The sequence below is a fragment of the Variovorax sp. 3319 genome, from assembly GCF_031456585.1.
Classification (GTDB): Bacteria; Pseudomonadota; Gammaproteobacteria; order Burkholderiales; family Burkholderiaceae_C; genus Variovorax; species Variovorax paradoxus_P.
Window position 1 is genome coordinate 54689 of the sequence record NZ_JAVDUZ010000007.1, and the last position, 57671, is coordinate 112359.

The window sequence follows — 57671 nt, forward strand, 5'->3', positions numbered from 1 at the left end:
CGAGGCAACGGTCCAACGCGAATTTCTCGGCGCCGTGATGGGGCAGTTGCCGCCCGACCAGTGCCTGCCCGAGATATGGATCGATGACGAAACCCAGTTCGAGCGCGCGCAGCAGGTGCTGCACGCGGCGCAGCATCGACCACAGCGCAACTGGCAGTGCGTGTGCGGCGAACGGATCGAGGGCGCCTTCGAGCAGTGCTGGCACTGCGGCGCGATGATGCCGGCGGCTTGAGCCTTTGAACCGCTACTTCCAGCGCAGCAGCTCGACGTCGATGCTGTTCGTACCGTCGCCCAGCGTCAGCGTGTTTTCCTGGATGGTCGCCTGCAGCAGCATGCTTCGTTGCGCGAGCGCTGCAAGCGCCTGCGAGGCCTCCGTCGGCACACGGTAGACAGAAAGGTTCTGCGGCCGCGTGAGCTTGTTCTCGATGCCGCGCCACCAGATCTCGGCCGCGTGATTGAAGCAATAGACGATCACCTCGTCCGACTTGCCGCAGGCCTTGATGATCGGCTTGTCCTCGGGCTGTCCGACTTCGATCCACAGCTTGGTTTCGCCCGTGAAATCGCGCAGCCACACATCGGGCTCGTCCACGTTCGACAAACCCGCGCCGAAGGCCAGTGTGCCGTCGCCCTGGCACACGTCCTGCAGCTTGTACGCGTTGAGCGCGAGCGCAACGAGCCGGATCATCATCCGCTCGTCGGTTTCGCTCGGGTGGCGCGCCAGGGTCAGCGCATGGTCGGCGTAGTAGCCGTGGTCGATGTCGGCCACCGCGAGGGCGGCCTTGAAGATGGTGGATTTGAGGGCCATGGGTGCGCGAGTGTATGCGCCCCCACGGGGTTCGTCAGAACGCCACCGAGGCCTGCATGTACAGCGTGCGCGGCTGTCCCACGTACTTGCCGCCGTTGTTGTCGACCGAACGGTTGTAGTAGCGGCGGTCGAACAGGTTCTTGATGCCGACGGCCAGCTTCAGGTTGCTCATCGAGGGGCCGAAGTCGTAGCCCGCGCGCAGGTTCATCGTGGCGTAGCCCGGAATGTTGCCGAGCCGGCCGGTCGAATCTTCGAGCGTGACGTAGTTTGCGCCGTCGTCGGGCGAGCCCGGCGAACGCTGCTTCGATTGCGCGTACACGTCGGCGTTGAAGGTCCACGGACCGCGCTCGTAGCGCGCGCCGAGCGTGGCCACCTGGCGCGAGTAGAACGGCAGGTCGCGGCCGGCAAAAGCACCCGCCTTCGAGGTGGCCTGCGTATAGGTGTAGGTGGCCGACAGCGACAGGCCCTTGAGCGAATCGTTCAGGCTGCCCATGTCGTAGCGCAGGGCCGATTCCAGGCCGCGGTGCCGCGTGGCGCCCAGGTCGGTCCATTGGCCTACGTCTCCGGTGATGGAGCGGGCCAGCTGCAGTTCCTTGTCGAAGTTGATGTTGAACAGCGTCAGCTCGCCGCTCCAGGCCTCGCCCTTGTAGTGCGTGCCAATTTCGTAGGTCTTCGCTTTTTCGGGGTGCAGGCCGGTGGTCGACTGCGCAAGCTGTGCGTACTGCTGGGGCCCGAAAGAGACGCCGGCGTTCGCAAACACCGACCAGCGCTCGCTCATGCGGTAGAGCACCGACAGCGTCGGCAGCACTTCGTTGGAATCGATCTTCGGGTAGATCGCGCCCGTCACTCGGTTGTTTGCCACGCTGAAGACATCGTTGTGCGAGCGGATCGACTCGTAGCGCACGCCGGGCGTGATCGTCCAGTTGCCAAAGTCGATGCGGTCGTCGATGTAGAACGCATGCGCGGTCGTGCCGCCCTTGCTGGTCTGGTAGGCCGCTTGCGCGCGCGTGTAGGCGTTGTAGCCGGGAGTGGGCGTGTAATAGGTGCTGCGCGTTGCGATCTCGGAGGCTTCTTCCTTGAGGTAGCGCACGCCGACGCTCACTTCCTGCACCACGCTGCCGGAGTCGATCAGGCGCGAGTAGCGGGGCTCGATGGCAAAGGTCTTGTAGTCGCGCGGTGCGGTAGTGAGCCGGCGTTTGCCGGTGTTGGCGCCGGTGCCTTCCTGCTCGAGGTAGCTGCTGCGGTACGAGTCCGTGTAGTAGGTCAGCATCTCGAACTTGTTCACGCCGTCGTTGTGCGTGTACTTGATCGAGCCATCGGTGCGGCGTCCCGAAAATTCGTCGAAAGGCCGGTCCGACTGGAAGGGATTTGCCGCAAATTGCGCCGTTGTCAGGCCGCCGGGCATGCGGCCCTTGCCTTCGAAATGATGCAGCGAAACGGCAATGTCGTCGGTCTTCGAAATGCGATACGCGCCCTTCAGCATCAGGTCGTCGATGCTGGTGTGGTCGTTGCTTTGGCGAAAGCCGTCGCCGTGCGTGCCCGAATACAGCAGAGCGAGTCCGAGGCCGTTCTCGTTGGTGCCACCCATAAACAGCGTGGGCGTGGTCTTCACACCGCCGCCGTGGCTGGCGCTTTCAACACCTACGCCCACTTCGCCTGCAAACTGCTTCGGAATCGCGCGCGTCACAAAGTTGATGATGCCGCCCACGTTCTGGGGGCCGTAGCGCACCGAACCCGCGCCGCGCACCACGTCGACCGCCTCCAGGCTGCCAAGGGACAAAGGCGCCAGCGAAAGCTGCGGTTGCCCATAGGGTGCGTAGGCCAGCGGCACGCCGTCCAGCAGGATGGTCGAGCGCGGCGACAGCCGCGAGGTGAGCCCGCGCACGCCCACGTTCAGCGAAATGTCGCTGCCGCCCGTACCGTTGCTCTCCTGCACCTGCACGCCGGGCACCTGGCGCAGCACGTCGCGCACGCTGCTCGAGCCGCTCTCCTGGATCTGCTTGCGCTCGATGATGCTGCGCGCGCCCGGATGCTCGAGCACCTTCGTCTCGCTGGGCGAGCCGAGCCAGTCGCCGGTGACGGTTACCGCCTCCAGCGTTTTCGCGCCGGATGCGGCATCGGCCGGCTCCGCATCGGCCGCAAAGCTCTGGAAGCTGATGGGAAACAGCGCCATGACCAGTGCGGCGCACTTCTTTTGTTTGAACAAGGTTTCTCCTCGAATATCAAGAAATCGAAAGGCCTTCGCGCGCCGCTCAGGACGTCGTGCGGCTGCTGCCGGAAAGTGCGTCCTGGCGAGCCGCCGCGGCCACGGCGCGGCGTCGCCACCACAGCCAGACACCGCTCAAGCCCAAGCCGCCCAGTGCAAGGCCGACCAGCACAACGAGAGCCTGGTGCACAGGCCCGCCGAGCACGCCGGTGTGCAGCGGATAAATCACCACCACCGCGCCGTTGCCGGCGTCCAGGTCTTGCCAGCGGCGCACCGCCAGTACCTCGCCCGTGAGCGGATGCAGCCACACCGAGCCGATGCCGTTCGGATGGGGATCGTCGGGCAGCCGAAAACGCACACGCATCGGCCGGTCGGGTTTGCCCGGCACCTGGATGTAGCCGATCGGCTGGCCCGGAAACACCTGCTGCGCACGGGCGACAAGTTCGTCGAGCGAAAGCCGGGGGCCTTTTGCGACGCCCTTTGGAACCCCAGGTGGCTTGACCTGCTGTTGCCCGATTGCGGCCGAAATGAAGTTGCCGAGCGGTCGCCACGCCATATAGGCGCCGGTGAAAACGGAAACCGCAATCAGCAGCCCGAGCACCGCGCCTCCGGTGCGGTGCAGATCGAACAGGCCGCGCAGCAGGCCGCGGTTCAGCACGATGCGCAGCGAAGGCGGCCAGCGCGTGGGCCACCAGAGCACCACGCCCGTGACCAGCAGAAAAAGGTAGGACAGCGCCACGAAAGCCAGGATGCCCTTGCCCGTGTCTTCGAGCAGCAGGCTGCTGTGCAGTTCGAACAGCACGTTGTAGGCGCCTTCGTGCGACCCGCGCCGGCCTTGCTCCGCGCCGGTTGCGGGGTCTAGATAGAGCGTGCCCTCCCACGGCCCGCGCACCAATACCCAAAGCGTCTCGCCGGCGCTGCGCGGCGGGCGCAGCGTCAGGTTGGTGCTGGGCCCGAACTCCGCCAGGATGCGTTGGCGCAGCGGTTCGAGTGGCAAGGCAGGCGCGGCGGCGCCCGTTGCTGCATCAGCCGCGCTTCGCGCGACGAAGAGCCCGGGATGCGCGTAGCGGTCGATCGGCAAGGCCACCACCAGCACGGCGCCGAGCAGAGCCGTGAGAGCCAGGATCGGACCAAGCGAGAGACCGATCCAGCGGTGAATCTTGAGCCAGAGGCGTCTCAATGGGGCACGCATGAACAACAGGGACTTCGAAGAGCCCCGTCACGGTTGCTGGCTGGCGCGCCGCTCACGGTGCGTTGGCTGGAAATTTCGGCAAAGAAGCGAAAGAGAAAACGCGAAGCGAACAGCCGCCCTCAGGCGGCTGGTGCATCGGTGCGGGAAGCCTCAGATTCTACTGGCGAGCTCCGCGGCCTTGCCCACGTAGCTCGCGGGCGTCATGGCCAGGAGCCGCTCTTTTTCAGCCTCGGGAATCTCGAGCGATCGGATCAGGCCGTGCAGCGCCTCGGCGGTGACCGTCTTGCCGCGCGTCACTTCCTTCAGCTGCTCGTAGGCGCCCTGAACGCCATAGCGGCGCATCACCGTCTGGATGGGCTCTGCCAGCACTTCCCACGAGGCGTCGAGGTCTTCGGCCAGCGCTTCTTCGTTGAGCTCCAGCTTGCCCAGGCCCGTGGCCAGGCTCGCATAAGCCAGCGTGGCGTAGCCGAACGCCACGCCGATGTTGCGCAGCACCGTGCTGTCGGTCAGGTCGCGCTGCCAGCGGCTGATGGGCAGCTTCTCGCTCAGGTGGCGCAGCACTGCATTGGCGAGGCCCAGGTTGCCTTCGGCATTCTCAAAGTCGATCGGGTTGACCTTGTGCGGCATCGTCGAAGAGCCGATTTCGCCTTTCTTGAGGCGCTGCTTGAAGTAGCCCAGGCTCACGTAGCCCCAGATGTCGCGCGAGAAGTCGATGAGGATGGTGTTGGCGCGTGCCACGGCGTCGAACAGCTCGGCCATGTAGTCGTGCGGCTCGATCTGGATGCTGTACGGCTGGAAGCTCAGGCCCAGGCCCAGCGGTGCCGGCGTTTCGATGACCTTGCGGCTGAACGCCTCCCAGTCGAAGTCAGGCCAGGCCGCGAGGTGGGCGTTGTAGTTGCCCACGGCGCCGTTCATCTTGCCGAGCAGCTGCACTGCGGCAATCTGGGCACGAGCCTTCGACAGGCGCACCGCAACGTTCGCGATTTCCTTGCCCACGGTGGTGGGGCTTGCGGTCTGGCCGTGCGTGCGCGACAGCATCGACACGCCGGCAAACTGGTGCGCCATTTCGCGCAGCTTGGCAATCAGCCCGTCGATGGCCGGCAGCACCACTTTTTCGCGGGCGGCCTGGATCTGCAACGCATGGCTGGTGTTGTTGATGTCTTCGCTGGTGCAGGCAAAGTGAACGAACTCGGCGGCGGCCAGAAGCTCCGGCCGGGCTTCGAACTTGGACTTGATCCAGTACTCGACCGCCTTCACGTCGTGGTTGGTGGTCTTTTCGATTTCCTTGATGGCCAGCGCGTCAGCCTCCGAGAAATGGGCGACAAGGCCCAGCAGGTACTTGCGGGCGCCGCCCGTGAGTGGCTTGAATTCAGCGAAGCCGCAGTCGGACAGCGCAATGAACCACGCCACCTCGACCTGCACGCGCCGGTGCATGTAGCCCTGTTCGCTCATCAGCGGTCGCAATGCCGCGAGTTTGGCCGCATAGCGGCCGTCCAGTGGGGAGAGGGCGGAAACGGTGGAGAAGCTCATGCCTGAATTTTAGGCGGCCTCGGCGGATGCCCGTTCGTGACACATCGAAGCTGCCTTTTTTGGCGTTCCCCTAAAATAGCCACGAACAATCGTTATCAAAGCAAAGGGAGAGAGCCTTCATGAAACTGATCGGATCGGCCGCCAGCCCTTATGTGCGCAAGGTGCGCGTGGTGCTGGCCGAGAAACGGCTCGACTACCAGTTCGTGATCGAAGATGTCTGGTCCGCCGACACCACCATCGCCCACTCCAACCCGCTCGGGAAGGTGCCTTGCCTCATCATGGAAGGCGGCGAGGCAATGTTCGATTCGCGCGTGATCGTCGAATACCTCGACACCCTGTCCCCCGTGGGCAAGCTCATTCCGCAGCAGGGCCGCGAGCGTGCCGAGGTCAAGACTTGGGAAGCGCTGGCCGACGGCGTCATGGACGCCGGCGTGCTCTGGCGCCTGGAAGCCACCTGGAGCGGCCGCGGCGACGGCGAGCGCAGCGCCGCGTGGATCGAGCGCCAGCGTGCCAAGGTCGAAGGCGGCATCGCCGCCATGGCCAAGGGCCTGGGCGACAAGCCATTCTGCAGCGGCATTCACCTGAGCCTGTCGGACATCGCGGTGGGCTGTGCGCTGGGCTGGGTGGGGTTTCGCTTTCCCGAAATCGACTGGCGCGGCGAGCACCCGAACCTCGGGAAGTTGTACGACAAGCTGATGCTGCGACCGAGCTTCGTCGACACGCAACCATGAAAAAAGGCGCCTGAGGCGCCTTTTTCAATTTCGGGGCGCCTGCGTGCCGCGCCCCGCCCGTTTACCGGGAAATACAAAAATGCTGCGAGGCGCCCCGACGCGAAGGAGGGAGGGAGGGAGGAGGAGAAGAATCACCTCGGGATTTCGACCAGACGAGAAACGCCTGGAAGACCTCGCAACATGAAAACCGGAGGGCATTTGCTGCCCACGTCTTTATGAGGACAGTGTGCCAGCGCGGTTCCCGGTTCAGTGGTAAACGTTTGTGACGATCAGTTCATGCGTACTACAGGCGCAGGCGTGGAAAACCGCCGCGTCGCGGCCCGCGGTCAGGGCGCTGCGAGCTGGCTTTCCACCACCTTCACGAATGCGGCTTCGTCCGGTGCAGTCATGCTCGACCACGCCTGGACCACCTTGCCGTCCCGGCCGATCAGGTACTTGTAGAAATTCCACTTCGGCGTGGTGCCGGAAGCCAGCGCCAGCTGCTTGAACAGCGGGTTGGCGTTGGGGCCGCGCACCGAGGATTTAGCAAACATCGGAAACTTCACGCCAAATGTGCTTTCACAAAAGTCGGCAATCTCCTTGTTGGAACCCGACTCCTGCGAAAAATCGTTCGAAGGAAAGCCCAGCACGACCAATCCGCGCGAGCGATATTTGCTGTCGAGTGCCTCAAGCCCCTTGTATTGCGGGGTAAAGCCGCAGAAGCTCGCGGTGTTGACCACCAGCACGACTTTGCCGGAGTACTGGCACAAAGATTGGGGTTTTTCGTCCTGCAGCCGCGGGAAGGTGTGTTGCAGCGTGGCCGGGCAGGCGCCGGCAGCGGCACCGTCGGCCGGGGCGGCTACGGGGGCAGAAGGCGTACCGGCAGAGGGTGCCTGGGCACCCGCCGTACCTATGGCAAAGAGGCATGCCGCCAGCGCCGCGGCCTGTGCGCAACGCCTCGGCGCGGGCGATCGGGTGGGGGTTTGCATAGGGGCTCCTGGTACAAAAAAAGGGAGTGTGGATCCGTGGCGCCAAGGGGCGCATGGCCGCATCATGGCGCGTCTGTCACGAGCGCGCCAAGCGGGCCGACTAAAATCAGCGGCCTTAGAAAGATTTTGATGCTTTATCCGGAACTCTTCAGACAACTCGAATCTGTCCGCTGGGACATGGACAAGGACATTCCCTGGCAGTCGTTCGATGCTTCACTGCTGTCCGAAGAGCAGGCGCAAACCATCAAGATGAACGCCATTACCGAGTGGGCGGCGCTGCCGGCCACCGAAATGTTCTTGCGCGACAACCGCCACGATAGCGACTTTTCGGCTTTCATGTCGATCTGGTTCTTCGAGGAGCAGAAGCACTCGCTGGTGCTCATGGAGTACCTCAAGCGCTTCAGCCCCCAGCACGCGCCCACCGAGCAGGAACTGCACGAGGTGCGCTTCGACTTCGACCCGGCGCCGCCGCTCGAAACCCTCATGCTGCACTTCTGCGGCGAGATCCGCCTCAACCACTGGTACCGCTGCGCGGCCCAGTGGCACACCGAGCCGGTCATCAAGCACATCTACACCACGCTGAGCCAGGACGAGGCCCGCCACGGCGGCGCCTACCTGCGCTACATGAAGCGCGCGCTCGAAAAGTTCGGCGACGAGGCCCGCGCTGCTTTCACCAAGGTTGGCGTGCTCATGGCCAGCGCGCGCCGCACCGCGCAGGCGCTGCACCCCACCAACCTGCACGTCAACAAGGCGCTGTTTCCGAACGACACCATCCAGAGCCGCATGCCCGACCCGGACTGGCTCGAGCATTGGCTCGACAAGCAGATCAAGTTCGACGCCGTCTGGGAGGGCAAGGTGGGCGAGCGCATCCTGCACAACCTGAGCCTGCTCATGAACCGCAGCTTCAAGACCGTGCAGGAGCTCAACCGCTACCGCAAGGAAGTCTCCGCCAACCTCGGGCCCAAGGCCGAGTACCAGGGCGCGTAAGGGCGCGGCGCTCGCCTGAAGCGGGGGAGCAGGGCGCCACGCAAAATGGCCTGTCACAAACCAGGCCGGTCGCCCGTCTTGTGACCATGGACGACGCCACCCTTACTTTCGACAGCCACCGCCGACGCCTTCAGGGCATTGCCTACCGCATGCTCGGCACCGTAGCCGAGGCCGAAGAGGTGGTGCAAGACGCCTGGCTGCGCTGGCACGAAGCCGACAAGGCCGGATTCGACAGCGCCGAAGCCTGGCTGGTTACCGTGGTCACGCGGCTTTCAATCGACCGGCTGCGGGCCGCCAAGGTCCAGCGAGAGCACTACATCGGCGCGTGGATGCCCGAGCCCACGCTCACTGATGCACCCGCCACGCCGGAACAGGTGCTCGAGCGGGCCGACAACGTGTCGGTGGCTTTTCTTGCCGTGCTGGAGCGCCTTGCGCCCGAGGCGCGCGCCGCCTTCTTGCTGCGCGAAGTGTTCGACGCCGACTACGAAGAAGTGGCCCGCACCCTCGGCAAGAGCGAAGCCGCCTGCCGGCAGCTGGTGCACCGCGCCAAGGCGCAGGTGCAGGAGGCGCGCCCGCGCTTTCAGGTGTCTCGCGAAACCCATGAACGCCTGCTTCGCGCCTTTGCCGATGCGGCAGCCCGCGGCAGCCTGCAAGACCTGAAGGCGCTGATGGCCGAAGACGCCGAACTCATCGGCGACGGCGGCGGCAAGGTGCAGTCCTTCAGCAAGGTCCTGTGCGGCAGCCAGCGGCTGGCGCAGCTTTACTTTGCGCTCTGGCGGCGCATGGGCGCCTCAGTGCGCATGGAACTGGTGGACATCAACGGCGAGCCGGGGTTGCTGCGCTTTTTCGATGGGCAACTCGAATCTGCGCAGACCTTCGAGATCGAGGGGGAGCGCATCGTGCGCATCCGCGCCCAGCGCAACCCCGACAAGCTGGCCCGAATCGCGCAGCTTTTTTCTTCGAAATAGCTGGCGCGGCTGTCACAGGGCCGGGCGGTGGCCCGTCTTCAGTGGGTAGGAAGCAGATTTTCAAACCCGACCACTGAAACATCTCCATGAACACGACCCCCCGCCTGAACTGGTTCAAGACCATCCCCAAGACCTTCGAAGCCATCCTGGCCGTGAGCGCCAGCATCGATTCGAGCACCGTCGGCAAGACCGTGTTCGATCTGGTGTTTGCGCGCGTCTCGCAAATCAACGGCTGCGCCTATTGTCTCGACATGCACGTGCGCGATCTGCGCAAGCAAGGCGAAGGTTGGCAGCGCATCAACAGCCTGGCCACCTGGCGCGAAGTGAGCTTTTTCAATGAGCGCGAACGTGCCGCGCTGGCGTGGGCCGAATCGCTCACGCGGCTGGCCGACAGCCACGACGAGCGCGAAACCGAGTTCGCAGCCCTGAAGGCGCAGTTCAGCGACGTCGAGATTGCCGAACTCACCGTGGCTGTCGCGCAGATCAACACCTGGAACCGCATCAACGTCGGCATGCGCATGCCCGTCGCCGTGAAGGCGCTGGACTGACTTTTACTAGCGGCGCTCGACCACCATCGGTGCAATGCGCAGGCTCTCGCGCAATTGCGTCACGGCCTCGCCGGCTTCGTTGCGCGAGGCAAACGGCCCCGCCTGCAACCGGTGCGTCCCGGCCTCGCTGAAAACGCGCAATTGCGGCGCCAGTGAAGGCAGGCCGCGCGCCGCCTGGGTGCGGAGGCTTTCTGCACCATCGCGCTCGCGGAAGGCGCCGAGTTGCACCCAGAAGCCGGCCACGGCGGCAGGAGAAGGCGCGGTGCCCAATGCGGCCGCTGCCTGTGCCGTCGGTGCAGGCAGAGGCGCCATCGGCGCTAGATCGGTGACCACCATGGACTGGCGCGGCGGCGGCGCGGCATCCGCTTCGAGCGTGGGCGGTGCTGCTTGTGCCATCGGCGTTTGCGGCACGACCGGCATTGTCGAGACCTCGACCCCATTCATCCCAACGGGTGCCACCCACGCCGAAGGCACTGGGACCGACGCAGCTGCCGCACGTTGCGACGGCGGCGCTGCCGGCGGCGCCGCGGCATACGCGGTTCCTGAATCCCGCCTCCAGGCGCCGGTACGGATGTCCTCGTTCGTGATGCGCTCGATTTCGACCGGCGCCACGCCGCGCAGCAGGTCAAGCTTGAGCGCCGCCGTGTAGCTCAGGTCGATGATCCGGCCGTCGACGAACGGGCCGCGGTCATTCACCCGCACGATCACTTCGCGCCCGTTGGCCGGGTTGCGCACCCGCACGTAGCTTGGCAGCGGCAGCGTCTTGTGCGCAGCCGTCATGGCGTACATGTCGTAGGGCTCGCCGCTCGCGGTCGATGCGCTATGAAATTTACGGCCGTACCAGGAGGCAATGCCCGATTCCCGGAACGGCCGGTCATCGGTGATCGGCTGGTAGGCCCGGCCCAGCACCGTATAGGGCTTGCTGGTGCCGCCGCTGCCGCGAATGGGTTCGATGCGGGGCTCGGCATCGGGCACCCGGTCGAGATCTGGCGGAACGTTGGTGCCCGGGCCGTCGCGGCCGCTCAGCGCGCCGCCGCCGCTGCGGGTGCCGCTTGCGCAACCTGCAATAAGAACGGCGACTGCCACCGCGCAGGCGGCCAGCGCGGTGGTGGCTGGGGTGCCGGCGCGCTCAGCCAAATACAGCCTTCCACAACGCCAGCATGGCATCGCGCTCGGCAGCCAATGCGGGCGGGGTGACCTGGGTCGGTTCTTCATTGAGGCGGGCGCGATGCTGCACACGGCGCAGTTCGCGATACGCTGCGGCGGCCTTGCGACCGACTCCCGCGGGCAGCAGCCCCGCCTCTTCCGCGCGCACCAGCAACGCAATGTTGCCCAGGTTGGGAATCAGCTCCGGATGCTCGCCCGAGGCCGACAGCACCAGAAACTGCACTGCAAACTCGGCGTCCACCATGCCCCCCGGGCTGTGCTTCACGTCGAAGCGGTCGGCCTTCACGGGCCTTGCGCCGCGTACCTTGTTGCGCATGGCAATGATCTCGGCCTTCAGCGCCTCGCGGTCACGGGGCGACACGATCACTGCCTGGCGCACGTCGTCGAAGCGCGCGCCCAGCTCGGTGCTGCCCAGCACGAATCGCGCGCGGGTCATGGCTTGATGTTCCCAGGTCCAGGCCGTGTTGCTGCCCCGGCCAAGCTGGTACTTTTCGTAGGCTGCGAAGCTCGTGGTCAGCAGGCCTGAATTGCCGTTCGGCCGCAAGGCGGTGTCGATCTCGAAAAGATCGCCCTCGCGCGTCTTCACCGTGAGCCAGTTGATGAGCTTGCGCACATAGGCCGCATACACCTCGCCCGCGCGCTCGTCGTCATCGTCGTAGACGAACACGATGTCCAGGTCGCTGCCGTAGCCCAGCTCTTTGCCGCCCAGCTTGCCGTAGCCGATGATGGCGAACTGCGGCACTTCGCGGTGGCGGTTGCGCACATGGGGCCAGCACCAGCGGGCCGTCACGCGCAGCGTGGTGTCGGCCAGCGCGCTCAGGTCGTCGGCCACCTGCTCCACGGTAATGCGGCCGTCCACGTCGCGCGCCAGCGTGCGGAACACCTCGGCGTGGTGGGCATGGCGCAGCAGGTTGAGCAGGCGCTCTTCGTCGGCTTCGCCAGTGCGGCTGAGCGAGGCGTGGCGTGCTTCGAGCTCGCGTTCGAATTCGGCCGCCACGAAGCGGCCCGACAGCATTTCGTCGCTTGCGAGTTCGTCGATCACGCCCGGGTGCTGCATCAGATAGCGCGCCGGCCACTTTGCAGCGCCCAGCAGCCGCAGGAGCCGTTGCTGTACCGCGGGCCGCTCGACCAGCAGCGCCAGGTAGCTCTCGCGCCGCATCAACGGCTCGATCCAGTCGGCCCAGCGCAATGCGGCGTCCGCATGGCGCGGCGTCTGCCCCGGCCCGTCCCCGTCGGGTTCTTTCAGCCATTGCCCGGTACGCTGGACCAGCTGGCGCAGCCGGGCCCGCGTTTCTTCGCGAAGGGCAAGCACGCGGGGCTGCTCGCACCAGTCGCGAATGCGCTCGGCAAATGCGGGCGGCAAGTCGTCGAGCAGATCGGCCAGGTCGGCGGGCGCGGAGGCCTTCTTGCCGCTGCACTTGCCGTTGCAGGGCTTCTCGCCGCCGAGCAGCTTGTCGAACTCTTGCGCCACCAGTTCACGGTGGGTGTCGAGTTGCTCGAGAAACGGGCAGCAGTTGGCATAGCCCATGGTCTGGGCAATCCAGCGCAGGTCATCGTCGCCCACCGGCAGCATGTGGGTCTGCTGGTCGTCCAGGTACTGGATGCGGTGCTCCACGCGGCGCAGAAACTCATAGGCCGAGGCCAGCGCATCGGCGGTTTCCTGCGGCATCAGGCCGGCGCGCGCCAGGCGCTGCAACGCATCGAGCGTGGGCCGGGTGCGCAGTTCGGGGAACTGCCCGCCGCGCACCACCTGCAGCAGCTGCACGGTGAATTCGATCTCGCGGATGCCCCCGCGAGAAAGCTTGACGTCGTTCGCGCGTTCGGGCCGCCCCGCACTGCGCCGGGCCGACTGCTCGCGAATCTGCCGGTGCAGCGTGCGCAGCGAGTCGAACACGCTGTAATCCAGATAGCGGCGGAACACAAAGGGCAGCACCGTGGCGCGCAAGCCCCGTGCGAGGCCTTGCGAAACGACATCGCGCGGCGCCACCACCCGGCTCTTCATCCAGGCAAAGCGCTCCCATTCGCGTCCTTGCACCTGAAAATATTCTTCGAGCGCGTCGAGCGACACCACGCTCGGGCCGGAGTTGCCGTTCGGCCGCAGCGCCAGATCGACGCGAAACACGAAGCCGTGCTCGGTGGTGTCACCCACCAGCGCGTAGATGCGCTTCACGGCGCGCGAAAAATACTCCTGGTTCGACAGGCGGCCGCGACCCTCTGCATCGCCGAGCGTTTCGCCGTCCAGGTCGTACAGGTAGATGAGGTCGATGTCGCTCGACACGTTGAGTTCGCGCGCACCGAGCTTGCCCATGCCAACCACCCAGAGCTGCGCGCGCTGGCCTTCGGGGCCGAGCGGGGCGCCGTGCAATGCGTCGAGCTCCTGGCAGGCATCGCGGCAGGCAATGTCGAGGGCGAATTCCGCCAGTTCGGTGACGGCCGTGGTTACCACGGCCAGCGGCGCCTGGGCATCGCAATCGAGCGTTACAAGCCGTTCCATCACGAGCTGCCGCACAATGCGCAGCGCGTCGCCGACGCTGTCGCCGCGCGCGCGCAACGCCTCGTAGGCCTTTGTCATCGACTCGCGCAGCGGCGCGCCGGGAGGAAGCAATGCAAGTTCGGCCGCATACCTGCGGCGCAGGCGCTGCACAAAGCGCGAATACGAAGAAAACGCGACCTCGATCGCGACGGATGGCGTGGGCGTGGCTGGCAACTGGTTCACACTGATATTGGTTTCCGTGGAACCCCTCTGATTGCTGGCGGTCATAATTCCCGACACAGCGCGATCCTCAATGAACGACACGGCGTCTCCCCCTTCACGTCTGCTCAAGATCACCGCTGCGACGGCGCGCTGGCTGTTGGGTTTACTGATCGCTGCATGGCTTTTGCTTGCACTGTCAGTGGTTGTCCTACACGCGTGGATTGTGCCGCGAATCGGCGACTACCGTGGCGCCCTGGAGGCACAAGCCAGCAAAGCCATCGGGGTACCTGTTCGCATCGGGTCGATCACCGCCCGTTCCGATAGTCTGTTTCCCGTTTTCGAGTTGCGCGACGTGGTGCTGCATGATGCCAGCCAGCGCGAGGCCCTGCGGCTTGTACGGGTGGTGGCCAGCGTGTCGCCGCGCTCGCTATGGCGCCTCAACTTCGAGCAGCTGTATATCGAGGGGCCCCAAGTCGACGTGCGCCGCGATGTGCTCGGCAAGCTGCACGTGGCGGGCCTGCACATGTCCAACGACACCACCGGAGAGACCCGCGCCGCCGACTGGTTTTTCGCCCAGCGCGAACTGGTGGTCGAAGGCGGCACCGTCCGCTGGACCGACGAGCAGCGCCAGGCCGAACCCCTGCTGCTGACCGATGTGCGCTTTGTGGCGCGCAACGGCGGTCGCCGGCACGGCCTGCGGCTCGATGCCACCCCGCCGGCCGGTTGGGGCGACCGCTTCACCCTGCGTGGCCAGTTCCGCCAGCCGCTGCTGTCGGTGCGCTCGGGGCGGTGGCAGACGTGGGACGGCCAGATCTACGCCGACCTGCCCTACATGGACGTGACCCGCCTTGGCCGATACGTTTCGCTCGACGCGCGCATTCGCGAAGGCAGCGGTGCGCTGCGCGTCTGGGCCGATGTGAAGGACGGGCAGATCGTGGGCGGCGCGGCCGACCTCGGGCTCAACCGCATCGATGCCTCGCTCGGCCGTGGACTGCAGCCGTTGGTGCTGCGCTCGGTCACCGGCCGCCTTGCCGGCCAGTTGAACGAAGAGAACTTCGAGTTCTCGACCACCGCCCTGCAGTTCGACACGGCCGACGGTATGCGCTGGCCCGGCGGCAACCTGTGGATGCAGCATTCGCCCGCACGTGGCCGCACGCCGGAGCACGGCGCATTGCGTGCCGACCGGCTCGACCTGGCGGCGCTCGCCCTGATTGCCGACCGCCTGCCGCTGGGCGACGCCACGCACCGCGTGCTCGATGCCTATGCCCCGCGCGGGCTGGTCGAGCGCATCGACCTGAACTGGCAAGGTTCGCTGGGCGCGCCCGAGCGCTACCAGGCCAAGGGGCGAGTCAGCGGCCTGCGGGTCGCATCGCAACCCGCCCCGCCCGAGATTGCCGCCGCTCCAAAAGCCGGCACCCCCGCCGCTCACCGCCCGCACGCCGGCTCCCCCGGCCTGAGCGGCGCCACCATCGAGTTCGACGCCACCCACACGGGCGGAAATGCCGCGCTGTCGATTGCGCAGGGCACGCTCGAATTTCCGGGCGTGTTCGAGGAGCCGACCATTCCCATCGACCGGCTGGCGGCCCAGCTCCAATGGAAGCTCGACAAGGGCCATGCCCAATTGCAGGTTTCCAAGGCACGTTTCGCCAATGCCGACGCCGAGGGCGAGGCCGAGGCCAGCTGGCGCACCAGCGATCCCGCCGTGTCCAGCGGCCAGGCGCTCTACCCCGGCGTGCTCGACCTGCAAGGCAAGCTGACCCGCGCCGATGGCACGCGCGTGTTCCGCTACCTGCCGCTCGAAATTCCCCAGCACACGCGCGACTACGTGCGCCAATCGGTCACCAAGGGCACGGCCAGCAGCGTCGACTTTCGCGTGCGCGGCGACCTGCACGACATGCCGTTCATGGACCCGAAAAAGGGCGAGTTCCGCATTGCGGCCAAAGTGGCCGACGTTACCTACGCCTATGTGCCGCCGGCTTCGGCCACTGCCGCGGCCACGGCTTCCAAGGCTGCGGCCTCGGCCCGCCCCGGCGCGCCAGCGCCGGTCTGGCCCGCTCTCACCGGCGTTTCGGGCGAACTGGTTTTCGAGCGTGCCGGCATGCTGGTGCGCAATGCGCGCGGCCGGCTCGTGGGCGCCAGCGGCATCGAGGTAACCAAGGCAGAGGCCCAGATTGCCGACATGTCGCACCACGCCTCGCTGCTGCGTGTCGATGCCCAGGCGAAGGGCCCGCTTGGCGAACTGCTGCGCGTGGGTGCGCCGCTGGCTGGCGAAACCGGCGAAGTGCTGTCCCGCGCGCGCGCCACCGGTTCGGCCGAGTACCGGCTGCATCTGGAGCTGCCGCTCGAGGCGATGGACACCGCCAAGGTCCAGGCCAGCATCGCGCTTTCCGACAACGAGCTGCAGCTGGTGCCCGAAGCGCCGTCATTCACCCATGCGAAGGGCGTCGTCGGTTTTACCGAAACCGGGTTTTCGCTGACCGGCGTCAATGCCAGGCTGCTCGGCGGGGATGTGCGCATCGAAGGCCGTGGCCGCTTTGCCGGCCCTAGCCGCGAGGTGGCACTGAAGGCGCAAGGCACCGCAACAGCCGAAGGCCTGCGCAGCGCGCGCGAAGCCGAGTGGCTGACGCGCATCGCGGCCAAGGCGACCGGCAGCACGCCGTATGCGGCCACGTTTTCGATGCGCGATGGCGCGCCGGAGTTCTTGCTGACCAGCACCCTGCAGGGGCTCGCGCTGCAGTTGCCCGCGCCCCTTGTGAAGACGGCGGACGAACAGATGCCGCTTCGAATCGAAAAGAAAGTGCTGCAGCGCGAGACCCGTGCGGGTGCCGCCATTGCGGTGCAAGACCAGCTTTCGATGGAGCTGGGCCGCATTGGCAGCGCTCAATATGTGCGCGACATTTCCGGCGCCGAGGCGCGGGTGCTGCGCGGAAGCATCGGCATCGGCCTGGCTGCGGGCGAAACCGCCAGCTTGCCCGACAAAGGCGTGCAGGCCAATGTGAACGTCACCAAGCTCGACATGCCCGCCTGGAAAGCCCTGGTCGGCGATGCCGCCCCGAGTGCCGGCACAGGCGAGGCGGGCGCAGCCGAGCGGCCCGAAGACGCGGCCATGGGCTACCTTCCCACGCGCATTGCCGTACGCGCGCAAGAGCTCGGCATTGGGGGCCGCACGCTGCACAACGTGGTGCTCGGCGGCACGCGCGACGGCTCGCTCTGGCGCGCCAACATCGACGCCACCGAGCTCAGCGGCTACGCCGAGTACAGCCACTCGCAGGCCGGGCGCCTCCATGCGCGGCTCGCGCGGCTCAAGATTGCGCCGGCCGAGGCATCGCAGGTCGAAACGCTGCTCGACGAACAACCCGGCACGCTGCCCGCGCTCGATATCGTCATCGACGACTTCGAGTTGCTGGGCAAGCGGCTCGGCCGCGCCGAAATCGATGCCGTCAACCGCGGCGGTGCGGGCCGCGAATGGCTGCTCAACAAATTGAGCTTCACCATGCCCGAGGCGAGCTTTGCGGCCAAGGGCACCTGGGCTGCCGTGCCCGGTGGCAGGGCGGGGCGCGCCGAGCAGCGCCGCACGGCGATGACTTTCAGGCTCGATATTGCCGATGTCGGCGACCTGCTCGCGCGCTTCGGCATGCCCGGCGTGCTGCGGCGCGGCAGCGGGCGGCTCGAGGGCGACGTCAACTGGCGCGGCTCGCCCTTCTCGCTCGACTACCCCAGCCTGGGCGGACAACTGCAGATCAACGTCGGGTCGGGCCAGTTTCTGAAGGCCGATCCGGGCCTTGCAAAGCTGCTTGGCGTGCTGAGCCTGCAGGCGTTGCCGCGCCGGCTTACGCTCGACTTCCGCGACGTGTTCAGCCAGGGCTTTGCGTTCGACTTCATCCGCGGCGACGCGAAGATCACGAACGGCATTGCGAGCACCAACAACCTGCAGATGAAGGGCGTCAATGCCGCCGCACTCATGGACGGCTCCGCCGACATCGTGCGCGAAACCCAGGACCTGCGCGTGGTGGTGGTGCCAGAAATCAACGCAGGTACCGCCGCGCTGGTGGCCACCGCCATCAACCCGGCCATCGGCCTGGGCACCTTCCTTGCGCAATGGGTGCTCAGCAAGCCGCTCGCGGCGGCCGCCACGCAGGAGTTTCATATCGAAGGCACCTGGGCCGACCCCAAAATAGCCAAGGTGCCGCGATCCATCCTGCCGAATCCCTTGAATCTTCCCGCGGCCCCGGCGGCCGCCGAAGGCCGGAAAACGGAGAACACGCAATGAAAGTCGCAGCCATCCAGATGGTGTCGGCCATCGCCCGCGAAGCCAACCTCGCACGTGCGCACGACCTGCTCGCGCAGGCCGCCGCCGCGGGCGCCGAACTGGCGGTGTTGCCCGAGTATTTCTGCATGATGGGCGCCCGCGACACCGACAAGCTGGGCCTGCGCGAAACCGCCGGTGCCGGCACTGTGCAGGGTTTTCTTGCCGATGCGGCGCGCGAGTTCGGGCTGTGGATCGTGGGCGGCACGCTGCCCATCGAGAGTGGCGATGCCGAGCACGTGTTCAACAGCTCGCTGTGCTATTCGCCCGACGGCCAATGCGTGGCGCGCTACGACAAGATCCACCTGTTCTATTTCGACAACGGCACCGAGCGCTACGACGAGCGCCGAGTCATCGCGCCGGGCTCCGCCCCCGTGGTGTTCGAGCTGCCCTCGCGCGACGGGCACCGCTGGCGTGTTGGCATGAGCGTTTGCTACGACCTGCGCTTTCCAGAGCTGTACCGCGCGCTTGCCAAACAGGGCGCCGACCTGCTGCTGGTGCCCAGTGCCTTCACCCGCACCACCGGCGCCGCGCACTGGGAGGTGCTGCTGCGCGCACGCGCCATCGAAAACCTTGCATGGGTCGTCGCACCCGCGCAGGGCGGCACGCACGAAAACGGCCGCCATACGTGGGGCCAGTCGATGGTGGTCGATCCGTGGGGCACTGTGGTTGCACAGCAGGCCCGCGAAGAGGGCGTGGTGCTGTTCGACATCGATGCCGGGCAAACAGGGCGCATGCGCGCGCAGCTGCCGGTTCTTTCGCACTGCGTTCTCTAGATGCAGGAAGTGCTGACCGCCGCATCGCCACGGTGGGCGCTGTTGGCGTTTGCGCGCCTGCGCTCGCTATGGAAGCGCTGGTTCCTGTGGCTGATTCTTGCCGTGCTGGTGTCCGTGTTGCTGATCACCGTTGTGTGGCTTGCGGGGCGGCACGAGGTCGAGCAGGTGCAGGCGGCGCTCGACCGCGACACCGCCGATGCCGTTTCAGATCTTCGCATCGGCTTGCAGCGCAATGCGCAGAGCCTGCGCGCCACGCAGGCTTCGGGCCTGGACCGCACGCATTGGCCTGAAGCCGCGGCCACCCTGCTGAGGGAGCATCGCGAGTGGCTTCGCCTTGAATGGCGCGACGCCGCGCTGCGACCGCTCGAAGCGGCCAACACGCCGTTCCGCATGCGCCTCATCGCGGAGGAGAGCCGCGGTGCAGACCAACCCGACGTGGCGCTGGCCTGCACCGCGGCGCGCAAGCTCGGCGCGCCCGCCTATTCGCCCAGCCACTTCGTGCCGGTGCTCGGCGGAGGCGGCGTCGAGGTGATGGAGCTTTGCGTGCCCATCGACGCGGGCGGTTTCCTGGTGGCGAGCTATTCGCTGCGCGACACGCTCATCGAACTCGTCGGCCCCACGCTCACGCGCGGGCAGGAAGTAGCGTTTACCGAAACCGACGGCACGCGGCTTGTGGCGCTCGGCACCTCTCGCCGCACCGGCACGCGCGTCTTCACTTCGCAGCAGCTCATCGATTTGCCCGGCGCCGCGCTGATGCTGCGCGTGGACGGCTGGCGCGCAGCGCCCGACCTCTTTCCCAACGTGCTCACGGCGCTGGTTACCGGCATTTCGATTGCGCTGGTGTCGGTGCTGGTGCTGCTGGCGCGCGACACGCGCCGCCGCCTGCGCGCCGAGCGCGACCTGGCCGATGCGCTCGCCTTTAGAAAGGCGATGGAAGACTCTGTCATTACCGGGCTGCGCGCGCGAGACCTGCAGGGGCGCATTACCTACGTCAACCCGGCGTTCTGCGAAATGGTCGGCTTCAGCCCTGAAGAGCTGATGAGCCGCAGCGGCGACTCGGCCGAGGTGCCCTATTGGCCCACCGAGCTCGCGCATGAATACCACCAGCGGCAAACCAGGCGCCTTGCCGGCGGCATGCCGCCGCGCGAAGGATTCGAGTCCGTCTTCATGCGCAAGGACGGCACGCGCTTTCCGGTGCTCATCTTCGAGGCCCCGCTCATCAACGCGCAGCGCGTGCAAACCGGTTGGATGAGCGCCTTCATCGACATCAGCGAGCAGCGCCGCATCGAAGAGCTCTCGCGCGCCAGCCAGGAGCGCCTGCAAGCCAGCGCACGTCTTGCCACCGTGGGCGAGATGGCCTCGCTCCTGAGCCACGAACTCACCCAGCCGCTGGCCGCCATTGCCAGCTACGCCACGGGTTCGCTCAACATGCTCGGCCCCAATGCAAAGGGCGAGCAGGCCGAAGTGGCCATGGCCGTGCGGCGCATTGCCGAGCAGGCCGATCGCGCGGGCCAGGTGATTCGGAGCGTGCACGACTTCGTGCGCCGGCGCGACCGCACGCGCGAAGCCGTGGCCCCGCAGGCGCTGATCGACGCGGTGCTGCCGCTGGTGCGGCTGCAGGCGCGCAAGCTCGGCGTGATCATCGAGGTGCTGCTGGAAGACCGCCTGCCCCAGGCCATGTGCGACCGCACGCTCGTCGAGCAGGTGCTGCTCAACCTGGCGCGCAATGCAATGCAGGCCATGGATACGCCGGACAATGCCGCAGAACGGGTGTTGCGGCTGCGCGTGGCGCGTGCCGTTGCGGTGGGCGGCACCGGCACCGAAGACGCGCGCCGCTGGCTCGAATTTTCGGTTGCCGACCTTGGCAGCGGCATCAGCGAAGAGGTGGCAAGCCGCCTTTTCACGCCGTTCTTCACCACGCGCGCCGACGGCATGGGGCTTGGCCTCAGCCTGTGCCGCACCGTGGTGGAGCAGCACGGCGGCGTGCTGATGTTCGAGCCCAACCGGCCACGGGGCACCGTGTTCCGCTTTACCCTGCCGGCGGCATGACCCTTTCCGGTTGCCGCGGCGACACTTGAAAACTACTGATATGCAACCGCTGATCGACGGCCTCATCTTCATCGTGGACGACGACGCCAGCGTGCGCGAGGCACTGGCCTGGCTGCTTCGTTCGCGCCGCCTCGAGAGCGAGCACTTTGCAAGCGCCGACGCCTTCGAGCAGCGCCTGGCCGAAGGGCCGCTGCCCGAGCAGCCGCTTTGCCTGCTGCTGGATGTGCGCATGCCCGGCACCAGCGGGCTTGTGCTGTTCGACCGGCTTGCCGAGCGCGGCCTGCTCGACGCCATGCCCGTCATCTTTCTTACCGGCCACGCAGACGTGCCCACCGCGGTGGACGCGGTCAAGCGCGGCGCTTTCGATTTTTGCGAAAAGCCGTTCTCCGACAACGCGCTGGTCGACCGCATCGAGCAGGCGCTGGGCGCCTCGCTCCGGGCGCTCGAAGTGCAGCGCGTGCGGCGCAGCCTGGCCGACCGCATTGCAGAGCTGACCGAACGCGAGCGCGACGTGATGCGGCTCGTGGTCGAGGGCCTCCCGAACAAGCTGATTGCCGATCAGCTGGCCATCAGCGTGCGCACGGTGGAGGTCCACCGCGCGCGCGTGTTCGAGAAGATGGATGTGAAATCGGCGGTCGAGCTGGCCAACCGCCTGAGAGATCTCTAGGAGATCAGGACTTTTCCGCGACGAAGATCTCGACGCGGCGGTTCTGCGCACGGCCGGCAGGCGTGCCGTTGTCGGCCAGGGGCTCGCGCGAGCCGCGGCCGTCGGTGGTGATGGCGGTGGTCGAGACGCCGCGGGCCACCAGGTGGTTGCGCACGCTGTCGGCGCGGCTCACCGAGAGGCGCTCGTTGCCTTCTTCGCTGCCGGTGTTGTCGGTGTGGCCCACCACGCGCACGCTGGCCGCCGTGGCGCTGCGCAGGCCTTCGGCGACCTTGTCGAGCACCTGGGCGAGGTTGCGCTTCACGTTGGAGCGGCCCACGTCGAACGAGAGTTCGTTGGGAACCACGAGGTGCAGCTGGTTGTCCGTGGTCTGCTCGATCACCACGCCCGTGCCCTTGGTGGAATTTTCCAACTCGGTCTTGAGCGATGCCAGGCGCGCTGTCCAATTGTTGGATGGCGCGGCCGACTGTGCGTCCGGTGCGGCTGAAGCCCCCGGCGCAGGCGATTGCGAGGCGCAGCCCGCAACGAACAATGCGGCCGCAGCCGCACCCAAGACAACAAACTTCCTCATGAGTTTTCCCTCTGGATTGACATTGAAACGATAACGACGGATACGACGGATACCGGCCGCTCCCGCCCGGCCGGCTTTTTCTTCTTATCTGGTTTTACTTATCTTTTGTCTGCCGGGCTGGTCAGCCGCGCGGCGCACGCTCGCCCACATAAATTTCGACGCGGCGGTTCTGCGCGCGGCCTGCGTCGCTGTTGTTGTCGGCAATCGGTTCGTGCGAGCCGCGGCCTTCGATGCGGAAGGCGGCGGCGCTCACGCCGCGTGCCACGAGGTAGTCGCGCGTGCTTGCGGCACGGTCGACCGACAGCGGGTTGTTGATGGCGTCCGAGCCGGTACTGTCGGTGTGGCCGATGATGCGCACCTCGGCGTTCGGGTTGTTGCGCAAGCCGCTCGCAAACTGGTCGAGCACGGGCGCGAAGTTCGACTTGATGTTGGAGCGGCCTACGTCGAACGACACGTCGCTCGGAATCTGCAGCTTCAGTTCGTTGTTCTGCGTTTGGGTTACGGCCACGCCGGTGCCTTGCGTTGCCGCTTCCATCTGGCGCTTCTGGTTTTCCATGCGCTGCGACCACAGGTAGCCGCCGAGCGCGCCCGCTGCGGCGCCCACCACGGCGCCGGTGCCGATTGCACCGCGGTTGCCGCCGGTCGCGGAGCCGATGGCCGCACCGCCCAGTGCGCCGATGCCGGCACCAATGCCGGTGTTGCGCTGGGTGTCGGTCATGCCGCCGGCACATCCGGACAGGACGAGTGCGGCGGCGGTGGTGGCGAGAACGAATTTTTTCATGGCTTTCCCTTTCAAGGATGAATCAGGCGGGCCACAGCTTAGCTTCGGCAAGCATGCGATGGTACGGCCTTAACGATCCGCCGAAAACAGGAAAACCTTTCGCCAGGTCCGATGAATGCTAGGATAATTGCTACTAAAGTAATAGCTGACGGGTTCTTCTCCGACATTTCCCTGCGGCTTGCGGCTACGCGAGAAATTCACGCTTCGGGAGGGCGTGTTGGCCTGGACGACTCGTTGTCATCCGCAGTCTCTTCTTCTTCTTCTTCGTGCAGCTCACCCTTGTTCCGGCCCGAAAACATGGTCCACCAGACGATCAATATGAGCACGAGCCCGGCCCCGAGGGCTTCAAGCAAAATCAAACCCATGAGAAATGGACTCCAGTGGCTGGTAGGGCTCGCGATCGTAGCAACGATGGCGGGCTGCTCCTTCAGCCCCCGCGCGCCGGAAACCCCGGCACGCCCCATCGTTACCCCGCCGCGTGACCTCGGCCCCCTGACAGGCTCGCTCACGCATCCCAAGAGCCGGTGGGTACCCGTCGGCTGGTCGGAGCTTCCGGGCTTTGGCGACGATCCGCTGCACGAGGCCTGGATTGCGTTGCTTGCCAATTGCGCGCGACCCAATGCTGCCTTTGCGCCGCTGTGCCGCGACGTGCGCCAGCTGGCCATTGCCACGCCCGAAGAGCAGCGCCAGTGGATGACCGACAGGCTGCAGCCGTACCGTGTCGAGTCGCTCGCGGGGGCGAGCGAGGGCAAGCTCACGAGCTACTACGAGCCCGTGTACGACGCCTCGCGCGTGCCCACCGCCACCTTCAACGTTCCGATCTACCAGGCGCCGGAGGGGCTGGTGCCGCGCCGCCCCTGGTACACCCGGCAAGAAATCGAAACGCTGCCCGAAGCGCAGGCGGCATTGCGCGGCCGCGAGATCGCATGGATGGCCGACCCCATCGACGCGCTCATGCTGCACATCCAGGGCTCGGGGCGTCTTCGCGTCACCGAATCCAACGGCGTGCAGCGCACCGTGCGCGTGGCGTTCTCGGCCACCAACGAGCAGCCCTACAAGAGCGTGCAGCAATGGCTCGTTTCGCAGGGCGTTTCCAAGGTTGGCAAGTGGCCCGACGACACCAAGGCGTGGGCCGCGCAGAACCCGCAGCGCGTGCCGCAATTGCTGTGGAGCAACCCGCGCTACGTGTTCTTTCGCGAAGAGACGATGAGCGAGGTCGATGCGGCTTTCGGTCCGCGCGGTGCGCAAGGCGTGCCGCTCACAGCGGGCCGCTCCATTGCGGTCGATCGCGAGAGCATTCCGTATGGCACACCGGTCTGGCTTGCATCGAGCGGGCCGGCCGCGCAGTTGCAGAAGCTGGTGGTTGCGCAAGACACCGGCAGTGCCATCGTCGGTGCGGTGCGTGCCGACTACTTTGCCGGCACCGGTGCGGACGCCGGCCGGCTGGCTGCGAGCATGAACCAGCCCCTGCGCCTGTGGGCCTTGTGGCCGAGGCAAATGCCAGCCCCCTGACCGGAGGCTGAGCGTTTCACGCTCGTGTCATGCGAACTGACTACCTTCGCGGGTTGATTTCTTGTTCAACCCACGAAAGATATTGCGCATGACCGCAAATTCCCGCAGCGACGATCCTTCGATCGATCTCGACGACATCGGCACCAACCCCACCTCGAATCCCTCTTTCACCGACCTGATCGCGTCGCGCCTGAGCCGCCGCCATCTCTTCGGCCTGGGCGTCGGCACGGCCGGCACCGCGTTGCTGCAGGCATGCGGTGGCGGCGGTGGTGGCGGCGGGGGCATCGGCTTTCCCGTGCTGCCCCCGGCACCGGCTCCCGCACCTCCGGCACCGCCGCCGCCAGCACCCGCTCCGCCGGCACCGGCGCCTGCACCTCTCAAGCTCAACTTCAATGCCGTGGCCAAGAGCCTGGACGACGTGGTGAGCGTGCCTGCCGGCTACACCGCCAGCGTGCTCTACCGCCTGGGCGACCCGATCGCCGCGGGCGTGGCCGCCTACAAGAATGACGGTACCGACGATCCGGCCACCTACGACCGGCGTGCGGGCGACCATCACGACGGCATGACCTTCTTCGGCATGAACGCCTCGAACAAGTGGGACGCGGCCAACGCCGCTCGCGGCCTGCTCGTGATGAACCACGAAGCCATCACGCCGCTGTTCTTGCACCCCGCTGGCCAGACCATCACCGGCACGGGCAATGCCGCGGTTCGCACCGTGGCCGATGAAGTGCTGCGCGAGTTCTACCTGCACGGCGTGAGCGTGATCGAGGTCAACAAGAGCGGCAACGCCTGGAGCTACAAGCAGGATTCGAGCTTCAACCGCCGCGTGCACACCCTCACCGAAATGGCGTTCTCGGGCCCAGCCGCCAAGACCGATTACCTGAAGACCAAGTATTCGACCGACGGCAGCAAGACCCGCGGCACGCTCAACAACTGCGCCAATGGCACCACGCCGTGGGGCACGTATCTCACCTGCGAAGAGAACTGGGCTGGCTACTTCCGCCGCATTGCAGCTACCGACAACCCCAGCCGCACCGCCAAGGAAATCACTTCGTTCAACCGCTACGGTGTTTCGAGCACCGGCCGTGAACTGTGGGCCACCGTCACGCCCGACACGGCCGACAACATCTATGGCCGCTGGAACACCCAGGTCACCGGCGCCACCGCCACCGACGACTTCCGCAACGGCGCCAACACCTACGGCTGGGTGGTCGAGATCGACCCCTTCAACCCCGCCAGCATCCCCAAGAAGCGCACCGCACTCGGCCGCTTCGGCCACGAAGGCGCCTGCCTCGGCCCGGTCGTGGTCGGCAAGCCGCTGGTCTGGTACATGGGTGACGACTCGCGCAACGAGTACATCTACAAGTTCGTCTCGACCAAGGCCTGGGACGCGGCCGACATTGGCGGCGGCATTGCGGCCGGCGACAAGTACATGGACGACGGCAAGCTCTACGTCGCGCGCTTCAATGCCGACGGCACGGGCAACTGGCTGGAGCTGTCGCTCGGCGTGAACGGCATCACCTCCGGCAACGCGACCTACGCCTTTGCCGATGCGGCCGATGTCGTGGTCAACGTTCGCCTCGCGGCCGATGTGGCCGGCGCCACCAAGATGGACCGGCCGGAGTGGACCGCCGTCAATCCGAAGACCGGCGACGTGTACGTCACGCTTACCAACACCAACGCTGCCTCGCGTCCGATCACCGCCACCGACGGCGCGAACCCGCGTTTCTACAACGATCCCAAGGGCGCATCGGCCACCGCGCAAACTGGCAACCCGAACGGCCACATCGTGCGCTTTGCGGACGACGGCGCCAACCCCGCCGCGCTCACCTTCAAGTGGGACGTCTATCTGTTCGGCGCGCGCTCCACGGCCTCGGCGGACATCAATGTGTCGCAGCTGAGCGCCGACAACGACTTCTCCAGCCCCGACGGCATGTGGTTCAGCCACGCCTCCGCCGGCCTGCTCTGGCTGGAGACGGACGACGGCGCATACACCGACGTGACCAACTGCATGCTGTTGGCCGCGCTCCCGGGCCAGCTTGGCGACGGCGGCGCGAAGACGATCACCAACGTCGACGGCGCCACAACCCGCACGCAGGCAACCTTCGTCGGCAAGGCACCCGGCACCGACGGCCTGCGCCGTTTCCTGGTTGGCCCGAAGGACTGCGAAATTACCGGCATTGCCGAATCGGGCGACGGCCGCGCGCTGTTCGTCAACATTCAGCACCCGGGTGAAACCACCGCTGCCGCAAGCATCAGCGATCCGACCAAGTTCGGAAGCCACTGGCCGGAAGGCGGCACGGCCCGCCCGCGCTCGGCCACGGTCGTCATCACCAAGGACGACGGCGGCCTGATCGGCCTCTGATCGGTTGCGTTGATTGCTACCCCGGGTTGCGCGCAACCCGGGGCAGCTGTGCGATCTAGCGGGGCAACGGCAGCGCCGTCTTGTAGCGCACCTGCTTGAGCGCAAAGCTCGAGCGGATTTTTTCGATGCCTGGAATCGGCGTGAGCTGTTCCAGGATGAACTTCTCCAGTGCCGCCATGTCCGCCACTGCGATGCGGATCAGGTAGTCGCTGTCGCCCGTCATCAGGTAGCACTCCATCACCTCGTCGTGCTCGGCAATGCGCTGCTCGAAGTCGGCGAGCGACTGCTTGCTTTGCGTGGTGAGGCTGATCGAGATGAACACGTTGAGCCCCAGGCCCAGCGCCTTCGCATTTGCGAGTGCTACATAGCGGTCGATCACGCCGCTCGTTTCGAGCGCCTTCACGCGGGCGAGGCAAGGCGAGGGTGACAGCTGGACGCGGCGCGCAAGCTCCACGTTCGACAGGCCGCCGTCGCGTTGCAGCTCATCGAGAATGCGCAGGTCAATGGTGTCGAGTTGCACGAAATGCCGCCCAAGAATTAAGTCGCGAAATTTTATGCTGCACCGCCGCCATGGGTATGGTCATGCCCGTAGCTAATTCTTGCCGATGCGGCCTAAAGTGCCGGTATGAACGCCCCGATTTCATCCGACCAGATGCGTGCCCTGCTGCTCGACTCGCCGCTCTCGCACGACCCCGACCCTGCGGAGACCGCCGAATGGCGCGACGCCTTCCTGGCTCTGGCGCAAACGCATGGTCCGCAGCGTGCGCGGCAGATGCTGGTGGAGCTTGCCCGGCTTGCGCGGCAGCAACGCATTGGATGGCAGCCCGAACTCGCGACGCCCTACGTCAACACCATTGCGGTGGAAGACCAGCCGCCCTTCCCGGGTGACCTGGCCGTCGAGGAACGCCTGGCTTCGCTCATGCGGTGGAACGCGCTCGCCATGGTCGCAAAGGCCAACCAGGCGTATGGCGAGCTCGGCGGCCACATTGCAAGCTATGCCAGCGCGGCCGATTTGTTCGAAACCGGCTTCAATCACTTCTTTCATGCGCGCGATCAAAAGCATCGGGGCGACCTGGTGTTCTTCCAGCCGCACAGCGCTCCAGGCGTTTACGCACGCGCGTACCTCGAAGGCCGCCTCAGCGAAGAAGACCTGAAGCACTATCGCCAGGAACTGACCGCACCCGCCTTCACACAAGGCAGCGGCGCACGCGGATTGAGCAGCTATCCGCATCCCTACCTGATGCCGGATTTCTGGCAGTTTCCGACCGGCTCGATGGGCATCGGCCCCATCAGCTCGATTTACCACGCGCGCTTCATGCGCTACCTCACGCACCGCAACCTGCTCGACTGCGAGGGCCGCAAAGTGTGGGGCGTGTTCGGCGATGGCGAGATGGACGAGCCCGAATCGATGAGCGCATTGACGCTTGCCGCGCGCGAGAAGCTCGACAACCTGGTGTGGGTCGTCAACTGCAACCTGCAGCGCCTGGACGGGCCGGTGCGCGGCAACGGCCGCATCATCGACGAGCTTGAAAAGCTCTTTGCAGGCGCGGGCTGGAACGTCATCAAGCTCGTGTGGGGCAGCGACTGGGACGGCCTCTTCGCGCAGGACGTGAGCGGCGCGCTCGCGCGCGTGTTCGCCAACACCGTCGATGGCCAGATGCAGACCTTTGCGGCCAAGGACGGCCGCTTCAACCGCGACAACTTCTTCGGCCAGAACGCTGAACTCGCGCGACTGGCCGAAGGCATGACCGACGAGCAGATCGACCGCCTGAAGCGCGGCGGCCACGACCTCGTGAAGATCTATGCCGCCTATGCTGCTGCGGCCGCGCACAAGGGCCAACCGACCGTGATCCTCGCCCACACCAAGAAGGGCTACGGCATGGGCAGTGCCGCGCAGGGCAAGATGACCACGCACTCGCACAAGAAGATGGGCGACGTCGATCTCATCGAGTTTCGCGACCGCTTCAACCTGCCGCTCACCGACGCGCAGGCCATTGCGATGGACTTCTACCGCCCGCCCGAAGACAGCGCCGAGATGCAGTACCTGCGCAGCCACCGCGCCGCGCTCGGCGGCGCCATGCCCCGCCGCGAGACCGCATGCGACGTGGTGCCCAAGCCCGACATCGCAAGCTACGCGCAATTTGCGACAGCCGCGGCCGGCAAGGAAATGAGCACCACCATGGCCTTCGTGCGCATGCTCGGCAACCTCATGAAAGACAAGGCCCTGGGCCCGCGCATCGTGCCCATCGTGGCCGACGAGGCGCGCACCTTCGGCATGGCCAACCTGTTCAAGCAGGTCGGCATCTATTCGAGCGTGGGCCAGCGCTATGCGCCCGAAGACATTGGCTCCGTGCTGAGTTATCGCGAAGCCACCGACGGCCAGATTCTTGAAGAAGGCATCAGCGAAGCCGGCGCCATTGCCAGCTGGACCGCAGCCGCCACCAGCTACAGCGTGCACGGCCTGGCCATGCTGCCTTTCTACATCTACTACTCGATGTTCGGATTTCAGCGCGTGGGCGACGCCATCTGGGCCGCCGCCGACCAGCGCGCACGCGGTTTCTTGCTGGGCGCCACCTCGGGCCGCACCACCCTCGGCGGCGAAGGCCTGCAGCACCAGGACGGCAGCAGCCACCTGGTGGCCGCGACCATTCCCAACTGCAAGGCCTACGACCCCGCCTACGCCGGCGAGATGGCCGTCATCGTCGACGCGGGCATTCGCGAAATGATGGTCGAGCAGAAGGACGTTTTCTACTACGTCACGCTCATGAACGAGAACTACGCGCAGCCCGATGTGCCCGAGGGCGCGGAGGCGGACATACTGCGCGGGTGCTATCGCTTCGGCGTGTATGCGCCGGCTGCTTCAGGCAAGGCGAAAACGAAGAAAGTCGTCACGCTCATGGGATCGGGCGCCATCTTCACCGAAGTCGTCAAGGCGGCGCAGCTGCTGGCCGATGAAGGCATCGAGGCCGAGGTGTTCAGCGTGACGAGCTGGAGCGAGCTTGCGCGCGATGGCCTGGCTTGCGAGCAGCGCGCGATCGCGGGCGAGAAGGAGGCCGGCGTGCCGTTCGTCGCGCGGCAGCTCGGTGCGAGCAAAGGCCCGATCATCGCCGCCACCGACTACGTGCGCGCCGTGCCCGAGAGCGTGCGCGCCTTCTTGCCTGAAGGCCGCCGCTATCTAACGCTGGGAACGGATGGGTTTGGCCGCAGCGATACGCGTGCGGCGCTGCGGGAGTTCTTTGGAGTGGATGCGGAGAGCATTGCGCGGGCGGCGCGGTATGCGTTGGGGTGAGCGGAGCGACGGCTGCCGCAGGGGCGCGATCCTCGGCAGGTCATGTGGAACCGGCCGCCCGCACAATGCGCGCCCCCAGCTTGCTGAGCACTTCCCGGGTCATAAATGTCTTGTCGTCCAGCGATGCCGGAAGTTCTTGAAGCATCTGTATGCGCAGGATGGTGAGCTTGGATACCCGCTTCTCGTCTGCGTCCCTCTGTGCTTGGCCTGGCGGGGTGATGTAGATCGGAATCGGGATGTATCTTGTTCCAGCGACCTTTTGCAACGTTGCCGCATTGATAGGGGTCTCACGGCTTACCGCGAGCCTGCCGAGGGGCTTCGTGGGAAACGAATCTGACCACGAGAAAACATCACTACCGTCCAGGATGGAGCGATCCACTTCTCCTTGGACGATCCTGAAAGCGGGCACACCGAGTTCGCCCGCAAGCTCTGCCGCGCGATAGAAGGCGAACGCCTTGGCCGTCCGCGAAGCGGTCGCCGGTGAACCATAGAAGTCGATCCGGTAAACGTCTCCCTCGATATGCATGGTGCTGTATCCGTAGGTGCCATCCCCCGCAGATGCCGCTCGGTACGGCGTCGCGGGCAGGCTGGTACAGCCAGAAAGCAGGACGCCTCCAGCAGCAACTGCAACGAACAAAGATCTGGCTGAACAAATCATCGACATATCAAAAGCTCGCGTTGAGATTGAACCCAAAGGTGGTCCTGGCCGTGCGATACCCCTCCGGCTTGCTGATCGGCGCGCCCATGAAGAAGTCATAGCTCAACTTGCTCCACTGCCCTCGCACGCCAATGACCGCACCCGCCAAGCTGCGGCCCAGCAGGTCCACCGTCGAGCGCCCGCCGACATGCCCGTAGTCGGCGCCGACATACAGCTCCGCCCCGCTCTGGCCCATGGCCCATCCAACATCGTTGCGGATCAGCCAGCCCCGCTCGCCCATCAGGCTCGTCTCGCCGTCGAAGCCGCGCACCGTGTAGCGCCCGCCAATCGAGAACCGGTCCTGCGGCGTCAGCGGCGTGCGGTTCCACTGCGCGCGGATCAGGCCCGAATAGCGCAGCTTCTGCTCGCCCAGCTTGAACGGCGCATTCAGGCTCACCTCGGCCGTGTACAGCTTCATGCGCGAAGTGCCTTCGCCGAACTCTTCTTCCGGCGCCGCAATGGAACCGAAGCCGCCCGTGCCATGCTTGACCGCCAACGTGCCCTCCAGCGTGGCCTCGCCGATGAACTCCTTGTGGTTCAGGGCCAGCTCCCAGCCGCCCACCACGCGGTGTTGCACATCGACCTCGGTGTCGTCCACAAAGTTGCGCGACTCGCGACGGAAGCCTTTGAGCGCCAGCGTCGTCTTGCGGCTCTGGTCGCGGTACAGCAAGCGCGAGAGCTTGATCTCGGCGTTGTTGGTCTTGCCCGCATACACATAGTCCTGGTTCAGCCCCGCCACGCTCTGGTGGTACTGGCTGTTCGAGGCCGTGAACCCCAGCATCCAGTAGCCGTAGGGCAGCGAGTAATGCACCGTCTGGCCCTCCGTGCCGTAGCTCGGCTCCGAGAGAAAGTGGCTGTTGATGCTGTGGTTGGCGCTCAGGTAGAACAGGTCGTTCAGTCCGAACGGGTTGTCCACCGACACCGTGGCACCGGCCTGATAGCGGCCCGTGGCCTTGGTGCCGCTGTCGTCCAGGCTCAGGGCCACGCGCCACTTCCTGGCCTGCACGTACTTGACCACCAGGTCGCTGTCGCCCGGCCTCGCATTGGGCGCGGTCGAGGGCTCGATCTGGATGTCGGCCTCGGCCGTGGGGGCGCGCTTGAGGTTCTCCAGCCCCTGCTCGATGTCGCGCAGGTTCAGGAGATCACCCGGCCGGGCCGGAATGGCGGAGCCCAGCAAGGCACCGCTGCCCAGCAGCGTGGGCGAAGAATCAGGCGTCAGGCGGATGGCCGCGATGCGCCCGGGCACCAGCGAGAGGGTCAAGGTGCCGGTAGACAAGTCCTGCGGCGCGGCCAGCACCCGGGTGGTGACGAAGCCGCGCGCAATCGCCGCCTGCTGGGCGCGCGCGAGCACCACGTTCACGCCTGCGGTGCCCAGGCAGCGGCCGAGGGGGGAATCGTTGCCATCAGGGCCTGAGAGATCAGAGACAGCCCACTGGAAGGCCTCGGCCTGCTCGCCGACCAGCAGCACGCGGTCGATGCGAAAGCACGGGGCTTCGGTCTCGGGAATGCGTGCCACCGGTGCAGGCGGCGCGGCCTGCAGCCGCTGGTCGACGGTGCGCTCGTTCTGCTCGCGCAGGGCGCGCTCGCGTTCCTGCTGGCGTTGTTGTTCGATGAAGGGTTGAGGGGTGGTGGGGACCTGGGCTTGAGCCAACAGTGGGCCGCCCAACAGCACGCCGGCCAGCACGGCACACGAATTCGTTCTCAATTTCCCTCCCTGCTGTTTTTATCTACACCGTCACGCGCAGTGTCTGAGCAATTCACCAACGCCCTTTGTACTTTCCGGCCGACCACATGACGACCGTAGCAACAACAGTAACGCCGAGGACGACAAGGAGCAGACGGTAAAGCTCAGATGGAGTAACCGGGAAATAAAGTACCCCATGGACTTGCCAACGAATCAAGGGTCCGATAAGCAAGGCAAGTAAGGAAAAACCGAAGCCAAACATGAAGAGGAACGTCAAGAACAGAACTACGAGCATTCTCAAGCCTACGTTTCTTCTTAGAGTCATCTGCCATCTCCAGTTGGGTTTCTTGTACTTCACGGGGCATTTGGGCTATTGACGTAGGCATTGCCCACCTCCTGACCGAAGCTGCCAAAGCTAGCACCCCCAACCCCGGGCAGGAGGCTAGGCTGCAGCCAACTCTGTATTGTGTAACCCATGTCTTGCCACAATGGCCTGTACCAGGGATTGAAATAACCATTCAATCCGTTCTGCGTGATCGCGCCGATTGGATAGCCAAGCATTGTTCCCGCCGCTGCCCCCAAAATGCTGCCTCCAGAAGCGGACGGCGCTTGATTCATATAGACCGTGTTTAATCCAGACCCGACGAGTGCGCCTCCCGTGTTGATGAACATCGAAGACATAAACCCTGCCCCATAAGTCAACGCCCCTGTATAGAACGCCACACCGACATCCCTCGGATTAACCGCTCCGTTTGTGTACAACTGTCCACCCACGTTCGCCGCTGCTCCGATTGTCCCGCCTACGGCAATTCCTTCCCAGGTCAACTTAACTCCAGCCGGTCCTAGCAGGGGAGCCACAATCAACGCGGCAGCGGTGATCGCCTGCTGCGTGCATTGCTGAGGATTGGCCTTGCAATTGTTCAGCACGTCGATCGAGTGCCTCACGGTTTCCCGATATGCGGGATCGTTCGCCAGCCGCTGCCCCGCGTACTGTCCCAGATCATTGCCAGTTGCGGCGCCAATTGGCAGTTTCCCTGCGTCCGCCAGATCGATCATCGCCTGCGTTCCATTAATCACATCGTCCCGCAGGGTGACGCAGTTCCCAGTTTTCGCACAGTTGGCCAACGCCACGTTCTGTTGATTGCTGAGATCCTGATAGCTGTTTCGTATGACCTGTTGTTCCTCCTGCGTACACTTCCGCGCTTGGCATCGCTTGATGTCTTCCGCGAGCGCTTCCCATTGAGTGCTCGTCAGATAGTTGTTCGTGACCTCGTTCAATGCCCCAGCGGCTCCTGATGTACCACCTAGTGCACCACCGATGGCCATGGTCAGCCCCGCCACCACTGAATCATGTGCAGCGCCAGTGAGCCCCAACGCGCTGACGGTCTGGTCAACGTAAGAGGCGATCTGCGTACTCGCAACCGCGCCAATGGCGCCCCCGGCACCACCTGTCAGCCCGCCAATCACCATGTGCCCGGACGCGCGGCATGTGCCGTTGCTCCCCCAGCATGCCCGCTCCTCATCGGTTGTGGCATTCCGCAAGCGTTCGTTCGCATACTGACCCCATGCACTTGACGCCTGTGATCCGAATTGCGCTGTGATCAGGACTTGCCCTTGAACATCTCTCATGGCGCGCTCGCGATCGGTCCTTTGCAGCGCGTTGGTGCCGTCGACTCCGGTGCGCACCGCCGCGTTGCCTGCAATGCCCGAGATTCCGCTTTGCGTGAGGCTCGACTGATTGACATCATTGCTGCCGATGCCGGCGCTGCCCGAACTCGATCCCGAGGTGCTGGTGCTGAAGCTGACGCTGTACCCGCTGCCTTGGAACGTGTCGTGGTTGACCAGATCGGTCATCGTCAGACTGCCTGTCGTGAAGCTGTTCCTGCCTGCAATTACGGCGGCATCGGTGCTGCTGATCACACCGCCCACGAGATTGGTGTTGCCCGCCACATTGACGCCGAAGCCGCCGTTCCCCGCCAGGAAGCCACTTTGCTGCGTCGCACTCGCAAAATCGCCGTCCCCTTGCATGTTGTGGGCATAGACGCTCACGCTGCTGTCGCCGGTGCAATACCAAGCGCAGATGGTGGCGTTGAAGCCGCCCCCACTGTTCTGGCTGTGGTACGTGCTGGTGTCCTGCAGGGTCTGGATGTGTAGGTTGCCTCCCACGTCGGCATTAATGCGGCTTCCGGAAACCGTGGCGCCCCGGACGGTGGTGTCGCCGCCGCTGGAGATGTTGACCTGTTGGCCCGCACTGACTGTGGTGTTCGTCCATGCGCCATCGGTGCCGTTGTCGCGTCCGCTCTGGCTCCCAGCGGCCATCTCGATCGTCAGACCGTTGCTTTGCCCGAAGGTGAAGCCCACACCGATGCTGGCATTGCTGCTGTGGCTGGTGGAGCTCTGCTCGCGGGTGTTCGCAGCCGCCTCGAGCGTGATGTTGTTTTCCGCCGAGAGGTTGACGTTCTTGCCCGCATCGATTTCGCTGCCGCGTATGAGGATGTTGGAGTCACGCCCGCCGCCAGTGGCGGTAATGGTCACATTGCCGCCCGCTTGCACCCGCGAACTGGCCGAGCTGTCGCTGCTCTCAGTGCGCGTGGACTCGCTCGAACTGCTACCGAGGGTAAGGGTCGCCCCCATGCTGACCACCCCGGTGCCGCCCTTGCTTTGGGTCACCGCCTGTTGTGCGATGTCCTGGTATGCGGAATAGCCGCTGAGCGCCATGCTCGCCGCGCCCAGCGCCTGCATGCGGTCGTCCTTGGTGTCACCCATCGCCTGAGTGGTCTCCTCCAGGTTCCGCAGCATATCGATCAATGGTGCCTTGATGCCCAGCGTGATGCCGCCTTGGGAGAAGCTCTGCGTGCTCTCGCTGCGGCTCGTCTCGCGCGCCTCGACGATCTGCACGTCGCGCGCTTGGATGTCGACGTCGCCACCCGGCGCAATCACGTCGCTGCCCACCTGGCCGTAGCGGTTGCCGGCGGTGATCGTCACATTGCCTGCGATGGCTCCGACGGTGCTGCCTACGGCCGTGCTCTCGTTGCGGTTGTTGGCGACGCGCATGTCCTGGTGGCCCCAGGTCCAGCCCGAGTTCGCATCGAACATGCCGCTGTTCGATTCCTCACGGACGTACTGGCTGTCGCGCGTCTGCGTCGCCGCCTCGATGGTGATGTTGTTGCCGGCCTGGAGTTCGGTTCCCTTGTCGCTCACCACATTCGAGCCGCGAATGCGGATGTCGTTGCCGGCGTCCAGCATCACGGTTTTGCCGCCCAGGCTGCTGCCGATGACGCCGGTCGAACCGTAGGTGCCACGCTCCATGCTGCTGTCGCTGCCCCAGAAGCCGCTCTCCTCGGTGCGGCGCCCGGCGTTGAGCACCGAGGTCGACTGGCCGGCATCGATGGTGATATCGCGCTTGGCGTTCACCTCCACCGCGCCCTCGGCGCTGTTGATGGTGGCCGCGCGCACGTTGACATCCCGCCCAGCACGCAGGGTGATGTCTCCGCTGGTCTCGATGCGGGAGCCGACTTCCTGCGTGCTGGACTCAGCGCGATAGTTGCCGGCGTCCCGGACCGTGGCGTCGTGCCTTGCGGTGGTGACGGTGCCCAGGTTGATGTCGCGCCCGGCGCCGATTTCGGTCGTGCCTTCCTTGCCGCTGTTGGCGACGAGCGCGCCGATCAGGTTGACGTCGCGCCCGGCCGAAGCCACCAGCACGCCCTTGGAGTCGCTCACGTAGAGGCCGGCCACCCGGTCGACGATGGTGGCACCGCGCAGGCTCGCGGCCCCGGGTGCGAAGTCCAGCGCCAGCGCGCTGGTGCTGGTCGTGGTGCGCACGTTGATGTCGCGGCCCGCTTCGATCTTGAGCTGGCTGGCCGCGTCGATCGTGCCGCCGATGTTGTTCAGGTCGGTCCGGGCCTTGAGATCGAGGCTGCCGCCGGAGATGCGGCCGTTCAGGTTCTGGATGTTCTCCGCGGTGATGCTGACGGTCTTGCGCCCGGCAACGGTGCCGCTGTTGACGAGGTCGCCATCGAGCTTGATGTTGACCTCCTTGCCGGCCAGCAAGGCGCCCGAGCCGTCGATGTCGCCGTTCTTGACGCGCACGTAGACCTGGGGCACCAGCACGCGCTGGGTGCTGCCGTCCGGCAGCGTGACGGTCTGCTCCACCAGCCAGACGATGTCGCTGGTCAGCTGGGCCATCTGGGCGTCACTGAGCGCGATGCCGGGCCGCAGCCCGTACTGGCGCGCAAAGGTAAGCCCTGCATCCATCAGCGCGGTGTACTGCGCTTCGTCGCTGTCGTAGCCGTCCAGGTAGCGGTAGCCCGTCAGTTGCGCCACCTGCTCGCGGATCAGGCGCTGCTCGTAGAAGCCGTCACCCAGGCGCTTGAGGGTGTTGTTGGGGTCTTGGCCCAGGTGGTTCAGCAGGTAGTCGCTGCTGAGCCAGTTGCGCTGGTTCGCAAAACGCGGATCGGTTTCGATCAGGTAGCGGCTCGAGGCTTCCGCATGCGTGCGGAACAGGCTGGCGGTGGGCACGGTCAGGCCCGGCAAGGTGGTGCGCACGACCTGTGTGGTCCCGGAGCTGGAGGCCAGGTTCACCTCGATGATCGGGTGGACGACGGGGCCTGCCGCGCCGCCCGAACCTGCGCCCGGCGCGTTCACCGGCGTGCCGGTGCCACCGCCCACGCCCGCGGGATTGCTGCCGTTGACGCCGCTGGCGCTGGCCACGCCCTGGTTGGTGTGGCCAAGCGCGAGCGTGCCGGTGGATCCGCCGCTGCCCACCACCGTCACATTGCCCTCTTGCCGTGCCGCAGCCAGGGTCACGGTGATGGGATCGCTGGTGTTGTAGGGGGTGACCTGCGTAGGATCTCCAACCCCCGCCTGGAAGTGCTGCCAGCCCGTGCGGGTCTGCGCGCCAGAGACCTCCACGTTCTTGTTGGTGATGGTTCCGCCGGTGACGTTGAGCGCACCACCGGCGAGGATCTGGCTCATGTCGTTGGTGCCGCTGCCCACGGCAATGTCCATCTTGCCGGCCGCGATGATCCGGCCGGGCGACGAGGTCTGCAGCACCGGGGTGGTGGTCGATTCGGTGTAGACCCAGGCGTAATAGGAGCGCGCGTAGTTCTCGTAGATGTCGCGAATGAAGGCTTCGGTCGCGGCGTCGAGGCGCTCGTGGGCATCCAGGTAAGCCTGGGCTTGAGTTGAGTCAGTCGGTGTGTCCGTGCCCGGCGGCGTCACACCGAAGGTGGCCCAGATCGGATCGGAGCGGGAGTACCAGGCACCCGGCTCCGTATAGGACTCGGTTTGATCGATGTTCACCTGCCGGGTGCCATGCAGGTCGCTGCTGTTGCGCGGCGCGTTCGTGTAATAAGCCCTGTAGCGGGACAGCGGATAGTTGGCGGACGGCACCAGGATGCCGGCAAACGGGCCGGCGACAGGGCCTGCCACGTAGCTGACGAAGCTGGGCCACAGAACCCCGTTCATGTGCGCGAAGTCGAAGTTGGGCCCGCCCACGCTCACAAAGACCAGTTGGCTGGCGTCATAGCGCGTTGCGCTGCCGGGCAGCGCGTATTCCGTGTGCTGCTTGCCGTCGGAGGTGGTCTGCGTCGTCCAAGTCACGCCGCCGTTGGTGTTGTTCAGGACATTCGCCTTGATGCCCATGTCCTTAACCGCCTCGATGGTCGCGGCATGGTTGTTCAATGCGTTGGCCGCGCCGCTGTCCGCATCGTCGGCCTTGCCGTCCACCAGCTTGCCGCCGATGTAGAGGTTTCCGGCGCTGAGGATCAAGGCGCCATTGCTGTTGTTGATGGTGCCGGCGCCGATGTCCAGGCGACTGCGCGCCGCGATGGTGCCGGCCGAGGACACGCCGCTGACCGTCTCGGCGCTGTTGTTGAGCGTGCCGGCACCGATGGCGACCCAGTCGCCATAGATGCGGCCGGTGCCCAGGTTGTCCAGCGTGCCGGCGTTGATGCGGGTGGTGCCGCCGTCGATCACGCCGCGATTGGTCAGCGTGCCGCTGGCATTCAGCGTGGTGGTCTTGCCCTGGATGTCGCCGGTGGCTTTGTTGTCGATGTCCCTCGCGGAGAGGGTCAGATCGTTGCCGGCGGCCAGCTTGCCGCTGTTGGTGATGTCGCCCGTCGTCGAAATCGTCAGGTTGCGGTTCGCGACGGTCTCGCTGCCTGCGGCAAAGGCGATGTCGCGGGTGACCGTCAGCGTCATGTCCTGGAGCGACAGCAGCTTGCCGTCCCAACTGACCGAGCCTGCATCGAGGACGACGTTCTCGCCGCCGACCAGGGTGCCGCCGGTGTTGAGCACCGACAGGGTCTTGGCCGCGCGGGGGTCCTTGACGGTGAGCACCTTTCCGGCGGACACCAGGCCGGCGCTGTTGTCGATGGTCCCGCTGCTGCTCAGCGTGGTGTTCTGGTCGGCGCGGATCGCGCCGGATCTGTTGAGGATGGACTGCGCGGCGATGTCGACGTTCTGGCCTTCGATGCCCTGTTCCGTCCCTCGGGTGTCGCTGTTGACGATGCTCGCGGCATTGAGCGTCGTTGTGGCCGCAGAGCGAATCAGGCCCTTGGTATTGGTCAGTGTTCCCGCGTAGATGTTGAGATTGCCCACCGCCAGCGTCTCGCCACCGGTGTTGTCGTATTCGGCACCGTGGGTGTCGAGCGTGACCGTGGACTGCCCGAGCACCTGGCCTTCGCCCGTGTTGGAAAAGGCCTGCGTATTGGCGACCAGTGCGTTCTTCGCGCCGATGAAACCGGCCGTGTTGGTGACCTTCCCTGCCGTCAGGGTCAGCGTGTCGCCGCTGGCAATGCCGCCTTGGCCCGAGGTATAGCCTGCTGCATTGGTGTTGCTGAGCACGTTGCCATTCGTGTGAATGGTCATCGCGCCACCGGACTGGATCAGGCCCGTATCGTTGTTCAGCGCACCCGAGTTCACACCCACGGTGGTGGTCGCCGCCAGCGTGCCCTTCTTGCTGTTGTCCAGTGCATTGCCTTGCGTGTCGACCGACAGGCTGTCGCCGAAGACCTTGCCGCCGACATTGCTCAGCCCGCTGTTGACCAGCGTGGTCGCGGCGCCGGCCTGCAAGGTGCCGCCGTTGTTCGTCGTTGCGCCTTGGGTCTCAACGCTCAGATTGCCATTCACTGCGGCAACTACTCCGCCGCCGCTGTTGTCCAGCGTGCCGGCTTCCAGCGTGGTGTTGCCGTTGGCCGCCAACGTGCCGCCGACGTTGGTCGCGGCAGCGTCCACCTTGACGTTCAAGTTCCCTACAGCAGTGATCCTGCCGAGCTTGTCATTGTTCAGGCTGCCAGTCACCACGGTGGTGTTGCCACCCGCACTGATTGCGCCCTTGTTGCTGTTGTCGAGCGGGCCGCCCACGGTCAGGGCGAGGTCGGAAGTCCCGGCCGCACGGATGGTGCCGGCCTGGTTCGTCAAGCTGCCGGCTGCGATGTTTGTGTTGCCGTTGCTGGCCATGGTGCCGCCGCTGTTGTCCACCGCGCCCACCGCCGTGATGCGCGTGGCCTCGGTGCCGGTCTGCACGATTTGGGCGCCGGTGCGGTTGCCGAGCGAGCCGGCATCAATCGTGATCTGCTTGGCGCTGGTCGCGGCCTTGGCGCCGTCTTGGTTGAAGGCGCTCGACATGGCGACCGTCAGTGCGCCGTTGGCTGTGATCTGGCCATCGGTGCCGCTGTAGCTGCCGCCCGCAATGCTCAGCGTGCCGGTGCCGGCATGCTCGATCTTGCCGCCGGTATTGGTGATGCTGGCACCACTGAGGCTCAGGTCCTGTCCATTGCTGGCGATGCGTCCGCCGTCGTTGTTCAAGGTGCCCGAGACGGCAATGCCGGTCGCCCCCGTGCCGGTCTGCACGATCTCGCCGCCGTTCGTGTTGGCAATATTCGAGACGTTCAGGTCCAACTGGCCGGCATTGAGTGCGCCCGCATCGTTGACCAGCGTCTGGCCGGGCTGCGCGCTGGCGGTGATGCGCAAGGTGCCTGGTGTCACGATCTTGGCTTGGCTACTGGTGACCACATTGCCTTGCGTGGCCGTGACCGCGATGTTGGCCGCGCTGGTCTCGCTGGCCGACAGATCGACACTCGCGCCCTGCAGCGTGGCATTGCCGGCCGCCAGGTTGGTGCCATTGGCGACCAGAGCGCCGGTCGTGGTGACGACCAGGTCGCCCGCCGCGCCAAGCTTGCCGTCGCTCTGGATGCCCGCGCCCAGCACGCCAGTGGTGCCGCTTTGCAGGCTGCCGGCGGCGACGGTCGTGTGCCGTCCGGCCGTGATGCTGCCGTCGTTGGCGAGCGCACCGCCGACCGCGACACTCACATCGTTCGCACCGCGCAGGCTGGCGCCATTGGCATTGACGAGCGAACCCGCCTGCACCTTCAGGTCGGTGGCCGCACCGATCGTGCCGCCGCTGCCGTTGTTCAGTTGGTTCGCCACCGCCACCTGCACCCCAGCCTGCGCCGACTGGATGCTGCCTTGCGTGTTGTCCAGGCTGCCGGCGCCGAGCGCGACACCCTGGTTCGCGACCAGCGTGCCGCCGGTGTTGTTCACCGCACCCGCCACGTTGGCTGTGAGCGCACCCGCGCTCGAAATCGTCCCGCGCGTGTTGTCGGCCTGGCCGCCCACCGTCAGCGTGGCATCGGCCGCACTGGTCAGCTTGCCGTCGACATTGACCAGGTCGCCGGTCGTGGTGATGTTCAGGCTGCCCGCATTCAGCGTACCGCCGGTGTTGTCAAAGCGCTGAACATTCGCGCTGAAGCTGTTGCTGACATTCAGCGTGCCGCCGTGGTTGTCGAACGCCGGCTGGCTCACGGCCATGCTGGCGACGTTCAGCGTGCCGCCGTTGTTATTGATGTTGGCGCTTTGCAGGCTGATGGGCCCGCCAGCGTAGATCTTGCCGCCGTCGTTGCGGATCGTGCCGGCGGCGGTGATCGCACCCGGCGACGGCGGCACGTACGGTGCGGGCGCGATGGTGCCGCCGGAGCCGGTCTCCGTGCCGGTGCCTGCGGGCGGCGTGGTCGGGCTCGCGGTGCCGCCTGTACCAGTTCCTGTTCCCGTGCCGCCGGTTCCGGTGTCGGGCGTGGACGGCGCAGCCGCCACGGGCTCCGCACCGATGACGCCGCCGCTCGTGTTGCTCAAGGCGGGCGCGCTCAGCGCCAAGTCGGCGCTGCTGGTCTGGCGGATGGTGCCGCCGCGGTTGTCGATGTCGCCCGCCGTGCTGGCCAACTCCAGCCGCGCGCCTTCAAGCGTGCCGCCCGTGCCGTTCAGCGCATTCGCCAGCTCGCCCTGCGTCGTGATCTTGAGGTTGCCGCCGCTGACCACGCGGCCGCTGTTGGCAAGGCCCGTTGCCGCCAGGTTCGCATCGGCGGTGGCCTGGAGGGTTCCGATGTTCTCCAGGCGCCCGGCGCTGGTCACCACCAGCTGGCCCGCACCCATCAGCGCAGTGGCGCCCGGTGCAGCCTGGATCGTGCCGGCGTTGCGCACGCCCAGCCCGGCCTCGGTGCCGATGAGCGTGATCTTGCCGGCGTACATGCCGCCGAGCGCGGCCACGTCCAGCGCAAAGGTGGGCGCCGTGCCGGTGCCGCTGGTGGGGGTGACCTGGCTGTGGTCGGCACTGACCGTGTTCGCGCCCGTCACCACCTTCAGCTCGCTCGCCCAGATACCGGCGTTGGCCTCGACCGCACGCGCGAGGATCGCGGCGTAGTCCGTCTTGCTGGCGTCCAGGCCAGCCCCGTCGATGGTGATGGTGCCGCCGCGCACCAGAAAGCTGTCGAGGCCGCCGATGGCATTGAACTGCGGCGTGCCCGTGGTCAGCGTGGCGTGCGACGCGTTGATGAAGCCGCCGCCGTTCACGCTGATGCCGGCCGGGTTGGCAATGATCACTTCGGCACGCTGCCCCGCCACTTCGACGTAGCCGTGCAGCTGGCTCGGGCTACCGCCGTTCACTTCGTTGAGGATGATGCGCGCGGCGCCGGTGGCGAGATACGGATTGCCTTGCACGAACCCGCCAAGCTGGCTCTGCACGTTGGTGCGGCTGTTGTTCAGGATGGCGCCGTTGGGCGCCACGTTGAACTGCTGGTACACGTTGCGCGAGACGCCGGCGGCGCTGGGGGTCTGGATGTTGATGAGCGGCACGCCGTTGGGCGCGACCATCACGGTGGGGCGCAGGTTGGCGGGAACGTTGGGTGCGCCGACGATCTGGGCTTGCGCTGGTGACGCCGACAGCATGCCCGAAAGCGCTGCCCCCACGATCATCGGCGCCAGGGCTGCCGCACCTGCGGCAATTGCGCCGCTCGCACCGGTCGTGGTCGCCTTGGAAGAGCCTTTGCCCGTGCTCTTGGCCGTTTCTTGAACGACCATGCGCAGCCCGCGCTTCGCATTGAACACAATGCGGTGCAAATTTTTATTCATTCCCTGATCTCTCTGCGTGACAGCAATGCACGCCGCTCAGGAGGGCGTGCTACCCGCCGGCACCGATGCCGACGCGTGCGATTTTCTCGTTACAAAGAGTTAACGACTGTCAAAATTTATGGAAACTAAGAGATAGGCGGAGAAATTGTCAGATTTTTCACACCTGCGAAGAGCATCGGAACAACGCTCGTCAATGATGTGTAACCCGTAAGTTCTAGAGGTCCGGCGCGAGGCCCTGCGTTAGAGTTCGCAGCCACCGCCACACGCGTTCATGACCGCACGATTCCAATCCGTCGCCCCCACAGTTCGCCTCGCCGACCAGGTGGCCGATGCGCTGGCGGCCGAGGTGCGCAGCGGGCGTTTGTCGGAAGGCGACAGGCTTCCGACCGAGTCCGCACTGGCCGAGCAGTTCGGCGTGAGCCGCACGGTGGTGCGCGAAGCGGTCTCTCGGCTCAAGTCGCTGGGGCTGCTCGATTCGCGCCAGGGCAGCGGCGTGTATGTGCGCGCGGCCGGCGTGGAACCGCTGCGCTTCGAGATGCCGCACGTAGCCTCGCGCGAAGCGGTCATCCAGATGGTCGAATTGCGCCGCGCCCTCGAAGCCGAAGTGGCCGCGCTCGCAGCCGAGCGCCGCACGCCTGAAGACGTAGAGCGCATCCGCGAAGCCATCGAAGCGCTGCATGCCGCGGTGGCAGCCGGCCGCAACGGCGCCGACGAAGACGTGCGTTTTCACCGCGCCATTGCCGAGGCGGCGCGCAACCCTTTTTTGATCGGCACGCTGCAGTACCTGCGGCAGTTTCTGCATGGCGCCACGCGCGTCACGCGCGCCAACGAGGCACGCCGGGCCGACTTTGCACGCGAGGTGGCGCAGGAGCATGCGCAAATCGTCGAGGCCATCGAGGCCGGCGACCCGCTGCGCGCCCGCGAAGCCGCCAAGTCCCACATGGACAACGCCATTCGCCGCATCGAGCAGGCCGACCCTGCCTTTTGGCAACAGGAGGGCGCGCAACTCGCCCGGCCGCTGGTCGAGGGCTGGCCTGCGGGCCAATAGAAGAAAAGGAAACGAGGTGTAGTTTGCGGGGTTATCCGGATAAAGCGATTCAGCCCCAATTTGTATGATGACCTGATAAATGCGCTGCCAGCGTATCTCCGGCAGCAAGCAGTTCGCGCTGGTTCACTCCGGGCCCCCGTCAATCGCTGATCGAAAGAACCCCCGACATGACTTCCAACACCAACAACACCCCCGTGGTCGGCCTCGTGGGCCTCGGTGCCATGGGCAGCGGCATGGCGCAATCGCTGCGCCGCGCGGGCTACGAGCCGCACGTTTTCGACGTGCGCCTGGACGTGGCTCACGCCTTTGCGCGCGACGGCGGTGTGGCCTGCGATACGCTGGCCGCGCTCGGCGCGCAGTGCGACATCGTGGTTTCCGTGGTGGTCAATGCGGCGCAGACAGAGTCGGTGCTGTTCGGCGACGGCACCACGCCCGGCTGCGCCGCGTCGATGAAGCCGGGCAGCCTGTTCGTGATGTGCTCCACGGTCGATCCGAACTGGTCGGTCGCTCTCGAGGCGCGCCTGGCCGCGCAGGGCATCCTGTACCTCGACGCTCCGATTTCCGGCGGCGCCGCCAAGGCCGCGAGCGGGCAGATGACGATGATGACCGCCGGCACGCACGCTGCCTATGAAAAGGCCGGCGCCGTGCTCGACGCGATGGCGGCCAAGGTTTATCGTCTTGGAGACCGGGCGGGTGCGGGCAGCAAGGTCAAGGTCATCAACCAGTTGCTGGCCGGCGTGCATATTGCCGCGGCGGCCGAGGCCATGGCGCTGGGCCTTCGCGAAGGGGTGGACCCGGCAGCGCTGTACGAGGTGATCACGCACAGCGCGGGCAACAGCTGGATGTTCGAGAACCGCATGGCGCACGTGCTGGCGGGCGACTACACGCCGCTCTCGGCCGTCGACATCTTCGTGAAAGACCTGGGCCTGGTGCTCGACGTGGCGCGCGCCAGCAAATTTCCGCTGCCGCTCTCGTCCACCGCGCACCAGATGTTCATGCAGGCGTCTACCGCCGGTTTTGCGCGCGAGGACGACAGCGCCGTCATCAAGATTTTCCCCGGCATCGAGCTGCCGGTTGCCGACAAGAAAGCCTGAACAAGGAAGACAAGCATCATGAATATTCTCATCACCGGGGGTTGCGGTTTTGTCGGTGCGCGGCTTGCGCGCACGCTGCTCGCGAGTGGTCCGCTGGCGCTGGCCGGCGGCGTGGTGCAGCCGGTTGCACGCATCACGCTGGCCGATCGCGTGCCGCCGCCCGCAGACCTGCAAGCCGATGGTCGCGTGCACTTTGTGCAGGGCGATTTGTACGAGCAGGCCGTGAGCGGCGTGCTGCCCCTGGCAGACACGCACGCCGTGTTCCACCTTGCCGCCGCAGTGAGCGGCGAATGCGAGGCCGACTTCGACCTGGGCATGCGCAGCAACCTGGACACCACGCGCGCGCTGCTCGAAGCCTGCCGCCGCGCGGGCCATGCGCCGGTGTTCGTGTTCTCCAGCTCGGTCGCGGTCTTCGGCGATTCGCCCGAGCAGCGCCTGCCCGAGGTGATCGAAGACACCACGCTGCCGACCCCGCAGAACAGCTACGGCATCCAGAAGTTCATCGGCGAGCAGCTCGTGGCCGACTTCACGCGCAAGGGCTTCGTGCAGGGCCGCAACGTGCGGCTCATGACGGTGTCGGTGCGGCCCGGCCGGCCCAACGGCGCGGCCTCCAGCTTCTTGAGCGGCATGCTGCGCGAGCCGTTGGCCGGCGAGCGCGCGCGCTGCCCCGTTTCGCCCGAGACAGCCGTTGCCCTCGCGTCGCCCGGCAACACCGTCGCGGGCATCATCCGCGCGGCCACGGCCAGCGCTGCCGAGTGGGGTGCGCGCACCGCGGTCAACCTGCCCGCCTTGACGACCACCGTGCGCGAAATGGCGGATGCGCTCGAACGCATTGCCGGCAAAGAGGCAACGTCGTTGATCGACTGGGAGCCCGATGCGAACATTGCCAAGATCGTGACAAGCTGGCCCAGCCGCATTCATGCGGCACGCGCCGAGGCGCTGGGCCTGAAGGCCGACGCGAGCTTCGACGCCATCTTGCGCGACTACGTGCGCGAGAACCCGCAGGCCGTGAAGCTGGCAGTGGCCGCAAAGGACTGATCGATGCCCAAGCTGCTGCTAGGCTGCATTGCCGACGATTTCACCGGCGCCACCGACCTGGCCAACAACCTCGTGCGCGCCGGCATGCGCGTGGTGCAGGCCATCGGCGTGCCCGCCACGCCGCTCGATGCCGAAGTCGACGCGGTGGTGGTCGCGCTCAAGTCGCGCACCATCGCCCCGGCCGAAGCCATCGCGCAGTCGCTTGCCGCGCTGCGCTGGCTGCAGGTCCAGGGCGCGCAGCAGATCTACTTCAAGTACTGCTCCACCTTCGACAGCACGCCGCAGGGCAACATCGGCCCGGTGACCGAAGCGCTCATGGAGGCGCTGCAATGCGATTTCACCATTGCCACGCCGGCCTTCCCGGACAACAAGCGAACAGTGTTCAAGGGTTATCTGTTCGCGGGCGACGTGTTGCTCAGCGAGAGCGGCATGCAAAACCATCCGCTCACGCCCATGACCGACCCGAACCTCGTGCGTGTGCTGCAGGCGCAGTGCAAGCGCAAGGTAGGGCTCATCGACCATGCGGTGGTCGCGCGGGGTGCGGCGGCCATTTCGGAGCGCATCGAACAGCTGAAAGGCGAGGGCGTGTCGATTGCCATCGTCGACTCGGTGTCGAACGACGACCTGCTGCGGCTCGGCCCCGCAATTGCGAAGATGCCGCTGGTCACAGCCGGCTCGGGCGTCGCCATCGGCTTGCCCGCCAACTTCGGCCTTGCGCCGTCATCGCAAGCCAGCGCGTTGCCGGCCGCGGGTGGGCTGCGCGCCGTGGTGTCGGGCAGTTGCTCATTGGCCACCAATCGCCAGGTGCTCGACTTCATCCAGCGCGGCGGCGCGGCGGCGGCCATCGATCCGCTGCGTATCGCCGCGGGCGTCGATGTCGCAGCTGAAACTCTGGCGTGGGCGACACCTCTCATCGACAAGCAACCAGTGCTCGTTTATTCCACGGCCGAGGCAGGTGCCGTCAAGTCGGTGCAGGGCCGGCTAGGCGTCGAAGAGGCCGGTGCCATGGTCGAGCGCACCATCGCAGCCATTGCACGCGGCCTGGTCGAACGCGGGGTGCGCCAACTCGTGGTGGCGGGCGGCGAAACCTCCGGTGCGTGCGTGCAGGCGCTGGGCATTGCGCAGATGCAGATCGGGCCGCAGATCGACCCCGGCGTGCCGTGGTGCCATGCCCGCACCGATGTGGCGGAAGGCACGTCGGTGCACATTGCGCTCAAGTCTGGCAACTTTGGGAGGGATGATTTCTTTACCAAGGCATTTACAGTGCTGGCATGAATTGCATGCCGGGTACTTGTTCAGGGCGCGCTCCCGTGCGTTCGGGGTGCGCACCCGCCGACGGGGTACCTTTCTCCGCGAATGTCCCCCGGCCTGCGGGCTTCCGCCCCTCCTCCTTTGTTTCGCTGCGCAAGGCACCCCATCGACGGGAGCGTTATGCACAAGCCCTGAACAGCGCAACACAAAACGCGGAAAAGCGACATGAACGAAACCCAGGCTAGAGAAGAAATCTGCCGCGTAGGCCGAAGCCTTTTCGAACGCGGCTATGTGCATGCGACGGCAGGCAACATCAGCGTGCGGCTGGACGACGGCTTTCTCATCACGCCCACAGACGCTTGCCTCGGCTTCCTCGACCCCGCGCGCCTGGCCAGGCTCGACACGCAAGGCAACCAGACGGCCGGCGACCGCGCAAGCAAGACCCTCGCCCTGCACATGCGCATCTATGCGGCGGCGCGCAAATTCGATGCGGGCACCGCCTGCGTGATTCATACGCACAGCACGCACTGCGTTGCGCTCACGCTCGGCGCACAAGGCGATGAACTCCTGCCCGCGCTCACACCGTATTTTGTGATGAAGGTCGGCCACGTGCCGCTCATTCCCTATCACCGCCCCGGCGCACCCGAGGCAGCCGAACTGGTCGCACAAGCCATCGAGCGCCAAGGTTCGGCCGGCACGCCGATTCGCGCCGTGATGCTCCAGCGTCTCGGCCCCAATGTGTGGCACGAGACGCCCGGCTCGGCAATGGCCGTGCTCGAGGAACTCGAAGAAACCGCAAGGCTCCACCTGCTTACCGGCAAGGCCAATCCGCAGCCGCTGAGCGACGAACAGATCGACGAACTGCGCCGCACTTTCGGTGCGCGCTGGTAGCTGGTAATAGTAAAAAGCACCCCATGCCTCAATTTGCAGCCAACCTCTCGATGCTCTATCCGGAGCTCGACTTTCTTGACCGCTTCGAAGCCGCCGCGAAAGACGGCTTCAAGGCGGTTGAATATCTTTTTCCCTACGCCTTCGACCACAACGAGATCGCAGCCCGCCTGCAGCACAACGGCCTGCAGCAGGTGCTCTTCAACGGACCCCCGGGCAACTGGGATGGCGGCGAGCGGGGTCTTGCCTGCCTGCCGGGCCGCGACGCCGAGTTTCGCGAAGGCATTGCCAAGGCCCTCGACTACGCCGCGGCGCTCGACTGCCCGCGCATCCACATCATGGCGGGCCTGGTGCCTGAAGGCCTCGAGCGCGAAGCCGTGCAGCCGGTGTACCTGGACAACCTGCGCTGGGCCGCGGCGGATGCGGCCAAGGCCGGCCGCGACGTGCTCATCGAGCCTATCAACACGCGCGACATTCCGCGCTTCTTTCTGAACCGGCAAGACCATGCGCACGAAATCATCGACATGGTGGGCGCGCCCAACCTCAAGGTGCAAATGGACCTGTATCACTGCCAGATCGTCGAGGGCGATGTGGCCATGAAGATCCGCAAATACTTGCCGACCGGCCGCGTGGGGCACATCCAGATTGCCGGCGTGCCAGAGCGCCACGAGCCCGACATTGGCGAGCAGAACTATCCATACCTGTTCGACCTTATCGACGAGGTGTCGGCTCAATGCGGCTGGCACGGGTGGATCGGCTGCGAATACCGGCCCAGCCGCGGCACGGAACCCGGGGGTACTTCGGCCGGACTGGGCTGGTTGCGGGCGTTGCGGCAACGCGCATGAAGATCGAATCGGTGCGTATTCCAGCGCGGCTGCGAGGCTTTACCGCAGGCGATGCGCAACTGTTCGACGTCACACTGGCCGGAGACCGTGTGCAGGCCGTCGTGCCCAGCGCGTCGCAGTCAGGCGCGCGTGGCACCCTGCTGAGTGCACTGGTCGAGGCGCATGCGCACATCGACAAGAACTACACCGCGCAAGAAGTCGGCGCGGCCGAGGGCAACCTGTTCGCGGCCATCGAGCGCATGGACAAGCACCGCGCAGGCTGGACCGGCGAAACGCTGCGTCCTCGCATGGAGCGTGCGCTGCAGGACGCCTGGCAATCGGGCACGCGTGCGCTGCGCACGCACATCGACTGGGTCCAAGCCGAGCCGCCGGCCGCGCTGGCGGTGTTCGAAACGTTGCGCCACGAATGGCGCGGGCGCATCGAGCTGCAGTTTGTTTCGCTCACCCCGCTCGACGTGTTTGCAGACCTTGCTGCCGGCGAGCACATTGCGCGCGAAGTAAGGCACGCCGGCGGCACGCTCGGTGCCTTCGTCTATCGCAACGAAGGCCTCGTGCACAAGCTTGGCCGCGTGTTCGACCTGGCGCAAGACCACGGCCTTGGCCTCGACTTTCATGTCGACGAAGGCCTCGATGCCGATGCGAGCGGCTTGCGCAGCATTGCGCAGCTGATGCGTGCGCGCGAATTCCGGCGCGGTGTGGTCTGCGGCCACTGCTGCTCGCTGGCGGTGCAGGACGATGCGGTCGCCAACGAAACGCTGGCACTGTGCGCAGGCGCGGGCCTTCACATGGTCGCGCTGCCGACCACCAATCTTTACCTTCAGGGTGCCTGGGACCGCACGCCTGTGCAGCGCGGAATCACGCGCATTCACGAGGCGGCGGCACGGGGCTTGCGTGTGAGCCTGGCAACGGACAACGTGCAAGACGCCTTCTATCCCTATGGCAGCTACGACCTTCTCGAGACCTTCGGCCTTGGCGTGCAAATGGCGCACCTCGCGCCCGCTGGTGAATGGTTCGATGCGGTCACCGTCAGCCCGGCCAGGGCGCTCGGCCTTACGTGGGACGGCCGCATCGCGCCTGGCTGCCCCGCCGACCTGGTGCTGCTTGCGGCCACCGATGAGCATGAACTCATCGGCCCGCGCGGGCGCCAGCGCACCGTGATCCGTGCAGGTCAGATTCTGGAGAAAACACAATGAGCATGGGCAAGCCAATGGCCAACTACGCCGCCGCCAAGCGCGTCGGCGATTTCGTCTTCATGAGCGGCGTGGTCGCGGTCGATCCGGCCACGCGGCGTGCCGTGGCAGGCTACGACGCCATTCCCGAGGAGGCCCGCACGGCTTTGCAGGGCGTGGGCTATGCCACGGGCCAGATGTCGGTCGACATCTTCGAAGCGCCCATCGTCGCGCAGAGCTGGTTCGTGCTCGAGCGCATCCGCCAGATTGCCGCCGAGCATGGAGGCACCATGGAAGACGTGGTCAAGCTGGTGCAGTACTTTCGCCACCTGCCGCACTATGCGTTCTACAACCGCGTGCGCGGGCTGTTCTATCCGGGCGACCCGCCGGTGAGCACGGTGGTCGAGGTGTCGCGCTTCCTGCCTGGCGACGAGGTGCTGGTGGAAGTGGAAGCCACCATGTACCTGCCCCAGCACCGCGCTACCTGACCCCCGCGCCCTTCAGCAAAAACTCGGTTACCTGCTCGATCAGGTAGCGCCGGTCCTTGTCGTCGCCGTCTTGCGCAACGTTGCGAAAGTACGCAGCCTGGGTGGCGTGGTCGGCGTAGAACTGCGTCACGGCCCAGATGTGGAACAGCACCAGCATCGGGTCGGCCTTGTCCATCAGGCCCTGGTTCATCCAGTTCTGGATCACGGCGGCGGCTTGGTCGGTACGCTGCTTGCTCGTGTCCATCATGCGGTTGAGCACAGGGGCGCCGTGCATCATCTCGGCCGTAAAAATGCGCGAACGCAGCGGGTGCTCGAAAGAGAACACCATCTTGCGGTGAATCAGGTCGCCCAGCACCTTGCGCGGGCCGAAGGCTTCGTCCGCAAAGCCGAACACCACGATCCAGTCGTTGAGAATGTCCTGCAGGATCTGCCGGTACAGCGCTTCCTTGCTCTCGATGTAATAGTGCAACTGCGCCTTCGAAAGCCCCGCCTTGTCGGCAATGGCTTGCGTCGATGCGCCTGCCAGCCCTTCGCTGGCAAACACCTCGATAGCGGCTTGGTTGATGAGGCCGAGCACCTGGGCGTACTTGCGCGAGCGGCCGCGCGTGGCGGGCGCATCGCCAGTGCTTTCGTCCGGGTTGCCGATGGCGGGCCGTGCACTCACAGCTGCAGTACCAGTTCCTGCCCCTTGGCGCGGGAGCAGCACAAGGCCACTTTTGTGCGGCGTTCGGTGCCCGTCAGGCAAAAGTCCCGGTGCTCCGCGGCTTCGCCGTCTCCTTCGACCACGCAGGTACCGCACAGGCCCTGCTGGCACGACACCGGAATGTCGATGCCGACTTCATGCAGCGCGTCGACGGCGGTCTGGTCGGCCGCTACCGGCACCGCGATGCCGCGTTGCGCGAGCTTCAGCGTGAAGGGCAGGCCGGTGCCCGTGTTCGCATCGGTGGGCGCGGCAAAGTATTCGGTGTGCAGCGCGTCTTCGGGCCAGTGCGCAGCCGCTTCGCGCACCGCTTTCATGAAGCCACTGGGACCGCAGACGTAAAGGTGCGTGTTGGGCACGCGCTCGGCCAGCAGCGCGCGCAGATCGATGCGCTGCGTGGCGTCTCCCTGGTCGAGGTGCAGCCGAAGGTGCGGCGCCAGCGCCGGCGATTGCAGTGCGTCTGCAAAGGCCAGGTGCTCTTCGCTGCGCGCGAACACGCACAAGGTGAAATCTGCGCTGCGTGCTGCAAGCGCCTGCGCCATGGCAAGCAGCGGCGTCATGCCAATGCCGCCTGCCAGCAGCAGGTGCTGCGTGGCCTCGCTGCGCAGTGGAAAGGTGTTGCGCGGCGCACTGATTGCAAGCAGGTCGCCCTCGCGCACGCGTTCGTGCATCGAGGCCGATCCGCCGCGGCTTTGAGCCTCGCGCTTCACGCCGATCACGTAAGACGCGGCATTCGACGGCGCATCCGGAGACCATCGCGCCAGCGAGTATTGGCGCGAGAAGCCGCCGGGCATGAACACGTCGATATGCGCGCCGGCTTCGTAGCCCGGCAGACCACGGCCCCACGGATGCGTCAGCTCGAAAGCCAGAATTTCCGGCGTCTCGCGCGAGATGCGTTCGACGCGGACGGTGAGCATGCGTTCAAGGCTCATGGTGTGTGTCTCCCTGGCTAGATGCTCTGCAGCTTGCGCGACACGCGCTCGATGAAATGGACGCGGTCGCGTTCGGTGACTGCGTTCATGTCATGCAGTTGCAACCACGTGACCTTGCAGCGCCACGCGAACAGCGCCCTCAGCGCGCGCGTGAAAAGCCGCCGGCCCGGGTCGCCGATGAGCATCACGAACCAGCGCGGCGAGCCGCCGGTGGTCACCACCGTCAGCCGCCGGATGTGCCGCATGCCCGACTTGGCAACCTGCCCCTTGCGCTCCGCGGGCAGAAAGGCCACGCCCGGCAGCCACACGCGCTCTAGCCAGCCCTTGAGCATGGACGGCGGCCCATGAAACCAGGTGGGATAGACGAACACCAGGTGCTCGGCCCACAGCAGTGCTTCAACGTGCGGTTTCACGCGTTCGCGAATGAGTTCGGGGTTGTCGAGGTAGGCAATGCGCTCTTCGCGCGTGAGCGTCGGGTCGAAGCCTTCGGCATACAGATCGATGGCCTTGACGGGGTGCCGCGGCTCCAGCGCCGCAAGGGCTGTGCGGTAGAGCGCGTGGTTGAAGCTTTCAGGGTTCGGATGGCAGTGGACGACGAGCGTTTTCATGAAAAAGAGGGCCGGTTCGCCTGTCGGCGAGACGGGGTCAGAGCCCAGTGAACAAAGAGCCGCGCAGTGCCTTATGGCAACCCAGGCGCCGGCATCTGACCCCGGCGCAAGCCCCGCGCGGCCCGCGGGAAAAAACCAAGCCGGTTACTTGCCGGCGAGCTTCTTGCGGACGTCGATGCCCACGCCCTTGTTGACGAACTGCGTGGTCACGACCTTCGAAAGGTCGATCTCGCCGGGCTTGTACAAACCGGCCTTCACCATCTTGTCGTAGAAATCTTTCACGCGTGCTTCGTCCATTGCGCCGATGCCCTTGGTGAGCGATTCGCCGCTGTCGACAATGCCCATCTTCTTCATGAGTTCGATGGAGCCTTGCGACGCGGCCACGGGCGAGTCGGGGTTGATCTTGGCGATCATCTCGTTGGCTGCCTTGTTGTCGCCGTAGAGATAGTTGTTCCAGCCGATGATCGAAGCCTCGACAAACTTGCGCACGGTCTCGGGCTTGGTCTTGACCAGATCGGCGCGTGTCTCGATGGTGGTCGAATACGTCGAAAAGCCGTTGTCGGCCAGCAGCTGCACCACCGGTTCAAAGCCTGCTTGCGCCTTGATCGACAGCGGCTCCGAGATGGCGTAGCCCTGCTGAATCGACTTCTTGTCGGCCAGGAACGGGCCAACATTGAAGGTGTAGGGCTTGAGCTGCGAATCCTTGAAGCCGTGCTCCGATTTCATCCACTGCCAGAAGCTGAACTGGCCGTCCTTGCCGATGAAGGCGACGGGGGCCTTGGTCATGTCCTTGAAGGTGTCGAAGCCCTGGCCCGGGTGCGCGAACATGGCCTGCGGATCTTTCTGGAAGAAAGCCGCAACCACGACGGTGGGCACGCCGTTCTTCACGTTGTCGAAAGACTGGAGCAGGTTGCCGGTCATCAGAAAATCGACCTTGCCTGCAGGCAGCATCGGCCGGTTGTTGACCATGGGGCCGCCCTGCTGAATGTCGACATCGAGGCCGTACTTCTTGTAGGTGCCGTCCACCAGCGCCTGGTAGAAGCCGCCATGGCCGGCCTGCGCCTTCCAGTTGGTGGCGAACACCACTTTTTCCTGCGCCTGCGCGGCAAGGGCGGCGCCGGCGAGCGCCAGGCCGAAGGCAAGCGGCCGGAGATTGAAAGCGGGGATGCGCATGGGGACGTGCTCCTGTGGAGGTTTTGAAAGTACGGGATGCGGAGACTAAATCTTTTTCTCAGCGTTCGACGGCCATGTCCGGATGCCAGCCGCGCGTTTTTCCGGGGTTCATCAAGCCCATCGGGTCGCTGCGCTTCTTGAATTCGATTTGCTGCGTATCGATGGTCTTCATTCCGCCGTCCTCGATGGTGACCACATGCGGATTGAAGATCTGGCAACCACCCTGCGATTCGATCTCGCGAATTACTTCGTACTGGTGGGCCTCACCCTTCCATCGCACCAGCAGGATGCCGAAGGTGCCGCACTCGCCGCCCGCGCGCGCGAAGTCCTGGTGCTGCAGCACGTCGTCGCCGAAGATTTTCAGGTGACGCTCGACCACCGACGGATCGAACGGCTGCGCATACGCGACCTGCAGATACGTCCAGCCGCGGTCGGCCTTCAGCGCCTGAAGCGTCGTGTGGTTGAACGCGCACTCGTAGGCGGGCGGGAGGCCCTCGGCGAGCAGCTCGGCCTCGGTGCCTGCGACGGAAATCGTGCCGCCGTGCGCATCGGCGAGCGCGCGGAACTCGGCCATCGATGCGGGCGAGACCATGGTGAACACCGCATGCCGGTCGGGCGGAAAGCGGTCGCGCATGGCGGTGTAGTAGGGCGAGAACCGCGCCTCCACCGTCGAGAGCAAGAAGATGTCCAGCGTGGGCGCCTGAGCGGCGATGCCGAAATCGAGAGCGCCGCGGTATGTGCCGAACAGCACCGTGCAGTGCACCCATTCGACCGCCGGGCTCAGCGCCACTTCCACGTCGAGGATCACGCCGTTGGTGCCGTAGGCGTGGTGCACCTGCTGGATCTCGTCGCCGTGCAGTTCGATGATGCGCGGTTCGCGATCCACCGTCATCACGCGCGCGCGCAGCAGGTTGCCCGGGTCGCGCAGGATGCCGTGGCGGAACGACCCGATGCCGCCGAAGCCCCCCGCAATGAAGCCGCCGATGCTGGCCACGTGCCATGTCGAGGGCCACATGCGCAGCGCTTGGCCCGTCTCGCGCGCGGCAAGGTCGATGTCGTGCATGCGTGCACCGGCTTCCACCCGCATGCGGCCATCCTGAATGTCGAGCACGCGGCACATCTGCGTCACGTCGAGCACGATGCCGCCTTCGAGCGGCACGCACTGGCCATAGTTGCCTGTGCCTCCGGCGCGCACGGTGAGCGGCAGCTTCCACTTTGCGGCCACGGCCGCGGCCCGGCGCACGTCGTCTTCAGTGCTGACCTTGACGACGAGGTCGGCCACGCAGCCCGCAAGCTGCGCGGTGAGGATGGGGCTGTACCAGTAGAAGTCTTTCGAGAGCTGCTTGCGCTGACCCGGAGCGGTGATCACGTTGAGGCCGCGCAGGTCCGCGTGCACGGCGCTCCAATCGATTTGCACTGTCATGTTGCTGCTAGCGCTCACGGCGCATTTCGCTCTCGTGCCAATGCCCGAGCACAAGGCGCGACAGCGCAGCGAAGACGATGAAGATCACGATACCGAGCAGCGACACCAGCAGCAGCGCCGCAAACATCATCGGGATCTCGGTGCGAAAGCTCGATTCGAGAATGCGCGAAGCGAGCCCCGTTTCCTTGCCGGCGGTACCGGCCGTGAACTCTGCCACCACCGCGCCGATCAGGCTCAGCCCGCCGGCAATCTTCAAGCCCGCCATGAAATACGGCAGCGCGCTGGGCGCGAGCAGGTAGCGGAAGGTTTGCCAAGGCGAGGCCTTGTACAGCTGGAACAGGTCGCGCAGATTGCTGTCGGCGCTTTTCAGGCCGACGACGGTGTTCGACAGGATGGGAAAGAAGGCCACGATCCAGGCGCACAGCAACAGCGCCGCGGTGGTGCTCGACACATAGATCAATATCAGCGGCGCAATCGCGATGATCGGCGTTACCTGCAGGATCACCGCGATAGGGAAGAGGCCGATCTCCACCCACTTGAAGAGCGCGAACGCAATCGCCAGCAGCACACCGCCGACGATGGCCGCGGCCAGCGCGAGCAGCGTGAGCTTGACCGTGAACCACAGCGCGCTGGAGAGCGACGCCCAGTTGTCGAACAGCGTGCGGAGAATGAGCGAGGGCGCCGGCAATATGTAGTGCGGAATGTTGTTGGCGCGCACCATCCATTCCCATGCCAGCAGCAGCGCAATGACAATGGCGGCCGGCACCACGATGCGCAGCACCGAATCGCGCCGGCGCAGCCTGTCTTCATGCGCGCGCAACATCGCCTCCGAGGGCGCAACGTCGGCGGCATTCATCGGCACCTCGGCGGCCGCCACGGCGGGCTCAGTGATCGATGTCATGCAGCGCTCCATGCAGGGATTGCGACACCGCCGTGCAGTGCGCGTTGTAGCGGCTCGAGGTGCGGAACTCTTCGCCCCGCGGATACGGTTCGTCGATGCGGATCTCGTCGATCACACGGCCAGGGCGGGCGGCCATCACCACGATGCGGTTGGAGAGATACACCGACTCGTACACGCTGTGCGTGACGAACACCACTGAAAAGCGGTGCTCGCGCCAGATGGCGAGCAGGTCGTTGTTGAGCTTGATGCGCGTCATTTCGTCGAGCGCGGCAAAGGGCTCGTCCATCAGCAACAGGCGCGGATGTGTGACCAGCGCGCGCGCAATCGAAACGCGCATCTTCATGCCGCCCGAAAGTTCGCGCGGGTACACGTCGGCAAAGCGCGAAAGACCGACCATCTCGAGCACCTGCTGAACCACCGGTGCGGCCGCATCGCGGCTCATGCCGGCCAGCTTGAGCGGCAGCCACACGTTGTCGAACACCTTGGCCCAAGGCATGAGCGTGGGCTCCTGGAACACGAAGCCCAGGTCGCGGTCGCTTTGCGTCTTTCCGGTGTTGGCGCCGGACCAGTGCATGTCGCCCGAGCTGAGCCGGGTGAGCCCGGCGATGAGCCTGAGTGCGGTGCTCTTGCCGCAGCCCGAGGGACCGAGAAAGCTGATGAAGTCGTGCTCGCCGATGTCGAGCGTCATGCCCTGCAATGCGAGCGTGCCGTTCGCAAAGCGCTTGCTGACGTGGCGCAGGCTGACCAGCGGCGGAGTGGCGGTGGTGGAGCTCATTTCCAGGCGGGCTCGTTGGCAAGGCGAGAGAGTGGGAAGCGGTCGACCTCGTGCAACAGCTCGACGAAGCGGCGGCCCACATGGTCGAGCACCGCGGCGCCCTTTTCGGGTGTGGCGCGCGTGGCATCGCCAGCGGCGCCCGAAGGGTTGATGTCGTGCATTTGCCAGCCGAGCTTGCCGCTGGGCGTGATCGAGAGAAACTTGTTTTCGGCGGCCAACTGCTCGGTCATCGAGCTGAAGTTCTGGAACTGGTCGCGGCGAACGTAGTCGGGCGTGAGGTGCAGCATTACCGAGCTTTCGAGGTCGCCCGCGTGAATGCCGTGCTTGCCCTCGTGCGCAGTGAACAGGCCCTCGGGCAGGCCCAGCGTGTACCAGTTGGCGGCCACGACCATCATGTCGTGCTCCTCGCGCAGGTCTCGCGCCACGATGTCCATCACGCTCAT

42 protein-coding genes (2 of these 42 running past the window's edge) are annotated in these 57671 nt (G+C 65.8%); 20 read left to right on the plus strand and 22 right to left on the minus strand.

Going from position 1 to position 57671, the window contains the following annotated elements:
* Positions 1-232, plus strand: the 3' portion of a protein-coding gene (locus J2X67_RS15335; RefSeq protein WP_309954148.1) for a putative signal transducing protein. Its footprint begins 74 nt before the window's first position; only the last 232 of its 306 coding nucleotides appear in the window; its start codon lies off the left edge, out of view; it ends in the stop codon at positions 230-232.
* A gap of 12 nt (positions 233-244) precedes the next feature.
* On the opposite strand, the gene J2X67_RS15340 is transcribed toward J2X67_RS15335, so the two are convergent.
* The 4 genes from J2X67_RS15340 to purB form a co-directional block, all read right to left on the minus strand.
* Positions 245-805, minus strand: coding sequence for a YaeQ family protein (locus tag J2X67_RS15340; RefSeq protein ID WP_309954149.1), 561 nt, complete (start codon positions 803-805; stop codon positions 245-247).
* 34 nt (positions 806-839) lie between these two features.
* Positions 840-2978: a TonB-dependent siderophore receptor gene (locus J2X67_RS15345; protein ID WP_309954435.1), complete on the minus strand. Its 2139-nt coding sequence runs from the start codon at positions 2976-2978 to the stop codon at positions 840-842.
* 79 nt (positions 2979-3057) lie between these two features.
* A complete protein-coding gene (locus J2X67_RS15350; RefSeq protein ID WP_309954150.1) occupies positions 3058-4203 on the minus strand; it encodes a PepSY-associated TM helix domain-containing protein in 1146 nt (381 codons plus the stop codon).
* Between the two features lie 150 nt (positions 4204-4353).
* Positions 4354-5733, minus strand: coding sequence for an adenylosuccinate lyase (purB, locus tag J2X67_RS15355; RefSeq protein ID WP_309954151.1), 1380 nt, complete (start codon positions 5731-5733; stop codon positions 4354-4356).
* A gap of 119 nt (positions 5734-5852) precedes the next feature.
* On the opposite strand from purB, the gene J2X67_RS15360 reads away from it, so the two are divergent.
* A complete protein-coding gene (locus J2X67_RS15360; protein ID WP_309954152.1) occupies positions 5853-6464 on the plus strand; it encodes a glutathione S-transferase N-terminal domain-containing protein in 612 nt (203 codons plus the stop codon).
* A gap of 326 nt (positions 6465-6790) precedes the next feature.
* Here the strand turns inward: J2X67_RS15360 and J2X67_RS15365 are convergent, their stop codons facing one another.
* Positions 6791-7432, minus strand: a complete 642-nt coding sequence (locus J2X67_RS15365) for a glutathione peroxidase (RefSeq protein WP_309954153.1) — start codon at positions 7430-7432, stop codon at positions 6791-6793.
* 129 nt (positions 7433-7561) lie between these two features.
* Between J2X67_RS15365 and J2X67_RS15370 the strand changes: the two genes are divergently transcribed.
* The 3 genes from J2X67_RS15370 (at position 7562) to J2X67_RS15380 (ending at position 9935) form a co-directional block, all read left to right on the plus strand.
* Complete coding sequence (locus tag J2X67_RS15370; protein WP_309954154.1) at positions 7562-8419, plus strand: ferritin-like domain-containing protein; 858 nt, start codon at positions 7562-7564, stop codon at positions 8417-8419.
* 86 nt (positions 8420-8505) lie between these two features.
* Positions 8506-9387 (plus strand): RNA polymerase sigma-70 factor, encoded by an 882-nt coding sequence (locus J2X67_RS15375; RefSeq protein ID WP_309954155.1) that lies wholly within the window; start codon positions 8506-8508, stop codon positions 9385-9387.
* Positions 9388-9473: 86 nt separating this feature from the next.
* Entirely contained in the window at positions 9474-9935 is a 462-nt protein-coding gene (locus J2X67_RS15380) for a carboxymuconolactone decarboxylase family protein (RefSeq protein ID WP_309954156.1), read from the plus strand.
* A gap of 6 nt (positions 9936-9941) precedes the next feature.
* On the opposite strand, the gene J2X67_RS15385 is transcribed toward J2X67_RS15380, so the two are convergent.
* On the minus strand, positions 9942-11072 hold the full coding sequence (locus J2X67_RS15385) for a septal ring lytic transglycosylase RlpA family protein (RefSeq protein ID WP_309954157.1): 1131 nt from the start codon (positions 11070-11072) through the stop codon (positions 9942-9944).
* Positions 11065-13863 (minus strand): bifunctional [glutamate--ammonia ligase]-adenylyl-L-tyrosine phosphorylase/[glutamate--ammonia-ligase] adenylyltransferase, encoded by a 2799-nt coding sequence (gene glnE / locus J2X67_RS15390; protein ID WP_309954158.1) that lies wholly within the window; start codon positions 13861-13863, stop codon positions 11065-11067. Before glnE ends, J2X67_RS15385 begins: the two co-directional genes overlap by 8 nt.
* A gap of 25 nt (positions 13864-13888) precedes the next feature.
* Between glnE and J2X67_RS15395 the strand changes: the two genes are divergently transcribed.
* Genes J2X67_RS15395 through J2X67_RS15410 form a run of 4 tightly spaced genes read left to right on the plus strand, consistent with a single transcriptional unit; the run spans position 13889 to position 21595 of the window.
* Entirely contained in the window at positions 13889-18067 is a 4179-nt protein-coding gene (locus J2X67_RS15395; protein WP_309954159.1) for a YhdP family protein, read from the plus strand.
* The gene (locus J2X67_RS15400) at positions 18064-18879 is read left to right on the plus strand and encodes a carbon-nitrogen hydrolase family protein (RefSeq protein WP_309954160.1); all 816 of its coding nucleotides are present in this window, start codon (positions 18064-18066) and stop codon (positions 18877-18879) included. The genes J2X67_RS15395 and J2X67_RS15400 overlap by 4 nt, the downstream gene beginning before the upstream one ends.
* Complete coding sequence (locus tag J2X67_RS15405) at positions 18880-20928, plus strand: ATP-binding protein (protein WP_309954161.1); 2049 nt, start codon at positions 18880-18882, stop codon at positions 20926-20928.
* A 40-nt stretch (positions 20929-20968) separates the two neighbouring features.
* Complete coding sequence (locus J2X67_RS15410; protein WP_309954162.1) at positions 20969-21595, plus strand: response regulator; 627 nt, start codon at positions 20969-20971, stop codon at positions 21593-21595.
* A gap of 4 nt (positions 21596-21599) precedes the next feature.
* Here J2X67_RS15410 and J2X67_RS15415 read toward each other — a convergent pair whose 3' ends face one another.
* From J2X67_RS15415 to J2X67_RS15425, 3 genes are all read right to left on the minus strand, one after another.
* Positions 21600-22163: an OmpA family protein gene (locus J2X67_RS15415; protein ID WP_281148790.1), complete on the minus strand. Its 564-nt coding sequence runs from the start codon at positions 22161-22163 to the stop codon at positions 21600-21602.
* A gap of 121 nt (positions 22164-22284) precedes the next feature.
* Positions 22285-22944, minus strand: coding sequence for an OmpA family protein (locus J2X67_RS15420; RefSeq protein ID WP_281148789.1), 660 nt, complete (start codon positions 22942-22944; stop codon positions 22285-22287).
* Positions 22945-23141: 197 nt separating this feature from the next.
* Positions 23142-23309 carry a hypothetical protein gene (locus tag J2X67_RS15425; protein ID WP_309954163.1) on the minus strand — a complete coding sequence of 56 codons (168 nt, stop codon included), beginning with the start codon at positions 23307-23309 and terminating at the stop codon, positions 23142-23144.
* On the opposite strand from J2X67_RS15425, the gene J2X67_RS15430 reads away from it, so the two are divergent.
* Positions 23308-24456 (plus strand): MltA domain-containing protein, encoded by a 1149-nt coding sequence (locus J2X67_RS15430; protein ID WP_309954164.1) that lies wholly within the window; start codon positions 23308-23310, stop codon positions 24454-24456. The genes J2X67_RS15425 and J2X67_RS15430 overlap by 2 nt on opposite strands.
* An 88-nt stretch (positions 24457-24544) precedes the next feature.
* Positions 24545-26821, plus strand: coding sequence for a PhoX family phosphatase (locus J2X67_RS15435; RefSeq protein ID WP_309954165.1), 2277 nt, complete (start codon positions 24545-24547; stop codon positions 26819-26821).
* Between the two features lie 55 nt (positions 26822-26876).
* On the opposite strand, the gene J2X67_RS15440 is transcribed toward J2X67_RS15435, so the two are convergent.
* Complete coding sequence (locus J2X67_RS15440; RefSeq protein ID WP_309954166.1) at positions 26877-27341, minus strand: Lrp/AsnC family transcriptional regulator; 465 nt, start codon at positions 27339-27341, stop codon at positions 26877-26879.
* A gap of 105 nt (positions 27342-27446) precedes the next feature.
* On the opposite strand from J2X67_RS15440, the gene mdeB reads away from it, so the two are divergent.
* Entirely contained in the window at positions 27447-30110 is a 2664-nt protein-coding gene (gene mdeB / locus J2X67_RS15445) for an alpha-ketoglutarate dehydrogenase (RefSeq protein ID WP_309954167.1), read from the plus strand.
* A gap of 40 nt (positions 30111-30150) precedes the next feature.
* On the opposite strand, the gene J2X67_RS15450 is transcribed toward mdeB, so the two are convergent.
* From J2X67_RS15450 to J2X67_RS15460, 3 genes are all read right to left on the minus strand, one after another.
* The gene (locus J2X67_RS15450; RefSeq protein ID WP_409050504.1) at positions 30151-30867 is read right to left on the minus strand and encodes a CC0125/CC1285 family lipoprotein; all 717 of its coding nucleotides are present in this window, start codon (positions 30865-30867) and stop codon (positions 30151-30153) included.
* The gene (locus J2X67_RS15455; protein ID WP_309954438.1) at positions 30776-32491 is read right to left on the minus strand and encodes a ShlB/FhaC/HecB family hemolysin secretion/activation protein; all 1716 of its coding nucleotides are present in this window, start codon (positions 32489-32491) and stop codon (positions 30776-30778) included. Before J2X67_RS15455 ends, J2X67_RS15450 begins: the two co-directional genes overlap by 92 nt.
* 354 nt (positions 32492-32845) lie before the next feature.
* Positions 32846-42895: a hemagglutinin repeat-containing protein gene (locus J2X67_RS15460; protein WP_309954169.1), complete on the minus strand. Its 10050-nt coding sequence runs from the start codon at positions 42893-42895 to the stop codon at positions 32846-32848.
* Positions 42896-43166: 271 nt separating this feature from the next.
* Between J2X67_RS15460 and J2X67_RS15465 the strand changes: the two genes are divergently transcribed.
* The 8 genes from J2X67_RS15465 to J2X67_RS15500 all read left to right on the plus strand — a co-directional run bounded on the left by J2X67_RS15465 (position 43167) and on the right by J2X67_RS15500 (position 50716).
* Positions 43167-43943: a FadR/GntR family transcriptional regulator gene (locus J2X67_RS15465; RefSeq protein ID WP_309954170.1), complete on the plus strand. Its 777-nt coding sequence runs from the start codon at positions 43167-43169 to the stop codon at positions 43941-43943.
* 167 nt (positions 43944-44110) lie between these two features.
* The gene (ltnD, locus tag J2X67_RS15470) at positions 44111-45037 is read left to right on the plus strand and encodes an L-threonate dehydrogenase (RefSeq protein WP_309954171.1); all 927 of its coding nucleotides are present in this window, start codon (positions 44111-44113) and stop codon (positions 45035-45037) included.
* An 18-nt stretch (positions 45038-45055) separates the two neighbouring features.
* Positions 45056-46075: a D-erythronate dehydrogenase gene (gene denD / locus J2X67_RS15475; RefSeq protein WP_309954172.1), complete on the plus strand. Its 1020-nt coding sequence runs from the start codon at positions 45056-45058 to the stop codon at positions 46073-46075.
* 3 nt (positions 46076-46078) lie between these two features.
* On the plus strand, positions 46079-47350 hold the full coding sequence (gene otnK / locus J2X67_RS15480; protein WP_309954173.1) for a 3-oxo-tetronate kinase: 1272 nt from the start codon (positions 46079-46081) through the stop codon (positions 47348-47350).
* A 201-nt stretch (positions 47351-47551) separates the two neighbouring features.
* A complete protein-coding gene (locus tag J2X67_RS15485) occupies positions 47552-48217 on the plus strand; it encodes an aldolase (RefSeq protein WP_309954174.1) in 666 nt (221 codons plus the stop codon).
* 23 nt (positions 48218-48240) lie between these two features.
* On the plus strand, positions 48241-49059 hold the full coding sequence (gene otnI / locus J2X67_RS15490; RefSeq protein WP_309954175.1) for a 2-oxo-tetronate isomerase: 819 nt from the start codon (positions 48241-48243) through the stop codon (positions 49057-49059).
* Entirely contained in the window at positions 49056-50252 is a 1197-nt protein-coding gene (locus tag J2X67_RS15495; protein ID WP_309954176.1) for an amidohydrolase family protein, read from the plus strand. The genes otnI and J2X67_RS15495 overlap by 4 nt, the downstream gene beginning before the upstream one ends.
* Positions 50249-50716, plus strand: coding sequence for a RidA family protein (locus tag J2X67_RS15500; protein WP_309954177.1), 468 nt, complete (start codon positions 50249-50251; stop codon positions 50714-50716). The genes J2X67_RS15495 and J2X67_RS15500 overlap by 4 nt, the downstream gene beginning before the upstream one ends.
* On the opposite strand, the gene J2X67_RS15505 is transcribed toward J2X67_RS15500, so the two are convergent.
* From J2X67_RS15505 to J2X67_RS15540, 8 genes are all read right to left on the minus strand, one after another.
* Positions 50709-51380, minus strand: coding sequence for a TetR family transcriptional regulator C-terminal domain-containing protein (locus J2X67_RS15505; protein ID WP_309954178.1), 672 nt, complete (start codon positions 51378-51380; stop codon positions 50709-50711). The genes J2X67_RS15500 and J2X67_RS15505 overlap by 8 nt on opposite strands.
* On the minus strand, positions 51377-52348 hold the full coding sequence (locus J2X67_RS15510; protein ID WP_309954179.1) for a PDR/VanB family oxidoreductase: 972 nt from the start codon (positions 52346-52348) through the stop codon (positions 51377-51379). The genes J2X67_RS15505 and J2X67_RS15510 overlap by 4 nt, the downstream gene beginning before the upstream one ends.
* A gap of 17 nt (positions 52349-52365) precedes the next feature.
* Positions 52366-52956 carry an NAD(P)H-dependent oxidoreductase gene (locus tag J2X67_RS15515; RefSeq protein ID WP_309954180.1) on the minus strand — a complete coding sequence of 197 codons (591 nt, stop codon included), beginning with the start codon at positions 52954-52956 and terminating at the stop codon, positions 52366-52368.
* Positions 52957-53100: 144 nt separating this feature from the next.
* Positions 53101-54129: an ABC transporter substrate-binding protein gene (locus tag J2X67_RS15520; RefSeq protein ID WP_309954181.1), complete on the minus strand. Its 1029-nt coding sequence runs from the start codon at positions 54127-54129 to the stop codon at positions 53101-53103.
* Positions 54130-54187: 58 nt separating this feature from the next.
* Positions 54188-55552, minus strand: a complete 1365-nt coding sequence (locus J2X67_RS15525) for an FAD-binding oxidoreductase (RefSeq protein WP_309954182.1) — start codon at positions 55550-55552, stop codon at positions 54188-54190.
* Positions 55553-55559: 7 nt separating this feature from the next.
* Entirely contained in the window at positions 55560-56453 is an 894-nt protein-coding gene (locus J2X67_RS15530) for an ABC transporter permease (protein WP_309954183.1), read from the minus strand.
* Complete coding sequence (locus J2X67_RS15535) at positions 56437-57228, minus strand: ABC transporter ATP-binding protein (RefSeq protein WP_309954184.1); 792 nt, start codon at positions 57226-57228, stop codon at positions 56437-56439. Before J2X67_RS15535 ends, J2X67_RS15530 begins: the two co-directional genes overlap by 17 nt.
* Positions 57225-57671, minus strand: partial view of a creatininase family protein gene (locus tag J2X67_RS15540; protein ID WP_309954185.1) — the 3' portion only. The gene runs 375 nt beyond the window's last position; 447 of the gene's 822 nt are visible here — the last part of the coding sequence; its start codon lies off the right edge, out of view — the gene reads right to left on this strand; its stop codon occupies positions 57225-57227. Before J2X67_RS15540 ends, J2X67_RS15535 begins: the two co-directional genes overlap by 4 nt.

What these genes read in the sequence shown, in the direction of transcription:
- purB (WP_309954151.1), bottom strand. Translation starts at nt 5,733, where the DNA reads ATGAGCTTCTCCACCGTTTCCGCCCTCTCCCCACTGGACGGCCGCTAT.
- J2X67_RS15510 (WP_309954179.1), bottom strand. Translation starts at nt 52,348, where the DNA reads ATGAGCCTTGAACGCATGCTCACCGTCCGCGTCGAACGCATCTCGCGC.
- J2X67_RS15340 (WP_309954149.1), bottom strand. Translation starts at nt 805, where the DNA reads ATGGCCCTCAAATCCACCATCTTCAAGGCCGCCCTCGCGGTGGCCGAC.
- J2X67_RS15460 (WP_309954169.1), bottom strand. Translation starts at nt 42,895, where the DNA reads ATGAATAAAAATTTGCACCGCATTGTGTTCAATGCGAAGCGCGGGCTG.
- mdeB (WP_309954167.1), top strand. Translation starts at nt 27,447, where the DNA reads ATGAACGCCCCGATTTCATCCGACCAGATGCGTGCCCTGCTGCTCGAC.
- J2X67_RS15430 (WP_309954164.1), top strand. Translation starts at nt 23,308, where the DNA reads ATGAGAAATGGACTCCAGTGGCTGGTAGGGCTCGCGATCGTAGCAACG.
- J2X67_RS15350 (WP_309954150.1), bottom strand. Translation starts at nt 4,203, where the DNA reads ATGCGTGCCCCATTGAGACGCCTCTGGCTCAAGATTCACCGCTGGATC.
- J2X67_RS15465 (WP_309954170.1), top strand. Translation starts at nt 43,167, where the DNA reads ATGACCGCACGATTCCAATCCGTCGCCCCCACAGTTCGCCTCGCCGAC.
- J2X67_RS15485 (WP_309954174.1), top strand. Translation starts at nt 47,552, where the DNA reads ATGAACGAAACCCAGGCTAGAGAAGAAATCTGCCGCGTAGGCCGAAGC.
- otnI (WP_309954175.1), top strand. Translation starts at nt 48,241, where the DNA reads ATGCCTCAATTTGCAGCCAACCTCTCGATGCTCTATCCGGAGCTCGAC.
- J2X67_RS15450 (WP_409050504.1), bottom strand. Translation starts at nt 30,867, where the DNA reads ATGACTTCTTCATGGGCGCGCCGATCAGCAAGCCGGAGGGGTATCGCA.
- J2X67_RS15530 (WP_309954183.1), bottom strand. Translation starts at nt 56,453, where the DNA reads ATGACATCGATCACTGAGCCCGCCGTGGCGGCCGCCGAGGTGCCGATG.
- denD (WP_309954172.1), top strand. Translation starts at nt 45,056, where the DNA reads ATGAATATTCTCATCACCGGGGGTTGCGGTTTTGTCGGTGCGCGGCTT.
- ltnD (WP_309954171.1), top strand. Translation starts at nt 44,111, where the DNA reads ATGACTTCCAACACCAACAACACCCCCGTGGTCGGCCTCGTGGGCCTC.
- J2X67_RS15405 (WP_309954161.1), top strand. Translation starts at nt 18,880, where the DNA reads ATGCAGGAAGTGCTGACCGCCGCATCGCCACGGTGGGCGCTGTTGGCG.
- J2X67_RS15375 (WP_309954155.1), top strand. Translation starts at nt 8,506, where the DNA reads ATGGACGACGCCACCCTTACTTTCGACAGCCACCGCCGACGCCTTCAG.
- J2X67_RS15520 (WP_309954181.1), bottom strand. Translation starts at nt 54,129, where the DNA reads ATGCGCATCCCCGCTTTCAATCTCCGGCCGCTTGCCTTCGGCCTGGCG.
- J2X67_RS15410 (WP_309954162.1), top strand. Translation starts at nt 20,969, where the DNA reads ATGCAACCGCTGATCGACGGCCTCATCTTCATCGTGGACGACGACGCC.
- J2X67_RS15415 (WP_281148790.1), bottom strand. Translation starts at nt 22,163, where the DNA reads ATGAGGAAGTTTGTTGTCTTGGGTGCGGCTGCGGCCGCATTGTTCGTT.
- J2X67_RS15400 (WP_309954160.1), top strand. Translation starts at nt 18,064, where the DNA reads ATGAAAGTCGCAGCCATCCAGATGGTGTCGGCCATCGCCCGCGAAGCC.
- J2X67_RS15380 (WP_309954156.1), top strand. Translation starts at nt 9,474, where the DNA reads ATGAACACGACCCCCCGCCTGAACTGGTTCAAGACCATCCCCAAGACC.
- glnE (WP_309954158.1), bottom strand. Translation starts at nt 13,863, where the DNA reads ATGACCGCCAGCAATCAGAGGGGTTCCACGGAAACCAATATCAGTGTG.
- J2X67_RS15425 (WP_309954163.1), bottom strand. Translation starts at nt 23,309, where the DNA reads ATGGGTTTGATTTTGCTTGAAGCCCTCGGGGCCGGGCTCGTGCTCATA.
- J2X67_RS15500 (WP_309954177.1), top strand. Translation starts at nt 50,249, where the DNA reads ATGAGCATGGGCAAGCCAATGGCCAACTACGCCGCCGCCAAGCGCGTC.
- J2X67_RS15360 (WP_309954152.1), top strand. Translation starts at nt 5,853, where the DNA reads ATGAAACTGATCGGATCGGCCGCCAGCCCTTATGTGCGCAAGGTGCGC.
- J2X67_RS15370 (WP_309954154.1), top strand. Translation starts at nt 7,562, where the DNA reads ATGCTTTATCCGGAACTCTTCAGACAACTCGAATCTGTCCGCTGGGAC.
- J2X67_RS15535 (WP_309954184.1), bottom strand. Translation starts at nt 57,228, where the DNA reads ATGAGCTCCACCACCGCCACTCCGCCGCTGGTCAGCCTGCGCCACGTC.
- J2X67_RS15345 (WP_309954435.1), bottom strand. Translation starts at nt 2,978, where the DNA reads ATGGCGCTGTTTCCCATCAGCTTCCAGAGCTTTGCGGCCGATGCGGAG.
- J2X67_RS15420 (WP_281148789.1), bottom strand. Translation starts at nt 22,944, where the DNA reads ATGAAAAAATTCGTTCTCGCCACCACCGCCGCCGCACTCGTCCTGTCC.
- J2X67_RS15435 (WP_309954165.1), top strand. Translation starts at nt 24,545, where the DNA reads ATGACCGCAAATTCCCGCAGCGACGATCCTTCGATCGATCTCGACGAC.
- J2X67_RS15395 (WP_309954159.1), top strand. Translation starts at nt 13,889, where the DNA reads ATGAACGACACGGCGTCTCCCCCTTCACGTCTGCTCAAGATCACCGCT.
- J2X67_RS15525 (WP_309954182.1), bottom strand. Translation starts at nt 55,552, where the DNA reads ATGACAGTGCAAATCGATTGGAGCGCCGTGCACGCGGACCTGCGCGGC.
- J2X67_RS15365 (WP_309954153.1), bottom strand. Translation starts at nt 7,432, where the DNA reads ATGCAAACCCCCACCCGATCGCCCGCGCCGAGGCGTTGCGCACAGGCC.
- J2X67_RS15495 (WP_309954176.1), top strand. Translation starts at nt 49,056, where the DNA reads ATGAAGATCGAATCGGTGCGTATTCCAGCGCGGCTGCGAGGCTTTACC.
- J2X67_RS15515 (WP_309954180.1), bottom strand. Translation starts at nt 52,956, where the DNA reads ATGAAAACGCTCGTCGTCCACTGCCATCCGAACCCTGAAAGCTTCAAC.
- otnK (WP_309954173.1), top strand. Translation starts at nt 46,079, where the DNA reads ATGCCCAAGCTGCTGCTAGGCTGCATTGCCGACGATTTCACCGGCGCC.